Genomic DNA, 57,671 nt, shown 5'->3' on the forward strand with positions numbered 1-57,671 from the left:
CAAGGCTGAAGGCCGGGCCTACAAGGTCGGCAAATTCCCGTTCACTGCCAACAGCCGGGCGAAGATCAATCACGAGACCGAGGGCTTTGCCAAAGTCCTCGCCGACGCGCACACCGACGAAGTCCTCGGCGTGCACTTGGTCGGCCCGAGCGTCAGTGAAATGATCGGCGAGTATTGCGTGGCCATGGAATTCAGCGCGTCGGCCGAAGACATCGCCCTGACCTGTCACCCTCACCCGACCCGTTCCGAGGCGCTGCGTCAGGCAGCGATGAATGTCGAGGGCATGGCGACGCAGATGTAAGCACTGTGCGAATACTTCCCGCGCAATGCGGGAAGTATCAGGATGGCAGATGTCCCAGCGGCAACGCTCCCGGGGTCTTCACCGTGTGAATCGCGAAATTGCTGCGAATGTCGCTCCCCCCCGGCAGTTTCAGCAGACAACCGGTTAAAAAACGGTCGTAGGCGCGCAGATCCGGCACCACCACTTGCAGCAGAAAGTCCGATTCCCCGGACACAAGAAACGCTGAAATAACCTCCGGCAACGCCGTCACCGCTCGGTGAAACGCCTCGGCCTGTTCATCGTTGTGCCGTTCCACCTTGACCCCGACGAACACCGTCAGCCCCAGCCCCACCTCGTCACGGTCCAGGTTCGCCTGATAGCCGCGAATCACCCCCGCCTCCTCCAGCATCCGCACCCGACGCAGGCACGGCGACGCAGACAAACCGATTTCGTCCGCCAGTTGCACATTGCTCAGGCGCCCGTCCCGTTGCAGCGCGGCGAGAATCTTGCGATCGAAGGCGTCGAGTTTCATGGTTGGCAGATCCTGATGGTGTAAGCGCGAAAAGAAAGCAGGTTATGCCAATCCACGTGGTTATAGAAGCGAACTACGCAAGCACCTGCCCTGCCCCTCGGTCATAGACTGATTGCACCGAATCGACAACGAAAGGGTGCGACATGGCAAGTCTCTGGCTGTTTTTCCTGGCTTTGGCGGCGGTCTATCTGCTGCCCGGCCCGGACATGATCCTGCTGTTGCAGACCGGTGCCCGCCAGGGTCGCGGTGCAGCACTGGCCACGGCAGTGGGGTTGGCGGTTGCCCGAGGTTGTCATGTCGCGCTCGCAGCGTTGGGGCTGGCGGCGCTGTTCAAGGCTGCACCGTGGACGTTCGATGCGGTGCGGATGGCCGGGGCCGCGTACTTGCTGTGGATCGGCATTCAATGCCTGCGCACCACGCTGCTGCCGGATCTGAACGCTGGCACCGTATCGGACGGCCATGGGCAGTGGCGCGCAGCGATCCGTCGTGGCCTGCTGACCAATCTGCTCAACCCGAAAGCCTTGCTGTTCTGCTCGGTGCTGCTGCCGCAGTTCATCGTGGCAGATGGCGCACCGGTGCTGACACAGTTTGCGGCGCTCGGCGCGATGCTGGTGGCCGCAGGATTGCTGTTCGACAGCGCCTATGCCTTGCTCGGCACGGCGCTGGGCCGCTGGCTGAAACACAGCCCGACGGCCCAACGGGTGCAGCAGTGGTTATTCGGCAGCCTGTTGATCGGCTTTGCCGTGCGCCTGACCTTCGTGCAGCAGGCTTAGGTTTTACGGGCCTTGCGCTGACGGCGGGTAACCAGCAACAACACAGCGGCCGTGAACGCGACAATCGCACCGATCACCGGCCACTTGTAAGGACGCAGTGTCGAGCGCACCGAATCGGTCACCTGGGTGACATAGCGCTTGTCGGCGTTTTCGAAGTCCGGATACGGGCACTGATGACCGAAATCCACGGCCCATGGAACGTAAGGCCCTTCATCGACATAGCGCTTGTACAACGCACTTTGCTCTTCCAGGCTGCTGTTCCAGCCGGCGGCCGAACACAGCACGGCGGCGAATGCCTGGCTGGTGTGCGGCAGGTTGTCTGCCGCACGACTGGCCAGCGCCGTGGCAACGAACCGGTAGTGATAGCGCTCATCCGGCTGTGCTTCGCTGGCCTTCTGCCGTTGCACCTCGGCTTCGCTTACCAGCGGCCCGACCTTCAGCGCGGTGGTTTCCAGGCTGTAGTTGCCGCCGAAGGTCGCGTAATCCGGGGCCATTTCGTAGCCCAGGATATCCATGCCCCACTCGCGGGCCGTCCACGCGGCATTGAACAGCGCACTGGCACGCTTGGTCGGCCACCACGCTGAATCGGCTTTCATCCGTTGCTGGCCGTAGAGCCGGGCCTTGTGCTGCAGATCGGGATTGTCGAAATAGCCGACCGCCTCTTCGTAGTGACCCTCACGCAACAAGCGTCGCCCCAGCAGATTGCGCAGGCTGGCGGCCACCGGCAGCGGCACGTAATTGTCTCGATCCTGCTGGCTCAGCGCGGGCGGCGCCGGAACCTTGGCATCGACATACTGTTTGAGCTCATCAAGCGTCAGCACCCGCTCGGCCACGGTCGCAGCGTCGAACCAGTAAATGCTCTGGCTGCGATACAACTGATCGAACGCCTGCAGATACTCGCCACGTTGCAGCGCCAGAATCGCGCTTTCACCTTCGACCCGGCATTTAGGCTGAAGGGATTCCAGATTCCAGTCGGCGGTACGCCGTTCACCCCAGGACTCGTCCTGCGGGAAGGCTTGCGCGGCTTTGGCATAAGCCGCTGCAGCGGCGTTTTTATCACCGTCGCGCACCGCCAGTTTCGCCCGCAGCCACCACGCCAGGCCGCTGTCGCCGGCGTGTTCGAGGAACGCCTTGGCGCTGGCGTAATCGCCCTGTTGATAATTCATGGCCGCCAGGCGATCCGCGTTATCGAGGCTGCCACGGGTACTTTCCTGCAAGGCCTTGATCAGTTTTTTCTCGTTCGGCGGCTCATCGCCGAACGACCAGCCGATCCGGCTGATCAGCGAGGCGGTGACCAATTGCTGCACCGCTTTGCCACGCAGCAACTTTGCCAGCCGATCTTCCGGCTCTTCGGCCAGATCGTTCATCAACAGCTTCAACGAGGTGTAGCCGACGTTCGAACCGTGCAGGTTTTGCGTGGCGTAGAGCTCGATGGCTTTGTCCCAACTGCCCGCCATGCGCAGCGCTCGTGCTTCTTCGCCGAGGCTGGCCACGCCCAGCTCCAGCGGATCGCTGAAACCGTCGATGCTCAGTTGCCGCGTCTGGCGGAAGGCTTCGATGGCGTTTTCCAACGCCTCAAGCGCATCACCCGCTTCGCTGCTCATGGCGAAGAACGCCCGGCCCAGCGAGTAAGCGGCCCAGGTGCTGCGCAGCGCGCGTTGATCGGCCGGCAGCGCCAGCAACTGGCGGAAATACTCGACGGCCAGTTGATGATCGCCAGCGCCGAATGCCACGGCGCCCGCCACATACAGACGCAGTTCCGCCGGCAGGCTTGCACCCTGCACTTCGACCTGACGCGCATCGGTGAGGCTGCGCAGTTGTTTGACCAGCGCCTGCTGCTCCGCGCTCAGGCCCTGCTGCTCGGCCTTCTCGCGCAGTTCAGCGGGCTCATTCGGTTCGCCATAGGTGTCGTCCGGGTTGTAGGTGACCGCCGTGACGTTCTTCAGCCCGGGAATGGCTTTGCCGAGGCGACTGATCTCGAACCTGAAGTTGCCCTCCGGCAGTTCCGCCAGCGATTGCCCGCGATCGTCGAGCAGACGCATCGGGAAATCCGGGCCGCAGGCCAGCGCCGATCCCAGCGGCAGGCTGAGGCTCAGGCAAAGCAGATGGCGGGGCCAGTTACGGGTCAACATGCGAACCTCCTTGATCAATATTTGCGCAACGTGCCCAACCGATCGCACGCTGCCCGCCCGCCGGCAATCGGCCGTCGCGCAGGCGGGTGAAGGTAAGCAGATCCGCAGTCTGTTGCAATGCATAACCGGCGAGCGCGTCAGCGCCTTCGCAACCCCGGCCGTTGACGGTGATGCGGGCGGGCCAGGCGCTGTCGAGGTTACCGACGTTATGCAGGGCGATGTCTTGCAGGCCGTTGTGTTCGGTGAACGTCAGGCCGAGCCGGCTGCTCAACGCATCACCTCGGGCGACCGCCCGCAGCGTACTCAGACTCCAGGCCCTGCGGTCGTTGGCCAGCGGCAAGCGAAACCAGATCAGACCGGCCAGATGTGCCGGGCGATCCTCGCGTAATTCACTGGCCAGCCGGCTCAGTTGCTGTGGATCGGCGAGCAACTCGCGTCGCTCGCCGCTGCGTTCCAGCGTGACTTCACTCTCCACCACCGGGGCGCCACCGGCGTCCGGCAACAGCGCCACACCGTAGGCGGGCAGCGCCAGGTAGAACGGTCTGTCGGTCACCCTCCCCCAGGCGTTGGCCCAGCGCCGGGCCTGCTCGGGGTCGAACAGACCACGATGCGGATCGCTGACGGCGTGCACCTGCAACACACTGCTGTCGACGGTCGCCAGCAGCGTCGGTAATTGCGGGCTGTCGAGCCAGGCGGGCAACGCGGTGATGCTCAAGGGCAGGTTGGCCGGCAATGCGCCGCGCAAATGAACGAGGAACCTGGTGTAGTCCGGCAATCGGGCATTGCCGGCGTCATGGTCGATCTCGACGCCGCTCGGGGTCAGCCCCCGCCCTTGCCAGTCGGCGAGCACCTGAAGGATCTGCGCCGTGACGGCTTGCTGGTCGAGCGCCTTGAGCTGGCCGTCGAGGCGAATCACCGCAATCAGCGGTCGGGCATCCTGCTTCAGCAGCGCGAAATCGACTCGCGCCCGACTCCATCCGGCATTCGGGAAGGCTTGCAGCGCCAACACCCGAAGCGTCGAGAAGTCGCCATGACTGTCCTTCAGGGCAAGTTCATGGGCCGGCGTCCATTGCCGTTGCCAGACGTAGAGTTGCTGGTCGAGCGGCGCGGCGTCCTGGCGTTCACAGGCACTCAGCAGCAACATGGCCATCACGGCTGACCACCCGATAAAAAAGCGCATACCTTGCAGATCCCTGAAACATCAGGCTGCAAGGTTACACAAAAGCACTCAGGGCTTACGGGCGATGATCACCTGACTTTTCGCCACCACCGCATCCAGTGCCTGCTTGATCTGCGCGCCGCGCGGCGAGTCGAGCACCGCTTGCCAGGTCTCGGCCCAATGGTTGAGCAGCGGATGATCCGGGTTGCTGAATTCGACCTTGGCTTCCCAGAACAACATCATCCACATCGACCAGTAAAACCCGTACTGGCTGTGGCTGATGATCTCCAACCCTGCCTCGCTGACCATCGCCTTGAACTGCTCTTCACTGATGATGCGAATGTGGTTGGGCTTCTGGAAATACTCCGGTGCGGCGATGTCTTTCTGCAAATCTTCGGAACTGGGGTGCGGCACGCTCAGCAGGTACAGCGCACCCGACTGGCCGACACGTACCAGTTCGGCAAGGAACTGTGCCGGGTCATCGACGTGTTCGATGACTTCAGTGGACACCACGCGCGTGGCGGTGCCATCGGCGATCGGCAGCGGGTTGCAGTCGGTGACGTGGCACTCGACGCCGCGGGCCGGTGTATCGCTCAAGCGCTGGCGGGTGGCTTCGACCTTGGCGCCATCGATGTCGGCGATGATGATTTTCGCCCCGCGCATGCCACAGAAATGGACGTTGCCACCGTCGCCACAACCGACGTCGAGCAAGGTGTCATCGGCGGTCACCGGAAAGCCTTTGAACAGCTCGCCGGTCTCCTGGTTGAACCAGCCACTGAGCATTGCATCGTGCAAGCCGAGCATATACGGATCGACTTTGTCGGCAGCAGGCTGCGCGGCTACCGGGACGGACGTCGGCGCCGTGAGTTTCTTCAAAAGGCTCAGCATGAGGTGGCTCCAGAGGATGGGATGGCGTTGCGCGATGTACCGAGGCGGCGCACCAGGGCGGCGCCGCGATTGCGCATCGGCATTTCGATGAAACGATAATTCAGCTCGCTGAGCAGCACGATCAGGCTACCGGCAATCAGCAGCGTCACGACCGGATGCCCCGCCGGACTCGGCAGACCGGCACTCTGCAATCGGAAGATCAGTTCCCGCACCAGTTGATAGGCCGGGATGTGGATCAGATAGATGCCGTAGGAGCGGCTGCCGATCCATGCCATCAGCCGCTGCACTCTACCGGCCGGCAGCAGGTAATCGCGGTTGTACGAAGCGATCCATACGAGCAGTGCGCCAAGCACGGCAATCGAGCCGATCCGATAAGAGACGAAGGTGAAACGGTCGGTGGCCATGTAGCTCAACAGCAGCGCCAGCACGATCAGCACAGTCACACCGGCCCACGGACGACGCAGGAAGGTCGGCTCCCATCGCCGCCAGGACGGCTGCGCGCTCCACATTGCCAGCAACACGCCGAGGGCCAGCGCATCGGTACGGATCACCATCAGCAGCGGCGTGCGCAGGGTGAACAGTTGCACCGCGATCAGCGCCAGCAACGCCCAGACCAGATGCTTGCGGCATACCAGAATCAGCAGCGGGAACAGCAGATAGAACTGCTCTTCCAGCGACAGGCTCCAGTACACGAAACTGCTGCCGTACTCGTAATGAAAAAAGCTGTCGGCAAATCGGAAGTTGGCGTACTGCAGCACGCCCGCCAGCGTCGCCTGCAGGTTGGCGGACAGCGTGCCGAAAGCCCCGGAGCGATTGATAAACAGGCACGCAAGCAGCATCAGCGCCAGCCATGACCAGGCCGAAGGCAACAGACGGAAGGCCCGGCGCAGCCAGAAGTTGCGCGTCTGCTCCCAGTATTCCTGGCGGGTCGAACAACCTTGCAGCGCCGGGATCAGGTTGCGGGCGATGACAAACCCGGAAATGGCAAAAAACAGGTCAACGCCCCACCACGGCTGGGCCCAGGCGTGGATTTTTTCCAGCAATGGCACCGGATCGGTGAACAGGCTGCCCTGCATATGATGAATCAGCACACCCAGCACTGCGATCGCTCGCAGTACTTCGATGTCCAGGATTCGTTTGCCGCTCATGCCCGGGACACCGTTGTGTCTGCAGCGGCCCGGTGCTCGAACAACTTCGCGAGAAAGACCTGCAAACGCTGCTCGGCCACCGCCTGGCTGCAGAATGCCTGCAGGCTGCTGACCGCCCCGGCGGCCATTTGCGCATATCGCTGCGGATCGTGTTTCGCGACCTCATAGCTGTTGCGATAGGCGACGCAGACCGACGCCCAGTTGGTCATGTAGCGCAATGTGCGAAACGCCTTGCGCGGATCGTGAGGCCATGCGGTGAGTTCGTCCGTGGACTCGACCAGGAACGCATTGTCTTCGCTCAGGTAATCGATCATCGCCGTGGTGCGCGGCGCCACCGCCGGCTTGCCGCAGGACATGAATTCCATCAGCGGCAGGCACTGGCCTTCGCCGTAGGACGTGTTCACCACATAACGAGTGGCCTGCACCAGTCGCTCGTAGTCCGCGTCCGCGAGGTAGCCATAGATCAGCACGATGCGGCAGCGGTAGGACTGGTTCTTGTACAGGTGATGAAGGATATCGCTGAGGGCTTCTTCGGCATCGTGGTGAGTGAGTTTGAACACCAGCGTGGCGTCTTCGACCTCACGGAACGTCACGCAGAATGCACTGAGCATGTCTTCCCAGTTCTTGCGCCCGTCGCCAGGGTTGAACACCGAGGTGTACACCACGCCATCGAGCAACAACTCCTGCTCGCGGACCGGCGCCTCGAAGTCGATGCCTTTGCCACGGCGCAGATGCTTCGGGCCAAAAGCATCGAGATCGAGCTGGCGACTGTCGGCCACCAGCCCTTTGATCTTCAGGCGTACCGGCCCCGTCGAGGGATGATCTTGCAGCTGTGCGCCCCGGGCGGCAAAGCGGTCCCACACCGGCGCCGGCACCGCGACAATCGGGTAGTCGGCGCCCATGGCCTCGCGCACCGCGTTGACCGTGTAGCTGGAGTGAGTGATTGCCGCACCGCAGGCGCGCAGCACCGTGCGCCAGTCGTTGCGTGGCTCGCCGTCGAAAGGCTCGTTCGGGATGGTGCTGAACTCCCAGGCGAATACCGGCAATGTCGGGCAAGCCAGGTGGATCGGCGTGCGATGGGGCGGCGAGAACGACAGGAACACGCATGGCTCGCCACGTGTCAGGCATTCCAGATATAGCGCGTCGACTTCGCGGGCCGGGTCCGCTACTTCCACTACGCGTCCGAGGCGTTCGAGCACCGGCCGGTATTCCTTGAGCACGAAGTAATAGCTGTACTCGGAACGGCCAAGGTTTTGCACGATGGTGTGTTGGTTGGTTTCCGAATGAATGATGATCAGCATGAGGCGTTTTCCGTCACGGGCGCAGCATCGGCCGCGCTTGGCGCGAGGCCGAAAAAATCCGCCAGGCGCCGCTGCACTGGGGCGAACGAGCAGTAGTCGTGCATGCGTTCGACGGCGGCGACCGACATTCGGCGATAGTCCTGCGGCTGCGCTTTGGCCATCCGGTAACTGTTCTCGTAAGCACTCTTGAGCGAGCCCCAGTCCGGTCGGTGACGCAGGGTGCGATAGATGATGCGGGTGTCCTGGGGCCAGATCGTCAGCTCTTCGCTGGACCGGACGACGAAGGCCACCGCGTCGTCGATGTAGTCTTCCATCGCCGTGTGATCCGGAGCGATCACCGGTTTGCCGCTGGACATGAACTCCATCAGCGGCAGGCACAGGCCTTCGCAACGTGACGCGTTGACGTAAAAACTGGCGGCCTGGTAGAGCCGCGCGTATTGCGGATCATCCAGGTAGCCGTGCATCACCAGCACCCGACAGGCAAACGGTGTCAGTTGCGCCAGCAAGGTCATCAGTTCGCTGTAGTAGGACGCCAGATCGTTCTGGGTGATCTTCAACACCAGCGTCGCGTCAGGTGTTTCGCGAAAGGCCCAGCAGAACGCCGTGATCAGTTGATGCCAGTTCTTGCGGCCATCCCTGGGGTTGAACACGGTGACGTAGACCACGCCATCGACGGTGGTTTCCACCACTGCCGAAGTGTCCGGCAGGTTCAGCGGCGGTGGTTCGTCCACTGCCACTTCGTGGGGGCCGGCGATGCTCGGCAGGCGTCGTTCGAGCCAGGCATGGGCCTTGTCCGAAAACAGATCGCGAAAGCCTTCCCAGTAGCCGTGGTGCAGGTATTTCACGCGGGCCATGGGCTTGGGTTGATCGCTCGGGTTCAGCGCCCACAGACGCAGGTAATGGCGGGCAATGACCAGTCGACGCTTGAGTGTCAGGGGTGGCGGGCGCCGTGCCTCGATCTCGGCCAGTTGCTCGGCGGTCAGTGGTTTGGGCAGCAAGTCATCGGCACAGAGCCCCAGCGTACGGCTGTCGAAAATGCAGCCCTTGATCGCCAGGGTCGTTCCGGAGTTGATCGGCGCGCTGACCTGTTGCTCACGAATGGCCGCGAAGTTTTCCCACAGCGGCGTCGGCAATACCAGGACCGGAAAGTCTTCGCCCATGGCTCGGCGGATCGCCCTGGCGGTGTGGCTCGATAGCGTGATGACCCGACCTTGCCGCGCGAGCATCTGTGTCCAGTCCTGACGCTGATCACCGTCCCACGACTCATCGGGGATGGAGTCGAACTCCCAGGCAATCACGCAGATCGTCGGGCACTCCAGGTCGGTCGGGGTATTCTGCGGCGGGGTGAAGGACAGGAACAAACTGCTTTCGCCGGCAGCGAGCAGCTGTCGGTACAGTGGATCGACTTCGCTGCGGGTAGACACCACATGCACCCGGCCCAGGCTTTCGAGTACCGGGCGATAGGTCTTGAGCACGAAGTAGTAGCTGTATTCGGGACGCCCGAGACTCTGGCTGATGGAGCGGTCGTTGACGTCCGAGTAGAGAATGAAATTCATGGCATCCCACAGTGCGACCACCATTCCGGCAGCCTCACGCTATGACGGCCAGGCCTCGGATCGGGTCGGTATGGCCGACATTCATCCTGTGTCCCGAAGCACGTCGTCGTTCTTGTTTTAGTGGTCAGTTTCACCCTGATACGCAACCATTCTGGCAACGCTCGGGAAACCGCGACGAGGGGCATTCTAAACACATCCGTTCAGGGTTCGTGAACCGCCCGGCGAGAAAAAACCGGGCTACGCTGATGAGAACTGACCGGTCACGGTTTGGCCGGTTGAAATTGCTGCGCAATTGGCACAGATTGGTCACCAAACAAATACAACAACGACTTCACCCGTCTTGCACCCGGATTTACAAACGGTCTGACAGACATCCCTTCAAGCCTGTAGGGAAAGGTGAGAGTTAAAGACCAAGGGGTCGCTGTTTGAAAAGAAGTCTGTTCATCATGAGTTTCAGCGAACTTGTGGGACAACAAAACCAGCCGCGTTCAATGTTCGATGATTCGACAAAGAATGTGCTGCCTGCCGATTCGCCCTTCGACCTGACGAAACCGAAGCGTCTGGTGGAGCGCCGGCTGCAATTGTCTGACGCCTTGATGGAGCGTGCGCCATGACTCGGCTGCTCGTCGAATGCACTCACGTATTCAAGAACCCGAGCGTCAACTCAGGGATTCAGCGAGTGGTGCGCAATGTCATCAAACAACTGCCTTCGAGCGCTGAAGGTATCGAATGCATTCCGGTGGTCCTGCTCAAGGGCAAGCTGTACCGGGTGACCCGTCTGGCTCCGTTGGACTCGCCAGTGTCAAACGCCATCGTGACGTTTGGCGAACGCCTGGAACGACTGGCCCACCGCTTCGGGCAACTGTATCAACGTGTTGACCGGAGTTGCCGGACAAAACTGGCGCGCCGCGCGTTGTACGTCAGCTATCGACTGTCTGCGTTCGCCCTGTTCGGTATCCCACTGCGACTTGTCGAGAGAAACAACCGCTATCAATTGCCTCGACGTTGCGAGCCGTTGCAGCACCAGCCGGGCGATCAACTGGTGTTGCTGGATTCGTCCTGGCATTCGGATTTCTTCCAGCATGCCGAACGGCTCAAACGCGAAGGCGTGGGCATCGTTGCAGTGATCTACGATTTGATTCCCCTGACTCACCCTCATTTTTACGAAACGCGGCTGGTGCAGGTTTTCAGCAAGTGGTTCGACTGGATCACCCGTACCGCCGATGGCTATGTGGCGATATCGGCCACGGTACGCGATCAATTGCGCGAAGAAGTGAAGCGGCGCATTGGTTCGACACAGGCCGAAAAGCGCTGGTTCGACTATTTCCACCTGGGATCGGAACTGGATCTGCAGAGCCGCAATGCCGTTGTCGAACCGCGCCTGAAACGCGTGTTCACGACACATGAACCGGTGTTCCTGATGGTCAGTACCATCGAGCCGCGCAAGAACCACGAATATCTGCTGGATGCCTTCGATCAAGCCTGGGCTGCCGGTTCGAACGCACGACTGTGCATCGCCGGAAACATCGGCTGGAAATGCGACGCCCTGCTCAACAGGGTTCGCAACCATCCACAATTCAACCAGCGCTTGTTCATGTTCAATGACTTGAGCGACACCAGCCTTGAACATGCCTATGCCCACGCCAGTGCATTGGTGTTTCCTTCTTACGTCGAAGGCTTCGGCCTGCCTTTGGTCGAGGCCATGCAACGCGGGTTGCCTGCGATGGGCAGCGACATTGCGGTGTTCCGTGAGATCGGCGGGGAGTTCATGGCCTATTTCGATTTGCAGGCCCCCCAGCGCCTCGCCGATCTGGTGACAGCCTTCGAGCGCAGTGGTGAGTTCCCCGCCAACCGCGATGTGAACGACTGGCAATGGATTGGCTGGCGAGAAGCCAGTCTGCAACTGGTTGAGCGTACTGCACGCCATGTGCTGCAAGCGCCAGCGGGACTTGCGAAGTCACCGGCATTGCACCTGACGATAGAAGCCCACAGACCTGACGCTGTCGTACGCTTTGGCCGCTAAAGGTCCAGCACCAGCGGCTGGGCGCTTTGCGCCGGCACCGCACAGCAGATCAGCACTTGTCCTTCCTCCGGCACTTCGGCCGGGGGCTGTGGATAATTCACCGCGCCGCTGATCAACCGCGTCTTGCAGGTGCCGCATGATCCTCCGCGACAGCTGAACTCGGGACGCAATCCACGGCTCTCGGCCAGTTCCAGCAGACTGCCGCCCTCGGGCTGCCACCGCGCTTCCTTGGCCGAACGCTCGAAGACCACCGGCACCGAGGTGGTGGCGGCCGGCAATTGTTCGATCACGATGGCGTCCGCATCGGCCTGGCGCTTGAGGGTCGAAGGGCCGAAGGTTTCGGCGTGGATCTGGTCGTCGCGCACGTCCAGTTCGCGCAGGCTGTCGTAAAGACCCTGGGTAAAAGCGCCGGGGCCGCAGAGCACAAAATCGATCTGATCAAATTCATCGATAAGGTTCCTCAACAAGGCACCGTCAATGCGCCCGTGCAGGTCGTAATCCTCGCCTTCCACCAGATCAGGCTCCGGTTGACTGAGCAGGCGCAACACCCGCACCGCATCGCCAGCGTCCTCCAGCAAGCGGTCCAGCTCAGCGCGAAACGGCTGGTCGGCAAGGCTGCGGGAACTCTGGATCAGCCAGGTCGGACGAATCCGTCGGGTGCGCAGGCCCTGATACACCACCTCGCGCAGCATCGACAGCAACGGCGTGATGCCGACCCCGGCCGCCAGCAGAACCAATGGACGACGCTCCAGCGGCGCCACGGTGAAATGCCCTTGAGGCGAGCGCGCCTCCAGCACGTCGCCGACGCGCACCTGATCGTGCAGATGCGTCGATATCCGCCCTTCACGCTTCACGCTGATCCGGAAGAAGTCATCCGACGGTGCGCCCGAAAGACTGTAAGTGCGAATGAACACTTCACCGTCGAGAGTGAAACGCAGTGGCAGATGCTGCCCGGCCTGAAACACCGGCAGGCCGGCGCCGTCCACGGGTTCGAGGTAGAACGAACGGATGTGCCGGCTCTGCGCTTCAATCCGCGCCACCCGCAGCGGCCGCCAGCTGTCACCCAGAGCCTGGGCCTGCAAACGTGCATCGGCCTGAGCCCAGGTGCCGGTCAGCAGGCTGGTCGGCGACATGCCGTCGAAACGCCAGCGCAGGGCCAACGCGCCCGGACGCCGCACCGCTTTTTCCACCTCGAACGTCCACAACCGTTCGGCACCCTGGAAGGCTGCGATCTGCGGTCCGTCGAGAATGACTTCCGTGCGGCCGCTGAGCTGCAGCATATCGCCTGTGGAAAAGTCGATGAACAACAAGCCGGCCCGGGGATTGAGCAACAGGTTGCCGAGGGTGTTGAAGTGCAGGTTGCCGGCAAAGTCCGGGATGGTCAGGCGATTGCCCTCCACCCGCACGAAACCGGCCTGGCCGCCCCGGTGGGAAACATCCACCGAACGCTCGCCGTCAACATCGACATAACTGGCGACGAAGAAGGTGTCGGCCGTTTCGATCAGCGCAACCGCCGCGTCATCAAGCCCGTCGAAGTGCTCGGCGCGCCGGGTTTGCGGATCCGTCAGCGGCACTCGCTGGAACTGGCGCAACTGAATGTACTGCGGGCAGTTGCCGAAGGACTGATCGACCGTCAAGTCGAAGCCGCTCGTACCCAGGTTGCCAATGTGGCCGTTGAGGCGATTGCGCCGACGGGTGTGCAACTCGATGCCGAGCAGGCCGATGGCCGCACCGGCCTGTAACTGCGCCGGGTCATCAACGGCGGGCAGGCTGTCGAAGTGCAACTGCGTCGGCTCGGGAGAGTGAGCGAAACCCGGCTCGCCCTCCAGCACGCTGGCCCACGGGCGCCCATCGGCATCCACCGCGCCGAACAGCATGAAGGGCAATTGCTGATAGAACTGACGGTGCTGATCCGGCATCCAGGTGCGAATCACCTTGCGACCGAATTCCTCCATGCGCTCGGCAACGCCGACCTGCACTTGCAGTTGTCGCTCGCCGGCGTGCCAGGGTGAACGTTCCATGACGACCTCTCCCCCACGCCAGCGGCGCAGTCTGGATGGTGAACCTCAGGCGCTGGTTTGCAGACCGGCGACAGTGCGTGGCATGCCGATGAAACCGGGCAATGCTTCAACCCGCGCCAGCCAGGCGCGCACGTTGCCGTAGTCGTCCAGCGACACATTGCCTTCCGGCGCATGGGCGATGTAGCTGTAGGCCGAAACGTCGGCGATGGTCGGCTCGCTGCCGACCAGGAACGGAGTCTTGCCCAGTTCCAGATCCATCACCTTCAGCAGGTTGTGCGCACGGGTGATCGCTTCATCTGCATTCAGCTTCGCCCCGAACACCGTAACCAAGCGGGCCGCTGCCGGACCAAAGGCAATCGGCCCCGCCGCTGCCGACAGCCAGCGCTGGACGCGCGCCGCGCCGACCGGGTCGCTCGGCAGCCAACGACCGTTACCGTACTTCTGCGCCAGATACACCAGAATCGCATTGGAATCGGCCAGCACCACACCATTGTCATCAATGGCCGGCACTTGCCCGAAGCTGTTGATCGCCAGGTAATCAGGTTGTTTGTGCTCGCCTTTGGCCAGATCAACGAAGATCAATTCGGTCGGCAATTGCAGCAGGGACAGCATCAGCTCGACGCGGTGGGCGTGGCCGGAACGCGGGAAGTTGTAGAGTTTGATCGCTTGCATGGTCGACTCCGCTGGACGTTTGCGTCGCCCGAAATGGGCGACAACCATGGCAGCCATCTTCCACCTAGCGTAAAAACAACAGAATCACCAGAAAACGCAATCCATTATTTCTCTGGGTGAAATAACGCCGCGTTTTTCAGAGCCGGATGTTCGCGCAAGGCGTTTACGGCGTAGTCGACAAAACTGCGCACTCGAGTCGGTGCCTTGCGCCCACCCTGATACACCACATGGATTGGCAACGGCGGCAATTCGTACTCGGCGAGGACGATTTCCAGCTCACCGGAGGCGATCTTGCTCGCGACTTGATAAGACAGCACCCGAGTCAGCCCAAGCCCCAGGCAAGCGGCAGCAATCGCAGCCTGATTGGCGGTGACCACCAGCCGAGGCTCGGGCCTGACGCTCAAGGGTTCGCCATCTTCCAGGAACGGCCAACTGCGTATCTGGCCGATGGCCGAGGTCGCCACCACCGGCGCACCCGCCAACGCCTGTGGATGAGTTGGCCGACCGTGAACGGCAAAATACCCAGGCGAGCCGCAAATCACCCGCCGCACCTCACCAACCCGAATCGCATGCTGATTGCTGTCCGGCAACTCACCGATGCGGATCGCCACATCGACGCCCTCCTCGACCATGCTCACCACGCGATCCAGCAGCAAGGCGTTGATGGAAACGTCCGGGTATTGCGTCAGATAACCCGCCATCACCGGTGTGACAAACAGCTCGCCGAACAACACCGGCGCCGTCACCGTCAATTGCCCACGGGGCTGGGTGTGGCTGCCGGCAGCAGAGTCTTCCGCTTCCTGCACCTCGGCAAGAATCCTCCGACAGTCTTCCAGGTAGCGCTGACCTGCCTCGCTCAGATGAACGCTGCGAGTGGTGCGAATCAGCAACTGCGTACCGATTCGTTGCTCCAGCGCCGCCACCGCCCGGGTGACGCTGGCCGCTGACAGACCCAAGCGTCGCGCGGCAGCGGAAAAGCCCTGTTCCTGAGCAACGGTCGCGAAGATGTGCATTTCCTGGAAGCGATCCATGGTGTCCTCGGAGTGGATAAAAAAATCGCAGCGACTGCTGCGATTCATCTGTGATTCGATTCCGGGTGCCTGCATCCCGACAACGCGATGCAGGCGCGGAATGTTTCCCGATCAGGTCAGGACTGAGAAACCGGCTGATCGCCGGCCACCCGTGCAGCCTGTCCGGCTGCCGGTTTGACCCACGTCAGGTAGGCCAGCACCAGCAATCCGATCCAGACCACGCCGACAATCAACGCTGCCTGAGTATCCGGAAAGTAACCCAGCACGCCGAACACGAACAGCATGAAGGCAATCGCCGCCATCGGTGCGTACGGCCAGAATGGTACCGGGAATTTCAGTTGCGCCACTTGCTCGGCCGTCATGGAACGACGCATGGCCACCTGGGTGAACAGAATCATCAGCCACACCCACACCGTGGCGAAGGTCGCGATGGAAGCGATCAGCAGGAACACGTTTTCCGGGATCAGGTAGTTCAGCAACACGCCCAGCAACAGCGCGCAGCTCATCACGATTACCGTCAGCCACGGCACGCCATTGCGTGACAGGCGAGCGAAGCCTTTCGGCGCATGCCCTTGCTGGGCGAGGCCGTACATCATCCGGCCTGCGCCAAAGATGTCGCTGTTGATGGCCGATACCGCCGCCGAGATCACCACAATGTTCAGAATCGTGGCCGCCGAGCTGATGCCCAGATGGTCGAAGATCTGCACGAACGGACTGCCTTGGCTGCCGATTTGCTGCCACGGGAAGATCGACATCAGCACCAGCATCGTCAGCACATAGAACAGCAGGATGCGCATCGGTACGGCGTTGATCGCCTTGGGCAGCACACGATGTGGGTCCTTGGCTTCACCGGCGGTCACACCGATGATTTCGATGCCGCCGAAGGCAAACATCACCACCGCAAACGAGGCGATCAGGCCGCCCACGCCGTTGGGCATGAAGCCGCCCTGAGTCCACAGGTTGCTGATATCGGTGGCTTGACCGGGGGCGGTACTGATGCCGAATAGCATGATGCCGAAGCCGCCGAGGATCATCGCGACGATGGCCGCCACCTTGAGCAACGACAGCCAGAACTCCATTTCACCGAAGACCTTGACGTTGCACAGGTTCAGCCCGCCGACCACCGAAACGATACCCAGCACCCAGATCCAGCGCGAGACTTCCGGAAACCAGAAGCCCATGTAGATGCCGAACGCCGTCACATCGGCCATGCCGACGATGACCATTTCGAACGCGTAGGTCCAACCGAGAATGAAGCCCGCCATGGGGCCAAGGTAGGTGCTCGCGTACTGCCCGAACGAGCCGGCGACCGGGTTGTGCACCGCCATCTCGCCCAGGGCTCGCATGACCATGAACACCGCCGCGCCACCGATCAGGTAAGCGAGCAGGACCGCTGGGCCGGCCATCTGGATGGCCGAGGCAGAACCGTAGAACAGCCCGGTTCCGATCGCCGATCCCAGGGCCATGAAGCGAATGTGTCGGGCCGAGAGCCCGCGTTTCAAACCTTTTGCTGACTGCTGCATTTTTCGTCCTTATTTATTTTTATTCGACGCAAAAATCGAAACGCCAACAGGCCGGCCTCCACGCAGAGTGGAAGACAGCCTGTTGGCGATGAGGCACTTACAGACTCGGTAGCAGGTTCGCCGGCACCAGATCATTCAGCGTGCGCGACGCCAGCAGTTCAGTCGCCGCATTGATGTCCGGCGCGAAGAAGCGGTCCTTCTCGTAGAACGGCACTTCGCGACGCAAAATGCCCCGGGCCTTTTCCAGTTTGGTCGAGGTCTTCAGGCCGTTGCGCAGGTCCAGCCCCTGCACCGCCGCCAGCCATTCCACCGCAAGAATGCCGCGAGTGTTCTCGGCCATTTCCCACAGACGCTTGCCGGCAGCCGGGGCCATCGACACGTGGTCTTCCTGGTTGGCGGAAGTCGGCAGGCTGTCCACCGAGTGCGGATGAGCCAGTGCCTTGTTCTCGCTGGCGAGGGCCGCTGCCGTCACCTGAGCGATCATGAAACCGGAGTTCACCCCGCCATTGGCCACCAGGAACGGCGGCAGTTGCGACATGTGCTTGTCCATCATCAGCGAGATGCGACGCTCGCTCAGGGAGCCGATTTCGGCGATGGCCAGGGCCATGTTGTCAGCGGCCATGGCGACTGGTTCGGCGTGGAAGTTGCCGCCGGAAATCACGTCGCCTTCGGCGGCGAATACCAATGGGTTGTCGGAGACGGCGTTGGCTTCGATGACCAGCACCTCAGCGGCCTGACGGAACTGGGTCAGGCACGCGCCCATGACTTGCGGCTGGCAACGCAGCGAGTACGGGTCCTGAACCTTTTCGCAGTTCTGGTGCGAGTCGGAGACTTCGCTGCGCTCGCCGAGCAGATCGCGGTAGGCAGCGGCGGTGTCGATCTGGCCCTTCTGGCCACGGGCGGCGTGGATGCGCGCATCGAATGGCGAGCGCGAACCCAATACTGCTTCAACTGTAAGACCACCCAGCGCCAGTGCACCGGCAAACAGGTCTTCGCCTTCGAACAGACCGCGCAGGGCGAATGCGGTGGAAACCTGAGTACCGTTGAGCAGCGCCAGCCCTTCTTTCGCAGCCAAAGTCAGCGGCGTCAGACCGGCGACCTTCAGCGCCTCGGTCGCTTCCATCCACTCGCCCTTGTAGCGCGCCTTGCCCTCGCCCAGCAGCACCAACGACATGTGCGCCAGCGGTGCCAGGTCGCCGGATGCACCGACCGAACCTTTCAACGGAATGTGTGGGTAAACCTCGGCGTTGATCAGGGCGATCAGCGCATCGATCACCACGCGACGGATGCCGGAGAATCCACGGCTCAGGCTGTTGACCTTGAGCACCATGATCAGGCGCACCAACTCATCGCTGATCGGCTGGCCGACTCCGGCGGCGTGGGACAGCACCAGCGAACGCTGGAGGTTTTCCAGGTCTTCGCTGGCGATGCGGGTCGAGGCCAGCAGGCCGAAACCGGTGTTGATGCCGTAGGCGGTGCGGTTCTCGGCGAGGATCTGCTCGACGCAGGCGACGCTGGCTTCGATCTGTGCAGCAGCGCTGTAATCGAGGGTCAGCTTGACCGGATGCTGATAGACGTCACGCAGTTGGGACAGGCTCAGTTGGCCAGGGATCAGGTTCAGTGCAGTCATGTTCAGGCTCCTTTAACCGAAGTAATCATCGGCAGGTTCAGCCCTTGCTCCTTGGCACAGTCGATGGCGATCTGGTAACCGGCATCGGCGTGGCGCATCACGCCAGTGCCCGGGTCGTTGTGCAGCACGCGAGCGATACGCTCGGCCGCCTCATCAGTACCGTCGCAGACGATCACCATGCCCGAGTGTTGCGAGAAGCCCATGCCGACGCCGCCGCCGTGGTGCAGCGACACCCAGGTCGCGCCGCTCGCGGTGTTGAGCAAAGCGTTGAGCAGTGGCCAGTCGGACACGGCATCCGAGCCGTCCTGCATCGATTCGGTTTCGCGGTTCGGGCTGGAGACCGAGCCGGAGTCGAGGTGGTCGCGACCGATCACGATCGGCGCCGACAGTTCGCCGCGACGGACCATTTCGTTGAACGCCAGACCGAGCTTGGCGCGCTGGCCCAGGCCGACCCAGCAGATCCGCGCCGGCAGACCCTGGAAGCTGATGCGCTCGCGGGCCATGTCCAGCCAGTTGTGCAGGTGGGCGTCGTCCGGGATCAGTTCCTTGACCTTGGCGTCGGTCTTGTAGATGTCCTGTGGATCACCCGACAGCGCCGCCCAACGGAACGGGCCGATGCCACGGCAGAACAGCGGACGGATGTAGGCCGGCACGAAACCCGGGAAGTCGAAGGCGTTTTCCACCCCCTCTTCCTGCGCCATCTGGCGGATGTTGTTGCCGTAGTCGAAGGTCGGGATGCCTTGTTTCTGGAAGTCCAGCATGGCTTTGACGTGAACAGCCATCGATTGCTTGGCGGCCTTGATCACAGCGGCCGGTTCGGTCTTGGCGCGGGCGCGGTATTGCTCCCAGGTCCAGCCGGCCGGCAGGTAACCGTTGAGCGGGTCGTGGGCGCTGGTCTGGTCGGTGACCATGTCCGGGCGCACGCCGCGACGGACCAGTTCCGGAAGGATTTCGGCGGCGTTACCCAGCAGCGCGATGGAGATCGCCTTGCCTTCCTTGGTGTACTTCTCAATGCGGGCCAGGGCGTCGTCGAGGTCTTTGGCCTGCTCGTCGACGTAACGGCTTTTCAGGCGGAAATCGATGCTCACCTGCTGGCATTCGATGTTCAGCGAGCACGCACCGGCCAATGTGGCAGCCAGAGGCTGGGCGCCGCCCATGCCGCCGAGGCCGGCGGTCAGGACCCAGCGGCCCTTGAGGTTGGAATCGTAATGCTGGCGACCGGCTTCAACGAAGGTTTCGTAGGTGCCCTGCACGATGCCCTGGCTGCCGATGTAGATCCAGCTGCCAGCGGTCATCTGGCCGTACATCGCCAGACCTTTCGCGTCGAGTTCGTTGAAGTGTTCCCAGGTCGCCCAGTGCGGCACCAGGTTGGAGTTGGCGATCAGCACACGCGGGGCGTTGCTGTGGGTCTTGAACACGCCGACCGGCTTGCCGGATTGCACCAGCAGGGTCTCGTCATCATTCAGATTGGTCAGGCTTTCGACGATCTTGTCGTAGCACTCCCAGTTACGCGCGGCGCGACCGATGCCACCGTAGACAACCAGTTCTTTCGGGTTCTCGGCCACTTCCGGGTCGAGGTTGTTCATCAGCATGCGCAACGGCGCTTCGGTCAGCCAGCTCTTGGCGGTCAGCTTGTTGCCGCGTGCGGCGCGGATTTCGACGTCACGGAATTTAGTAGTTTTTGCGTCAGTCACGAAAAAGACTCCTCAGCGATCAATTCAAACCAACCCTGGCGATGGGCAAGCGGCTTGTGCGCTTCAATGCGCGACAAGCGAATCAGGGGACGTGATGCGGAGTTTCGTTCGACTCGCATGCATACGTCTTTACTTGTACATACAGGCATATGCAATTGAACGGCCAACTGATGGAGAAGCTTTCTGACAAAACCAGCGGACATCGCTAAGAACACCGAAATCACGGGGCATCGATTGATTGAATATTTTTCGAAGGGGCGTTTTTTGAAAGGAGAGTGGCTGTTACAGGAGCGTGGCATTGCACCGCGCTGGGGTGTTCGGTAACAAAAAGTAGGAAACATCCCACAGCCTGGAGGCCTCAATGAGTCTCCAGGTTGTGGTCGTCTATTACGGCGTGTGGATAACTTATTCCACCGTCACCGACTTCGCCAGGTTACGCGGCTGATCCACGTCAGTGCCCTTGAGCACTGCGACGTAGTACGACAGCAGTTGCAGCGGGATGGTGTAGAGGATCGGCGACAGGATGTCGTGGATGTGTGGCATCTGCACCACGTGGGTGCCTTCGCCGTTGGTCATCCCGGCCTTCTCGTCAGCGAACACGATCAGTTCGCCGCCACGGGCACGGACTTCCTGCAGGTTGGACTTGAGCTTCTCGAGCAGTTCGTTGTTCGGCGCCACGGTCACCACCGGCATGTCGTTATCCACAAGCGCCAGCGGGCCATGCTTCAGTTCACCGGCAGGATAGGCTTCCGCGTGGATGTACGAGATTTCCTTGAGTTTCAAGGCCCCTTCCATCGCTACCGGATACTGCGCGCCACGTCCGAGAAACAGGGTGTGATTCTTGTCGGCGAACAGTTCGGCGATTTTTTCCACGGTGCTGTCCATGGCCAGCGCTTCGCCCAGACGGGTCGGCAGGCGACGCAATTCTTCGACCAGTCGGGCTTCGACACCTTTTTCCAGAGTGCCGCGCACCTGGCCCAGGGACAGGGTAAGCAGCAGTAGACCGACCAGTTGCGTGGTGAACGCCTTGGTCGAGGCCACGCCGATTTCACGACCGGCCTGAGTCAGCAGGGTCAGGTCGGATTCGCGCACCAGCGAACTGATTCCGACGTTGCAGATCGCCAGGCTGCCGAGGAAACCCAGCTCCTTGGCGTTGCGCAGGGCAGCTAGGGTGTCGGCGGTTTCGCCGGACTGGGAGATGGTGACGAACAGTGTGTCCGGCTGCACCACCACCTTGCGGTAGCGGAACTCACTGGCGACTTCGACCTGACAAGGAATCCCCGCCAGCTCTTCGAGCCAGTAACGGGCAACCATGCCGGCGTGGTAACTGGTGCCGCACGCGACGATCTGCACGTTGCGCACCTTGGCGAACAGTTCGGCGGCTTGCGGGCCGAACGCCTGCACCAGCACCTGATCCGAGCTCAATCGACCTTCCAGAGTGCGTTGCACCACGGATGGCTGCTCATGGATTTCCTTGAGCATGTAGTGGCGGAATTCGCCTTTGTCAGCGGCTTCGGCACCGTCGGTGTACTGCACGGTCTGGCGCTCGACGGCTTTGCCGGTCACGTCCCAGATCTGCACCTTGTCACGCTGGATTTCGGCGATATCGCCCTCTTCCAGGTACATGAAACGGTCAGTGACCTGACGCAGGGCCAGTTGGTCGGAAGCGAGGAAGTTCTCGCCCAGACCCAGGCCGATCACCAGCGGGCTGCCGCTGCGAGCCGCGACCAGACGATCCGGTTGCAGCGCGTGGATGACCGCCAGACCGTAGGCGCCATGCAGTTCCTTGACCGCAGCCTTCAAGGCGTCGGTCAGGTCCGGCAGCGCCTTGAGTTTTTCGGTCAGCAGGTGGGCGATGACTTCGGTGTCGGTGTCGGAGGAGAACACGTAACCCTGCGCCTTCAGTTGCTCGCGCAGCGCCTCATGGTTTTCGATGATGCCGTTGTGCACCACCGCGACGTTGCCCGAGAAATGCGGGTGGGCATTGCGTTCGCTCGGCGCACCGTGGGTTGCCCAACGCGTGTGGGCAATGCCGAGACGGCCTACCAGCGGGTGTTCCGCCAGGGCCGCATCCAGTTCGCTGACCTTGCCCACACGACGGGTGCGTTCCAGCGTACCTTCATTGGTGTACACCGCCACACCGGCACTGTCATAACCCCGGTATTCGAGGCGCTTGAGGCCTTCGACCAGGATGGCGGTGATATTACGTTCAGCTACCGCGCCGACAATTCCACACATGCTTATTTCTCCTGACTGACCGTCGCGCAAATCAAATTGATACCGCGAGCCTGAATCTGATCCCGTGCCTCCTGCGGCAGGCGATCATCGGTGATTAGGGTATGGACGCTGCTCCATGGCAGCTCCAGGTTCGGAATCTTGCGGCCGATCTTGTCGGCCTCGACCATCACGATCACTTCCCGCGCCACCTCCGCCATCACCCGGCTCAGGCCGAGCAGCTCATTGAAGGTGGTGGTGCCACGCACCAGATCGATGCCGTCGGCACCGATGAACAATTGATCGAAGTCGTAGGAGCGTAGTACCTGCTCGGCGACCTGGCCCTGAAAGGATTCCGAATGGGGATCCCAGGTGCCGCCGGTCATCAGCAGGACCGGTTCATGTTCGAGTTCGCTCAGGGCATTGGCGACATGCAGGGAATTGGTCATCACCACCAGCCCCGGTTGCTGGCCGAGCTCGGGAATCATCGCGGCTGTGGTGCTGCCGCTGTCGATGATGATGCGGGCGTGTTCGCGAATGCGTGTAACCGCAGCGCGGGCAATCGCCTGCTTGTATTTGGAAACATTCTGGCTGACATCGGCCACCAGTTCTTGGGGCATGGTGATCGCTCCGCCATAACGGCGCAGCAGCAGACCATGGCTTTCCAGCGCGGCCAGATCCTTGCGAATCGTAACTTCCGACGTTTCGAAACGCTTGGCGAGTTCATCGACACTGACTTCGCCCTGCTCATTGAGCAAGGCCAGAATGTTGTGGCGACGTTGGGGTGTGTTGCGTTTCGACATGGTGCGATAAGTTTCGATTCGAAAGATAATGAAAGTAATCAAAACCTATCGAAGCAAAACCGTCAAGCCGACGATGAAAAAAAATCGCTGCCCGAGGGCAGCGATCTTTCAGATTGAAGCGCTGTGGATAAATCAGCTCTTCTTGATCTTCTCCGGTCGCTTCCAGCCATCGATGTTCTTCTGCCGCGCTCGACCGACGGCCAATTGGGCGTTATCCACATTCTGAGTGATGGTCGAACCGGCCGCCGTGGTGGCACCGGCAGAGATATCCACAGGTGCCACCAACGAATTGTTGGAGCCGATGAACACATCTTCGCCCAACACGGTTTTCCACTTGTTGGCGCCATCGTAATTGCAGGTGATGGTGCCGGCGCCGATGTTGGTGCGGGCACCAATCTCGGCATCCCCCAGATAAGTCAGGTGTCCGGCCTTGGCGCCCTCACCCATACGGGCGTTCTTCAGTTCGACGAAGTTACCCACATGGGCACGGGCTTCGAGCACAGTGCCTGGACGCAGTCGGGCAAACGGGCCGGCGTCGCTGTTTTCACCCAGCACCGCGCCTTCGATATGAGAGTTGGCCTTGATCACCACACCCTTGCGCAGGGTGCTGTCCTTGATCACGCAGTTCGGGCCGATCACCACGTCGTCTTCGATGACGACTTTGCCTTCGAGAATCACGTTGATGTCGATCAGCACATCGCGCCCGATGGTCACTTCACCACGCACGTCAAAGCGGGCCGGGTCGCGCAGAGTCACGCCCTGCGCCATCAGGCGACGACCGGCACGCAACTGATAATGACGCTCCAGTTCGGACAGTTGCTTGCGATCGTTGGCGCCCTGCACTTCCATCGGATCGTGGGGCTGCTCGGTCGCGACCACCAGGCCGTCACCGACCGCCATTTCAATCACGTCGGTCAGGTAATACTCACCCTGGGCGTTGTTGTTCGACAGGCGCCCCATCCAGTCAGCCAGATGGCTGGCAGGTACCGCGAGAATCCCGGTATTGCCTTCGGTGATCGCGCGTTGAGCTTCAGTGGCGTCCTTGTGCTCGACAATGGCCGCGACCTTGCCGCTGGCATCACGCACGATGCGACCATAACCGGTCGGATCGTCCAGTTCGACGGTCAGCAACCCCATCTGGCCGGGAACGACGTGCTTGAGCAGACGCTGCAGGGTTTCGACTTCGATCAGCGGCACGTCACCGTAGAGGATCAGAACGGTATCGGACGTGATGAACGGTACGGCCTGGGCAGTCGCATGGCCGGTACCCAATTGCTTGTCCTGCAGGACGAAATTGAGGTCATCGGCAGCCAGACGTTCGCGTACCACATCAGCGCCGTGGCCGATGACAACGTGGATGCGCTGCGGATCGAGCTGACGAGCGCTGTGGATAACATGACCGAGCATGGAATCGCCGGCAATCGGGTGCAGCACTTTCGGCAGTGCCGAACGCATGCGTGTGCCTTGACCGGCCGCGAGGATTACGATTTCAAGAGACATGACTGGCTACCAATCCTGGGTGGTCAGCAACTGCGACCGGGTTTGTAGAATTCTGAAAAGAAAAAAGGGTAGCCGAGGCTACCCTTTTTTATCAATCGCACAACAAGTGGCTGGCGGATTAACCGCCAAACTTCTTGCGGATCTGCTGGACGGTGCGCAGCTGAGCTGCAGCCTCGGCCAGACGTGCGGACGCAGCTCCGTAGTCGAAATCTGCGCTCTTCTCATGCAGAGCAGCTTCGGCAGCCTTGAGAGCTGCCTGAGCCTGAGCTTCATCCAGGTCGGCGGCACGTTGCACGGTATCGGCAAGCACCTTGACCATGTTCGGCTGAACCTCGAGGAAACCACCGGAGATGTAGAACACCTCGGCTTCCCCGCCTTGCTTGATCAGGCGGATCGGACCCGGCTTGAGATTCGTGATCAGCGGCGCGTGACCCAGAGCGATACCAAGATCACCCAGAGCACCGTGCGCAATCACCATCTCGACCAGGCCGGAAAAGATTTCTCCTTCCGCGCTGACGATATCGCAATGGACTGTCATAGCCATCTGATTGCCTCAACCTAAATGAGCGCCCGTTGCCGGGCGCCGGGATTACAGTTTCTTGGCTTTCTCGATCGCTTCTTCGATGCCACCGACCATGTAGAACGCTTGTTCTGGCAGGTGGTCGTAGTCACCGTTGAGGATGCCTTTGAAGCCAGCAATGGTGTCTTTCAGGGAAACGTATTTACCCGAAGCACCGGTGAAGACTTCAGCCACGAAGAACGGCTGCGACAAGAAGCGCTGGATCTTACGAGCACGGTTTACCAACTGCTTGTCGGCTTCCGACAGCTCGTCCATACCCAGGATCGCGATGATGTCCTTCAGCTCTTTGTAACGCTGCAGCACATACTGAACACCACGAGCGGTCTCGTAGTGATCGTTGCCGATCACGTTCGGGTCCAGCTGACGCGAAGTCGAGTCCAGTGGGTCTACCGCCGGGTAGATACCCAGGGAAGCGATGTCACGGGACAGAACGACGGTGGCGTCCAGGTGAGCAAACGTGGTCGCTGGCGACGGGTCAGTCAAGTCGTCCGCTGGTACGTATACGGCCTGGATCGAAGTAATCGAACCTTGCTTGGTCGAAGTGATGCGCTCTTGCAGCACGCCCATCTCTTCAGCCAGTGTCGGCTGGTAACCTACTGCCGAAGGCATACGGCCCAGCAGTGCGGATACTTCGGTACCGGCCAGGGTGTAACGATAGATGTTGTCGACGAACAGCAGAACGTCGTTACCTTCGTCACGGAACTTCTCGGCCATGGTCAGGCCGGTCAGCGCTACGCGCAGACGGTTTCCTGGTGGCTCGTTCATCTGACCGTAGACCAAGGCTACTTTGTCGAGAACGTTGGAGTCCTTCATCTCGTGGTAGAAGTCGTTACCCTCACGAGTACGCTCACCCACACCGGCGAACACGGAATAACCGCTGTGCTCGATGGCGATGTTACGGATCAGTTCCATCATGTTTACGGTTTTGCCTACACCGGCACCACCGAACAGACCAACTTTACCGCCCTTGGCGAACGGGCAAACCAGGTCGATAACCTTGATGCCGGTTTCCAGCAGCTCATTGCCGCCAGCTTGTTCTGCGAAGGAAGGAGCGGCGCGGTGGATCCCCCAGCGCTCTTCTTCGCCGATCGGGCCAGCTTCGTCGATCGGGTTGCCCAGTACGTCCATGATCCGGCCCAGAGTCGCTTTACCGACCGGTACGGAAATGGCTGCGCCAGTGTTGTTGACGTCCAGACCGCGCTTCAAGCCTTCGGTGGAGCCCATCGCAATGGTACGAACCACGCCGTCGCCCAGCTGCTGCTGAACTTCCAGAGTGGTTTCGGCGCCTTGAACCTTCAAGGCGTCGTAGATGCTCGGTACGCTGTCGCGTGGAAATTCCACGTCGATAACGGCGCCGATGATTTGAACGATACGTCCGCTACTCATAGCTGGATCCTCTGAATATTTGAACCGTTAAACCGCGGCAGCGCCGCCGACGATTTCCGAGATCTCTTGGGTGATCGCAGCCTGACGCGCCTTGTTGTAGATCAGCTGCAAATCGCTGATCAAATCACCGGCGTTGTCGGTAGCGTTCTTCATCGCGATCATCCGCGCAGCTTGTTCGGCCGCGTTGTTCTCGACCACCGCCTGGTACACCTGCGACTCCACGTAACGCACCATCAAGCCGTCAAGCAGCTCTTTGGCGTCTGGTTCGTAGAGGTAGTCCCAGTGGTGCTTGAGATCCTGATCCGGGGTCGCTACCAGTGGAATCAACTGCTCCACGGTAGGCTGTTGCGTCATGGTGTTGATGAACTTGTTGGATACCACGGACAGGCGGTCAATACGGCCGTCCAGATAGGCATCCAGCATCACCTTGACGCTGCCGATCAGATCATTGATCGACGGCTCTTCACCCAGGTGGCTGATAGCTGCAACGACGTTACCGCCGAAGTTGCGGAAAAAGGCCGCACCCTTGCTACCAACGACACACAGATCAATCTCGACGCCGTTTTCGCGGTTTACCGCCATGTCCTTGACCAGGGCCTTGAACAGGTTGGTGTTCAAGCCGCCGCACAGACCACGGTCACTGCTCACCACGACATAGCCGACGCGCTTGATGGCGCGGTCGATCATGAACGGATGGCGGTATTCCGGGTTGGCGTTGGCCAGATGCCCAATTACCTGGCGGATACGCTCCGCATAAGGACGGCTAGCAGCCATGCGCATTTGTGCCTTGCGCATTTTGCTGACCGCCACTTTTTCCATGGCGCTGGTAATTTTTTGCGTGCTTTTGATGCTCGCAATCTTACTGCGAATCTCTTTTGCGCCTGCCATGTAACACCTATCAGGTTAGCAAGCGGGAGCCTTGCGGCTCCCGCTGCGGCTTACCAGGTTTGGGTGGCCTTGAACTTCTCGATACCGGCTTTCAGGCCAGCGTCGATTTCGTCATTGAAGTCACCTTTAACGTTGATCTTCGCCATCAAGTCGGCGTGATCGCGGTTGAAGAAAGCAATCAGCGCTTGTTCGAAGCTGCCGATCTTGGCGATTTCAATGTCAGTCAGGAACCCACGCTCAGCGGCATACAGCGACAGCGCCATGTCAGCGATCGACATAGGTGCGTATTGCTTCTGCTTCATCAGCTCGGTAACACGCTGACCATGCTCAAGTTGCTTGCGGGTCGCTTCGTCCAGGTCAGAAGCGAACTGGGCGAATGCTGCCAGTTCACGGTACTGAGCCAGAGCGGTACGGATACCACCGGACAGCTTCTTGATGATCTTGGTCTGAGCGGCACCACCCACACGGGATACCGAAACACCGGCGTTCACTGCAGGACGGATGCCCGAGTTGAACATGGCCGATTCCAGGAAGATCTGACCGTCGGTGATGGAAATCACGTTGGTCGGAACGAACGCGGAAACGTCGCCAGCCTGGGTTTCGATGATCGGCAGTGCGGTCAGGGAACCGGTTTTGCCGGTCACTGCGCCGTTGGTGAACTTCTCTACGTACTCTTCCGAAACGCGGGATGCGCGCTCCAGCAGACGGGAGTGGAGATAGAACACGTCGCCTGGGTAAGCTTCACGTCCTGGTGGACGGCGCAGCAGCAGGGAAATCTGGCGGTAAGCCACTGCTTGCTTGGACAGATCGTCATAAACGATCAGCGCGTCTTCACCGCGGTCGCGGAAGAATTCACCCATGGTGCAACCGGAGTACGGAGCCAGGAATTGCAGTGCTGCAGATTCCGAAGCGCTCGCTGCAACGATGATGGTGTTAGCCAGTGCACCGTTTTCTTCCAGCTTGCGAACCACGTTGGCGATGGTCGATTGCTTCTGACCGATTGCCACGTAGACGCAGAAAATGCCGCTGTCTTTCTGATTGATGATCGCGTCGATCGCCAGAGCGGTCTTACCGATCTGACGGTCACCGATGATCAGCTCACGCTGGCCACGGCCGACAGGGATCATGGCATCGACAGCCTTGTAGCCAGTCTGTACAGGCTGGTCTACCGACTTACGCCAGATCACGCCCGGAGCAACTTTCTCGACCGCGTCGGTCTCGGTGTTGCCCAGTGGACCTTTGCCGTCAACAGGGTTACCCAGTGCATCGACAACGCGGCCCAGCAGTTCCTTACCAACCGGAACTTCGAGGATGCGGCCGGTGCACTTGGCGCTCATGCCTTCAGCCAGAGTCGTGTATGCGCCCAGTACAACGGCACCTACGGAGTCTTGCTCCAGGTTGAGGGCCATACCGTAGACGCCGCCCGGAAACTCGATCATCTCGCCGTACATGACGTCGGCCAGACCGTGAATCCGCACGATACCGTCAGATACGCTGACGACAGTGCCTTCGTTACGGGCTTGGGAGGTCACATCGAGTTTTTCGATGCGGCCCTTGATAATTTCACTTATTTCGGAAGGATTGAGTTGCTGCATTGCTCTGCTGCCCCTTCAAACTCAAGATTTCAATGCTTCGGCAAGTTTCGCGATTTTGCCGCGAATCGAGCCATCGATAACCAGGTCGCCGGCGCGGATAACGACACCACCTATGAGGGCAGCGTCCTCCGCAACTTGCAGGCGCACTTCCCGGTTGAGTCGTGCACTGAGAACCTTGGCGAGTTTGTCTTGCTGTTCTTGGTTCAATGCAAAAGCACTGGTCACTTCAACGTCTACCGATTTCTCTTGTTCGGCCTTGTACAGGTCGAAAAGAGCAGCGATCTCCGGCAGAAGCGGGAGACGGTCGTTTTCGGCAACGACATTGATGAAGTTCTGTGCCTTGGCATCAAACTTGTCGCCGCACACGTCAATGAACGTGGCGGCCTTTTCTGCGCTCGTCAGTCGCGGGGCCTTGAGCACGCGCTGCATGGTGTCGTCTTGCGACACCGCTGCAGCCAGGCCGAGCATGGCTGACCAATTGGCCAGTTGCTGGTGGGCCTGAGCGTGCTCGAAGGCCGCCTTAGCGTAAGGTCGGGCCAACGTGGTCAGTTCTGCCATGATCGCCCTCGCTTAGATTTCAGCAGCCAGTTGGTTAACCAGCTCTGCGTGCGCGTTTTGATCGATTGTGGCACCCAGGATCTTCTCGGCGCCGCCGACAGCCAGCAAGCCCACTTGGGCGCGCAGCTTGTCTTTGACACTGTTCAGTTCCTGTTCGATCTCGGCTTGAGCCTGAACCTTCACACGGTCAGCGTCGACACGGGCCTTTTCAACGGCCTCTTCGACAATCTGGTTACCGCGTTTCTTGGCTTGCTCGATGATTTCAGCTGCCTGAGCTTTCGCTTCGCGCAGTTGCTGACCCGCTTTCTCTTGGGCCAACTCCAGGTCGCGAGCTGCACGGCTGGCAGCGTCCAGACCATCAGCGATCTTCTTTTGACGTTCGTGCAGAGCTGCGATGACCGGAGGCCATACGAACTTCATGCAGAACAGTACAAAAATCAGGAACGCAACGGACTGGCCAATCAGGGTCGCATTAATGTTCACGCCAACACCTCGCAGTTACGTTGTCCATCACACCAAATCACTCGGAAAATCCGAATGATTAGCCAGCGATTTGACCAACGAACGGGTTCGCAAAGGTGAAGAACAGAGCGATACCAACACCGATCATGGTTACGGCGTCGAGCAGACCGGCAACGATGAACATTTTAACTTGCAGCATTGGAACCATTTCTGGCTGACGCGCTGCGCCTTCCAGGAACTTGCCGCCCAGCAGGCCGAAACCAATTGCGGTACCCAGTGCGCCCAGGCCGATCAACAGTGCAACAGCGATAGCGGTTAGACCAACTACAGTTTCCATCTTTCCTCCCGACTTTTACGTCGTATGGTTTAGGTTTTTTAGATTAAAGCGGTAAAACAAATCGTTTCATGGTGCCCCGTGAGGAGCCCCTCCCCGTTTTACCGGGAAGGACATCAGACTAGTCGAGACTGGTCTTAATGGTTTTCTTCGTGCGCCATCGACAGGTAGACGATGGTCAGCATCATGAAGATGAACGCCTGCAGGGTGATGATCAGGATGTGGAACACAGCCCACGCCCACTGCAGGACAACGCCCAGGCCGCTGAGCCAGAGCAGGCCGCTGCCGAACATCACAGCGATCAGGATGAACACCAGCTCGCCGGCATACATGTTGCCGAACAGACGCAGAGCCAGAGAGATCGGTTTGGCGATCAGGGTCACGAATTCCAGCAGGAAGTTCACCGGGATCAGCAGCGCCTGAACGAAGATGTTCTTGCTGCCGAACGGGTGCAGGGTCAGCTCGCCGATGAAGCCGCCGAGGCCCTTGACCTTGATGCTATAGAAAATGATCAGTGCGAAAACCGAGAACGCCATGCCCAGGGTCGCGTTCGGGTCGGTAGTCGACACGGCACGGAACGGGATGTGGTGGTCGCCGGAGATCAGGATGGCCAACTGAGGAATCCAGTCGACCGGTACCAGGTCGACGGCGTTCATCAGGAACACCCATACGAAGATGGTCAGTGCCAGCGGTGCGATCACCGGGCTACGGCCATGGAAGCTGTCTTTCACGCTGCCATCGACGAATTCGACCAGGACTTCAACGAAGTTCTGCAGTGCGCCTGGCTGACCGGAAGTCGCCTTCTTGGCCGCCATGCGGAAAAGAATGACGAAGATCAGGCCCAATGCGACCGACCAGCCGAGGGTATCGACGTGGAAAGCCCAGAAGCCCATTTCCTTGGCTTCTGCTGCGGAGTGGGCAAAGCCCCAGCCGCCGTTGGGTAGCTGACCGAAGGTCAGGTTCTGCAAGTGGTGCTGGATATAGCCCGAAGCGGTTGTTTCTGCCATGGTTGCCTCAAACGCCCTAAGGTCTCGAAAGTCTTGTTCTCATCAGCAGGGGAGCGAACCAGCTGACCGACTGAGTCAGCACGAAGGCGCCGAATACAGCGATCGGCGCCAGTGGCTTCACACCTGCAAACACCAGTGCAAACAGCACTGCCGTCAAAATCAGTTTGCCTGCCTCGCCGGCATAGAAAGACCGGACGATGGACTGGGCTGCTCGGGCGCCGGAAAACCGAAATGCCTTGTGAGCGAAATAAACATTGGGCAGCAAGGCTATCAGGCCTCCGCAAAGTCCCGAGTATCCGGCAACGACTCCGTGCCATTGCCAGAGCGCCAAAGCGGCAATGAGCAAAATGACAAATTGAGCCATTAACACCGGAAAAACCGCCAGGCGATGGAACGGCAGGCGGTTTGGCTTGCGGGTTTCCATCACTATTGCTCTCCAATGGTCGGCTGCCGAAATTCAATAACTTGGCATAATTTGTGCCGACAAAATGCGCGCAGAGTATAGGGGCGGTTCTGCCCCTATTCAACTGTCAGGTAGTGATTTCCGACTGCGCGCTACAAGAGGAATTGTTTCAGCGGATGTGTGCGAGCACACCTTGAAGCTCATCGAGGGAGTTGTAACCAATCACCAACTGACCCTTTCCCTTCTTCCCGTGGCGGATCTGCACCGCAGAGCCTAGGCGCTCGGCCAGACGCTGCTCGAGGCGGGCAATATCCGGGTCCGGTTTTGCAGGTTCCACAGGCTCGGGTTTGCCGCTCAGCCACTGACGAACCAGTGCCTCAGTCTGGCGCACGGTAAGACCGCGTGCGACAACATGTCGCGCCCCTTCCACCTGCTGATTGTCCGGCAGACCGAGCAACGCACGGGCATGACCCATTTCCAGGTCGCCATGGGACAGCATGGTCTTGATGACTTCTGGCAGCGCAATCAGGCGCAACAGGTTGGCCACGGTGACGCGGGACTTACCCACAGCCTCGGCGACCTGTTGCTGGGTGAGCTGGAATTCCTGCTGCAAGCGCTGCAGGGCTACCGCTTCTTCGATCGGATTGAGGTCTTCGCGCTGGATGTTCTCGATCAGCGCAATGGCGATCGCGGTTTCATCCGGCACGTCGCGAACCATCGCAGGAATGGTTTCCTGCCCGGCCTGCTGACTTGCGCGCCAGCGACGTTCACCGGCGATGATCTCGAAACGACCACCGCCAATCGGGCGAACCACGATCGGCTGCATCACGCCCTGGGCCTTGATCGACTGCGCCAGCTCTTCCAGCGCCTGCGGATCCATGTCCCGGCGTGGCTGATACTTGCCGCGTTGCAGCAGGTCCAACGGCAGGTGCTGCAACTCACGGCTGTCAGCCTGCGCCGCCTGTTCTTCCAGCGAGCTGACAGTCGGACCGCTCAGCAGTGCATCCAGTCCTCGTCCGAGACCTCGTTTCTTGACGGCCATGGGGATTCCTTAAGTTGGCTGAGCAGCGGCGATGCGTGAATTTTTGCGCTGACGGCGAACCATCTCGCCCGCCAGGGCCAGATAGGCCAGCGCGCCACGCGATTGCTTGTCGTAGGCCAGCGCCGGCATGCCGTAGCTAGGGGCTTCGGCCAGGCGGATGTTGCGCGGGATCACCGTGTCGTACAACTGATCGCCGAAGTGTTCCTTGAGCTGGGCCGATACATCGTTCATCAGGCTCAGGCGCGGGTCATACATGGTCCGCAGCAGGCCTTCGACTTTCAGGTTCGGGTTCAGCAATTCGGCGATGCGCTTGATGTTATCCACAAGGTCGCTCAAACCTTCGAGCGCAAAATACTCGCACTGCATGGGGATAATGACCCCGTCAGCGGCAACCAGCGCATTCAGCGTGAGCATCGACAGCGACGGCGGGCAGTCGATCAGAATGTAATCGTAGTTTTCACGGATCGGCGCCAGCGCGCTGCGCAGACGGCTTTCCTTCATCTGCATTTCCAGCAGAACCACTTCGGCCGCTGTCAGGTCGCGGTTGGCCGGCAGCAGTTGATAACCGCCGTGTTCGGAGTAGTGCATGGCCTGGGCCAGATCGCATTCGCCGATCAGCAGGTCGTAGACCGAGTTTTCCAGGCCATGTTTATCCACACCGCTACCCATGGTGGCGTTGCCCTGTGGATCGAGATCGATCAACAGCACCCGGCGCTTGGTCGCGACCAGGGATGCTGCGAGGTTGATGCAGGTGGTGGTCTTGCCCACACCACCCTTCTGGTTCGCTATCGCGAATACCTTAGCCATTCTTGCTTGTGTTCCCAATCATGCCGTGCGGCGCAGTATCAGCAGATGGCGTTGGCCTTGGCAACCGGGTACGGCCAGGGCGTGTTCGCTATCGAGTTTGAAGTCTGCCGGCAATGCTACCAGCTCATCGGCCGGATGAACGCCCTTCATTGCCAGCCAGCGCGTATCGGCATCGCCGAGGTGGCGAGTCCAGTTGGTGAAGTTCTCCATGCTGCTGAATGCCCGGGAAATGATCCCGTTGAATGGCTGTGCAGGCTGGAACGCTTCGACGCGACTGTGGATAACTTGCAGGTTGTCCAGTTTGAGTTCGAGTTTGACCTGAGTCAGGAAGCGGGTTTTCTTGCCGTTGCTGTCCAGGCAGGTCACTTGCGAGTCCGGATACAGGATCGCCAAAGGGATCCCCGGCATGCCGCCGCCGCTGCCGACGTCCAGCCAGCGACCGTTTTCGATGAACGACATCACACTGAGGCTATCGAGCAAGTGACGGGACACCATTTCGTCCGGATCGCGAACGGCGGTCAGGTTGTAGGCCTGGTTCCATTTGATCAACAGGGCGAGATAGCCCAGCAGCAATTCGTGCTGGGTTTCAGTGAGATTGACACCGAGCTCGCGGGCTCCTGTGGATAACTCTTCGGCGTGTTGCGAAGTGACCTTAGAACTCAAGCGCTTTGCTCCAACTGACGGCCCGCGCCGCGTTTCTTCAAATGAATCATCAACAGCGAAATCGCTGCCGGGGTCACACCCGGGATCCGCGAAGCCTGGCCCAGCGTCTCGGGACGTGTGGTACCCAGCTTGCTCTGGATCTCCTTGGAGAGACCGGAAATGTTGGTGTAATCGATATCCACAGGCAGTTTCGTGTCTTCGCTTGCACGCAGACGGGCGATTTCGTCCTGTTGACGGTCGATGTAACCGGCGTATTTGGTCTTGATCTCGACCTGTTCGGCGACCTGTGGATCTTCGGCGCCCTGCCCGGTTACTTCGACCAGACCAGCGTAGTCGATTTCCGGACGGCTCAAGAGATTGAGCAAGTTGTATTCGTGAGTCAGCGGAGTGCCGAATTTTTCTGCAATTGCATCGCCCTGCTGGGTGCCCGGGCGAACCCAGGTGCTTTTCAGACGCTGCTCTTCCAGCTCGATGTTTTCGCGCTTCTTGCAGAACGCCGCCCAACGCGCGTCATCGACCAGACCCAGTTCGCGACCTTTTTCGGTCAGACGCAGGTCGGCGTTGTCCTCACGCAGGATCAGGCGGTACTCGGCACGGGAAGTGAACATGCGGTACGGCTCTTGAGTACCGAGGGTAATCAGGTCGTCGACCAATACCCCGATGTACGCTTCATCGCGACGCGGGCACCAGGCTTCTTTGCCCTTCGCACGAAGTGCAGCGTTCGCACCAGCCAGCAAACCCTGGGCGCCGGCTTCTTCGTAACCGGTGGTGCCGTTGATCTGGCCAGCGAAAAACAGACCGCCGATTACTTTGGTTTCCAGGCTGTACTTCAGGTCGCGAGGATCGAAGTAGTCGTATTCGATCGCATAACCCGGACGCACGATGTGCGCGTTTTCCATGCCGCGAATCGATTGCACGATCTGCAATTGCACGTCGAACGGCAGGCTTGTGGATATCCCGTTCGGATACAGCTCATGGGTGGTCAGGCCTTCCGGCTCGATGAACACCTGATGGCTTTCCTTGTCGGCAAAGCGGTGGATCTTGTCTTCGATGGACGGGCAGTAACGCGGGCCGATGCCTTCGATTTCGCCTGCAGCGGAATACATCGGCGAACGGTCGAGGTTTGCCGCGATGATTTCGTGGGTACGGGCGTTGGTGTGGGTAATCCAGCAACTGACTTGCCGTGGATGTTGTTCCTTGTTGCCCATGAACGACATCACCGGGATCGGCGTATCACCTGGTTGCTCGGTCATCACCGAGAAATCCACAGACTTGCCGTCGATACGCGGAGGCGTACCGGTTTTCAGGCGACCGACACGCAGCGGCAGTTCACGCAAACGATGCGCCAGGGCGATCGATGGCGGGTCACCGGCGCGACCGCCGGAAAAATTCTGCAAACCGATGTGGATAAGTCCGCCCAGGAAAGTACCGGTGGTCAACACAACGGAATCGGCGAAGAAACGCAGACCCATTTGCGTAACGACACCGCGTACTTGTTCCTGCTCGACAATCAGATCGTCGGCGGCTTGTTGAAATATCCACAGGTTCGGTTGGTTTTCCAGGATTTCGCGGACAGCTGCCTTGTAAAGAATCCGGTCGGCCTGTGCACGGGTTGCACGTACGGCAGGGCCTTTACGGCTGTTCAACACGCGAAACTGGATGCCACCCAGATCGGTAGCGATGGCCATCGCGCCGCCGAGGGCATCGATTTCCTTGACCAGATGGCTTTTGCCAATGCCGCCGATGGCCGGGTTGCAACTCATGGCACCGAGGGTTTCCACGTTATGCGTCAGCAGAAGGGTTTTTGCACCCATGCGTGCTGAGGCCAGTGCTGCCTCGGTACCGGCATGACCGCCGCCGATGACGATCACTTCAAAACGGGAAGGGAAATCCACCACGCACCTCGTGCCTGCTTAAGTAGGTAATTCAGGAATAGTTTGAGATCAGGTTTCTGGACCTGGTCGACAAGTATAGGGACTTCGCCCTTCCTAAAGAACCCTTTGCACAAAATTTAACCAGCTGTGGAGAACTCGCGGTTAAAAGAATAAAAAAGAGAGAAATTTATAAAACCTTTGTTTTAAAGCTTATTCTTACTGCCCATGCTTTCTGTGGATAGATTGCTACAGACCTTTATTTTCAATATGTACAGAGATTTAAAACCCTGTGTCCATGTAGCCATGAGGCCCTTGGATAACCGGTGTAAGCCTGTGGATGAATGGTGCGGTTATCCACAGATGCAGTTATGTTCAGTTTCCAGGCCCTGTTATCAACTGCCCTCAGCGGCAGTTATTCACAGGGCTTAATCCACAGAAATCGGATGAATGAGCATGCTGCGGACAGGGGAAATCCGCTCAGGGAGAAGGAATTTGCCCGGCACTGGAAGGGAAGGAATGCGAAAAGGAGAAACAGACAGGTCGCGAATGGACCTGCCTGTGGACGACGGAAGGGTTATTTACCGATGCAGAAGCTGGAAAAGATCCGCCCGAGCAGATCATCGGAGCTGAACGCCCCGGTAATTTCCCCGAGGAACTGCTGAGCCTGACGTAGATCTTCTGCCAACAGTTCGCCAGCCCCTGCCAGAGTCAGCTGTGCACGACCGTGCTCCAGGGCCGCGCTGGCATGACGCAGTGCTTCCAGGTGACGACGGCGTGCGCTGAAGCTGCTCTCTGAGGTCTGTTCGTAGCCCATGCAGGCCTTGAGGTGATCACGCAGCAGATCCAGGCCTTCGCCGGCAGCCTTGGCGCTCAGACTGATAGTTACGTGCCCATCGTCGCTGACTTCCAGGGCTATCGCTTCACCGGTGAGATCCGCTTTATTGCGAATCAGGGTGACCTTTGCCGGATCTGGTCGGGTTTCGAGGAATTCAGGCCACAACGCGAACGGGTCGGCCGCCTCCGGGGCCGTGGCATCGACCACCAACAGCACCCGATCGGCTTCGCCAATGGCTTTCAACGCACGTTCGACGCCGATTTTTTCCACATGGTCGTCGGTATCGCGCAATCCGGCGGTGTCTACGACATGCAGCGGCATGCCATCGATGTGGATATGTTCGCGCAGGATATCCCGGGTCGTGCCGGCGATTTCCGTCACGATGGCGGCTTCTCGCCCGGCCAGTGCGTTCAGCAAGCTGGATTTGCCGGCATTCGGACGACCGGCAATCACCACCGTCATGCCATCACGCAGCAGCGCACCCTGCCCGGCTTCACGTAGTACGGTGGATAACTCGCCGCGTACCTTGTCGAGCATGCTCAATACATGGCCATCGGCAAGGAAGTCGATCTCTTCTTCCGGGAAATCGATGGCTGCCTCGACGTAAATCCTCAGACCGATCAGTTGTTCGGTGAGGTTATGCACACGCTGGGAAAACGCGCCCTGCAAGGAACGCAAAGCATTGCGTGCAGCCTGTGCAGAACTGGCTTCGATCAGATCGGCAATGGCCTCGGCCTGAGCCAGGTCGAGTTTGTCATTGAGGAAGGCGCGTTCGCTGAACTCACCCGGCCGCGCCAGTCGGCAACCCAGTTCCAGGCAACGCTTGAGCAGCATGTCGAGGACGATCGGACCGCCGTGGCCCTGCAGTTCCAGCACATCTTCACCGGTGAAAGAGTTCGGCCCGGGGAAATACAGCGCCAGACCTTCATCCAGCACCTGTTGATCGTCACTGAAGAAGGGGCCGTAGTGGGCAAATCGGGGCTTCAGCTCGCGGCCGCTGATGGCTTTGGCCGCAACGCTGGCCAGCGGCCCGGAAATTCGAACGATGCCCACGCCGCCACGGCCCTGGGCGGTAGCGACGGCTGCGATGGTTTCACGAGGTGCGCTCATAAACCGGTATCCAGACAAAAATGGCAGATAGCAAAACGCCCCACTAGGGGGCGTTTTGAGTGGTGTTATCCACAGAGTAAGTTACGCCTCGGCTTTTTTCGTCGCCGCTTCGATCTTACGCGTGATGTACCACTGTTGAGCAATCGACAGGCAGTTGTTCACAACCCAGTACAGCACCAGACCCGCCGGGAACCACAGGAAGAAGAAGGTGAAGATGATAGGCATCATTTTCATCACCTTGGCCTGCATCGGATCCGGAGGAGTCGGGTTCAGACGCTGCTGGATGAACATGGTCGCGCCCATGATGATCGGCAGGATGAAGAACGGATCCTTGATCGACAGGTCGGTAATCCACAGCATGAACGGCGCCTGGCGCATTTCCACGCTTTCCAGCAGAACCCAGTACAGCGAAAGGAAAACCGGCATCTGAACCAGGATCGGCAAGCAGCCACCCAGTGGATTGATCTTCTCTTTCTTGTACAGCTCCATCATGGCTTGCGACATTTTCTGCCGGTCATCGCCATGTTGCTCTTTCAGTGCAGCCAGTTTCGGCGCCACGGCACGCATGCGGGCCATCGACTTGTAGCTGGCAGCCGACAGAGGGAAGAAAATCCCCTTGATCAGCATGGTCAGGAAGATGATCGACCAGCCCCAGTTGCCGACGATGGCGTGGATATGTTGCAGCAGCCAGAAGATTGGCTGGGCAATGAACCACAGAATGCCGTAGTCAACGGTCAGTTCCAGACCTGGGGACAACTCTTTCAGCACTGCCTGGCTTTTCGGACCGGCGTACAGAACAGCGCTGGTCTCGACCTTTGCACCCGGTGCAGCGGTCAACGAAGGACCGGTGTAACCGATGATGTAGTTGCCTTTGCTGTCCTTACGGGTCTGGACGATGTTGTTTTCGCCCTTCGGAGCAACCCATGCAGTTACGAAGTAGTGTTGCAGCCAGGCTACCCAGCCACCGGTGACGGTTTCCTTGAGCTGACCTTTGTCCATGTCTTTCATGGACACTTTCTTGTACGGCTCGGAACTTGTCCACAGGGCGGCGCCAAGGTAAGTCGCAGTGCCAGTAGCAGTGGTCGACGAAGGATCGGCACTTGCATCGCGTTTCAGCTGGGCAAACATCGAACCGGACCAAGGCTGAGCGCTCTGGTTGTCGATCAGATAAGTCACGGTCACGTCATACAGGCCACGTTTCAGGGTGAAACGCTTGATGTAGTTGACGCCGTCCTTGCTGAACTTCAGGTCGACGACCAATTGGTCCTGACCGTCAGCCAGTTGATAACTTTTCTTCTCCGACGCGTAAACCGGACGACCGGCCGGGCTTGCGTCCGGACCGTTGGCGCCGATCAGACCGCTTTGTGCCAGGTAAGTACGCTCGCCGCCGTTGTCGAACAGCTGGAACGGAACATCCGGACGATCCTGACGACGCGGATACAGTGGCAAGGTCAGTTGCGCAACGTCACCGCCCTGTGGATCGATCGCCAGATCGAGCACGTCGGTTTTGATCTGGATCAGATCCTTGCTGGCGGCGACCGGTGTTTCGGCAGGTGCGCTAGTATCGCTTGCGGCGCGCGGAATATCGTCACTGGCTGCAGCGCTATTGCCAGTGGCTGTGTCCGGCAAACCGGATGTAGTCGTACTGGAAGCAACATTCTGAGTCGGCAGGGCAGCCTGGCCGTAGTCCTGGTTCCATTTAAGAACCATGACGTAGGACACGATTGCCAGGGCGACGATCAGGATCGTGCGTTTGATATCCATGATTACTCGGCCATCGAAGAAGAACGGGAGGTAGGGATAGGTGGAACCGGGTCATAACCACCGGGATTCCACGGATGACAGCGACCTAAACGACGAAAGGTCAGCCAGCCACCGCGCAGAAGGCCATGATTTTCGATGGCTTCCAACGCGTAGCAGGAACAACTGGGGTAGAAACGACAGTGATCAGCCATCAGGGGACTAATGGCGTAGCGATAAAACTGGATCGGAACGAGTGCCAGTTTACGCATCAGGACTGTCTACCCCTACAGTTTCGGTTTTGACTGCTGGTACCGGCTTGTTACGTGCCAGACGCTTCCAGAGTTTGCCGAAATGCTGAATCAATTCGGGGTTTTCTACGTCACCCAAACCTTTGCGCGCGACGATCACAATGTCCCAGCCGACCAGTGAATCCTGGTGCAGGCGAAACGATTCGCGCATCAGACGTTTGAGGCGATTGCGCTCGACGGAGAGCTTTACGCTCTTTTTCCCGATGACCAGCCCGAGACGGGGGTGATCGAGATCGTTGTTGCGCGCAAGGAGCAGGAGATTTTTCCCCGGAACCTTGCCGGTAGGGGAGTCAAAGACTGCCTTGAAATGCCGGGGAGTAAGCAGACGCTTTTCCCGACTGAAGTCCTGACTCACCTCCAGTGCCGGATTATCAAACTGCCAGACGTGCGCGGCCTTTGGCGCGACGACGCGACAGTACGGCACGACCGTTCTTGGTAGCCATGCGAGCACGGAAACCGTGGGTACGAGCGCGTTTGATAGTGCTTGGTTGGAAAGTACGTTTCATGTCGTGTTACCTGGTTCGTCCACAACGGGCCGGAATGGCCCCCGTTTTAAGAGACCGGGGATTCTAGAGAAAGCAAGGCAATAGGTCAATTTCCAACCAACGTTTCCTTATAAATAGATCTCCGATGCCTCCAGGCTCGAAACCTTGTACGCCAGACATAAAAATAAAGAAGGGAATTATCTAAAGCTTTTCTGTAAAGCTTGTAAAAGCTGGGACGGCCCTCTTCTGTGGATAACTGCTCTGAGACCTTGTTCCGCGTGATGTACAGAGAATGACAACTACGGTGGAAAACCGTGTTCAGCCTGTGCTGCGCTGTCGGATAACCTGTGTGTGGAAAGTGCTGTTATCCACAGGCGCGTTATCCACCGAGTTTCGCCCCCACTTGTCCAGTGCCCTCAGTTACGGTTATCCACAGAGCTTATTCACACACCGTCGGTCGCTTTTTCACCGGTTAATGCATTGATAAATCATGTCCACCGGGCAACCTGCATGTGGATAAGTGAACGTCCCGCCGCTACAATGGCCGCTTGTTTTTGCCTCACCGGCTTTCAACTTAGGGGATTTCCGTGTCAGTGGAACTTTGGCAGCAGTGCGTGGAGCTTTTGCGCGAAGAGCTGCCAGCCCAACAATTCAACACCTGGATCCGTCCATTACAGGTCGAAGCCGAAGGCGACGAGTTGCGTGTCTACGCACCGAACCGTTTTGTTCTGGACTGGGTCAACGAAAAGTACCTGGGACGCGTCCTCGAACTGCTGGATGAGCATGGCAACGGCTTGGCGCCGTCGCTCTCCTTATTAATAGGCAGCAAGCGCAGTTCTGCACCGCGTGCCGCGCCGAATGCACCGTTGGCCGCCGCTGCTGCATCCCTGGCTCAGGCCAATGCCGCACCCGTCAGCGCTCCGGCACCAGCATCGGCTCCAACCCCGGCTAAGCGTGCGACGCAAAAAACCGAGGAAGTCAGCGAAGAGCCGTCCCGCGACAGCTTCGACCCGATGGCCGGCGCGGCTTCTCAGCAAGCGCCAGTGCGTGCCGAACAGCGTACCGTCCAGGTCGAAGGCGCGCTCAAGCACACCAGCTACCTGAACCGCACCTTTACCTTCGAGAACTTCGTCGAAGGTAAATCCAACCAGCTCGCCCGTGCGGCGGCCTGGCAAGTGGCAGACAACCCCAAGCACGGCTACAACCCGCTCTTCCTTTATGGCGGCGTCGGTCTGGGTAAAACCCACTTGATGCACGCGGTGGGTAACCATCTATTAAAGAAGAATCCGAATGCCAAGGTCGTGTACCTGCATTCCGAGCGTTTCGTGGCCGACATGGTCAAGGCGCTGCAACTGAACGCGATCAACGAGTTCAAGCGCTTCTACCGTTCGGTTGACGCCTTGCTGATCGACGACATTCAGTTCTTCGCCCGTAAGGAACGTTCCCAGGAAGAGTTTTTCCACACCTTCAATGCCCTGCTTGAAGGTGGCCAGCAGGTCATTCTCACCAGTGATCGCTACCCGAAAGAAATCGAAGGCCTTGAAGAGCGCCTCAAATCCCGCTTCGGCTGGGGCCTGACGGTCGCCGTCGAGCCGCCGGAGCTGGAAACCCGTGTAGCCATCTTGATGAAGAAGGCTGACCAGGCCAAAGTCGAGTTGCCACACGATGCGGCGTTCTTCATTGCCCAGCGTATTCGCTCCAACGTCCGTGAGCTGGAAGGCGCGCTGAAGCGCGTGATCGCCCACTCGCACTTCATGGGCCGCGACATCACCATCGAGTTGATTCGCGAATCCCTGAAAGATCTGTTGGCATTGCAGGACAAACTGGTCTCTGTGGATAACATTCAGCGCACCGTCGCCGAGTACTACAAGATCAAGATCTCCGACTTGCTGTCCAAGCGCCGTTCGCGCTCGGTCGCTCGTCCGCGTCAGGTCGCCATGGCACTGTCCAAGGAACTGACCAACCACAGCCTGCCGGAAATCGGCGATGTGTTTGGCGGTCGTGACCACACGACGGTGTTGCACGCCTGCCGCAAGATCAACGAGCTTAAGGAATCCGACGCGGACATCCGCGAGGACTACAAGAACCTGCTGCGTACTCTGACCACTTGATGAACACCAGCGCAGCTTATTAAGGCAAGGGACTAGACCATGCATTTCACCATTCAACGCGAAGCCCTGTTGAAACCCCTGCAACTGGTCGCAGGCGTCGTCGAGCGCCGACAGACCTTGCCGGTACTGTCCAACGTGCTGCTGGTTGTCGATGGCCAGCAACTGTCGCTGACCGGTACCGACCTGGAAGTCGAACTGGTCGGTCGCGTGCAACTCGAGGAGCCGGCTGAAACGGGCTCCATCACTGTGCCTGCGCGCAAGCTGATGGATATCTGCAAAAGCCTGCCAAACGATGCGCTGATCGACATCAAGGTTGACGAGCAGAAGCTGGTGGTGAAAGCCGGCCGTAGCCGTTTCACCCTGTCGACCCTGCCGGCCAATGACTTCCCGACTGTGGAAGAAGGCCCGGGCTCGCTGACCACCAGCCTGGATCAAAGCAAGCTTCGTCGCCTGATCGAACGCACCAGTTTCGCCATGGCCCAACAGGACGTGCGTTACTACCTCAACGGCATGCTGCTGGAAGTCTCGACCGGTGTAATCCGTGCCGTGGCCACCGATGGTCACCGTCTGGCGATGTGCTCGATGCAGGCCGACATCGGTCAGCAGGATCGTCATCAGGTGATCGTGCCGCGTAAAGGTATTCTCGAACTGGCACGTCTGCTCACCGAGCCGGACGGCAACGTCAGCATCGTCCTGGGTCAGCACCACATCCGTGCGACCACTGGCGAATTCACGTTCACCTCGAAACTGGTGGACGGCAAGTTCCCGGATTACGAGCGCGTTCTGCCGAAGGGCGGCGACAAGTTGGTACTGGGTGATCGTCAGGCGCTGCGCGAAGCGTTCAGCCGTACCGCGATTCTGTCCAACGAGAAGTACCGTGGCATCCGTCTGCAACTGGCCAGCGGTCAGCTGAAGATCCAGGCGAACAACCCGGAACAGGAAGAAGCGGAAGAAGAAGTGGGCGTGGAATACAACGGCGGCTCCCTGGAAATCGGCTTCAACGTCAGCTATCTGCTCGATGTGCTGGGCGTGATGACCACCGAGCAGGTTCGCCTGATTCTGTCCGACTCCAACAGCAGTGCGCTGGTGCAAGAGTCCGACAATGACGATTCGGCTTACGTTGTCATGCCGATGCGTCTGTAATCAGCTGACTCTGGATGTCGCTAAGTCGCGTCTCGGTCACCGCGGTGCGCAATCTGCACCCGGTGACCTTCTCCCCCTCCCCCCGAATCAATATTCTTTACGGCGCCAACGGCAGCGGCAAAACCAGTGTTCTGGAAGCCATTCATCTGCTGGGGCTTGCCCGTTCGTTTCGTAGCACCCGGCTATTACCGGTCATCCAGTATGAACAGCTTGCCTGTACCGTATTCGGTCAGGTCGAGCTTGCCGAAGGTGGCCACAGTGCATTGGGGATCTCTCGCGATCGTCAGGGCGAATTCCAGATCCGCATCGACGGTCAGAATGCCCGCAGTGCCGCGCAACTGGCGGAGATCCTGCCGCTGCAGTTGATCAACCCCGACAGCTTCCGTCTGCTGGAAGGTGCGCCAAAGATTCGCCGGCAGTTTCTCGACTGGGGCGTATTCCACGTCGAGCCGCGGTTCATGGCCACATGGCAGCGTTTGCAGAAGGCCTTGCGCCAGAGAAACTCCTGGCTGCGGCATGGTACACTTGACGCCGTTTCGCAAGCGGTTTGGGACAGGGAACTGTGCCAGGCCAGCGCTGAAATCGATGAATACCGCCGCGCTTACATCAAAGCCTTGAAACCAGTCTTTGAACAAACCTTGAGCGAACTGGTTGAGCTCGAAGGTTTGACGCTCAGCTATTACCGAGGCTGGGACAAGGACCGGGAATTGAGCGCCGTACTTGCCGGATCCGTGCAACGGGACCAGCAAATGGGTCATACCCAGGCCGGGCCACAACGGGCTGACTTGCGTCTTAGATTGGGCGCACACAACGCCGCGGACATCTTGTCCCGGGGGCAGCAGAAGTTGGTGGTCTGTGCGTTGCGGATTGCCCAAGGGCATCTGGTGAGTCAGGCCCGACGCGGCCAGTGTATTTATCTGGTGGATGACTTGCCGTCCGAGCTGGACGAGAGCCACCGTCGCGCGCTGTGCCGCTTGCTGGAAGACTTACGCTGCCAGGTCTTTATCACCTGTGTAGATCACGAATTATTGAGGGAAGGCTGGCAGACGGAAACGCCAGTCGCTCTGTTCCACGTGGAACAGGGCCGTATCACCCAGACCCACGACCATCGGGAGTGAAGGCATTGAGCGAAGAAAATACGTACGACTCATCGAGCATTAAAGTGCTGAAAGGCCTGGATGCCGTGCGCAAACGTCCCGGTATGTACATTGGTGACACCGACGATGGCAGCGGTCTGCACCACATGGTGTTCGAGGTGGTCGACAACTCGATCGACGAAGCCCTCGCCGGCCATTGCGACGACATCAGCATCATCATCCACCCGGATGAGTCCATTACCGTCAAAGATAACGGTCGTGGCATCCCGGTAGACGTGCACAAAGAGGAAGGCGTTTCCGCCGCCGAGGTCATCATGACCGTCCTCCACGCCGGCGGTAAGTTCGACGACAACTCCTACAAGGTGTCCGGCGGTCTGCACGGTGTAGGTGTTTCGGTAGTAAACGCGCTGTCCGAAGAGCTGGTCCTGACCGTTCGCCGCAGCGGCAAAATCTGGGAGCAGACCTACGTCCACGGCGTACCTCAAGCGCCGATGGCGATCGTTGGCGACAGCGAAACCACCGGTACCCAGATTCACTTCAAGGCTTCCAAGGAAACCTTCAAGAACATTCACTTCAGCTGGGACATCCTGGCCAAGCGTATTCGTGAACTGTCCTTCCTCAACTCCGGTGTCGGTATCGTCCTCAAGGACGAGCGCAGCGGCAAGGAAGAGCTGTTCAAGTACGAAGGCGGCCTGCGTGCGTTCGTTGAATACCTGAACACCAACAAGACTGCGGTCAACCAGGTGTTCCACTTCAATATCCAGCGTGAAGACGGCATCGGCGTGGAAATCGCCCTGCAGTGGAACGACAGCTTCAACGAGAACCTGTTGTGCTTCACCAACAACATTCCACAGCGCGACGGCGGCACCCACCTGGTGGGCTTCCGATCTGCACTGACGCGTAACCTGAACAACTACATCGAGCAGGAAGGTCTGGCGAAGAAGCACAAAGTCGCCACCACCGGTGACGATGCCCGTGAAGGCCTGACCGCGATCATCTCGGTGAAGGTGCCGGATCCGAAGTTCAGCTCCCAGACCAAAGACAAGCTGGTGTCTTCCGAAGTGAAGACCGCGGTCGAACAGGAAATGGGTAAGTACTTCTCGGACTTCCTGCTGGAAAACCCCAACGAGGCCAAGCTGGTCGTCGGCAAGATGATCGACGCCGCCCGTGCCCGTGAAGCGGCGCGCAAGGCCCGTGAGATGACCCGCCGCAAAGGCGCGCTGGACATCGCCGGCCTGCCGGGCAAGCTCGCTGACTGCCAGGAAAAAGATCCGGCGCTGTCCGAACTGTACCTCGTGGAAGGTGACTCCGCGGGCGGCTCTGCCAAGCAGGGACGTAACCGCAAGACCCAGGCCATCCTGCCGCTGAAGGGCAAGATCCTCAACGTCGAGAAAGCCCGTTTCGACAAGATGATCTCGTCCCAGGAAGTGGGCACGCTGATCACCGCGCTGGGCTGCGGTATTGGTCGCGAAGAGTACAACATCGACAAGCTGCGCTATCACAACATCATCATCATGACCGATGCTGACGTCGACGGTTCGCACATCCGTACCCTGCTGCTGACCTTCTTCTTCCGTCAGTTGCCTGAGCTGATCGAGCGCGGCTACATCTACATCGCCCAGCCGCCGCTGTACAAGGTCAAGAAAGGCAAGCAAGAGCAATACATCAAAGACGACGACGCCATGGAAGAGTACATGACGCAGTCGGCCCTGGAAGATGCGAGCCTGCACCTGAACGAAGACGCCCCGGGCATTTCCGGCGAAGCGCTGGAACGTCTGGTGAACGACTTCCGCATGGTGATGAAGACCCTCAAGCGTCTGTCGCGCCTGTACCCGCAGGAGCTGACCGAGCACTTCATTTACCTGCCGGCCGTCAGCCTGGAAATGCTCGGCGACCACGCCAAGATGCAAGATTGGCTGGCCCAGTACGAAGTCCGTCTGCGCACCGTCGAGAAGTCGGGCCTGGTCTACAAGGCCAGCCTGCGTGAAGACCGCGAACGTGGCGTGTGGCTGCCAGAGGTCGAACTGATCTCCCACGGCTTGTCGAACTACGTCACCTTCAACCGCGACTTCTTCGGCAGCAACGACTACAAGACCGTCGTCACCCTCGGCGCTCAACTGAGCACCCTGCTCGACGAAGGCGCGTACATCCAGCGTGGCGAGCGCAAGAAAGCGGTCACCGAGTTCAAGGAAGCCCTGGACTGGCTGATGGCCGAAAGCACCAAGCGCCACACCATCCAGCGATACAAAGGTCTGGGCGAGATGAACCCGGATCAGCTGTGGGAAACCACCATGGACCCAAGCGTGCGCCGCATGCTGAAAGTCACCATCGAAGACGCCATCGGCGCAGACCAGATCTTCAACACCCTGATGGGTGATGCGGTCGAACCTCGCCGTGACTTCATCGAAAGCAATGCTCTGGCGGTGTCCAACCTGGATTTCTGATCCCGGTCGGCACCAACGAAAAGGCCAACGCATATGCGTTGGCCTTTTTTATTGCCTGCGGTTCACTCGCCTGCAGACACCACACTCTCCAACCGATACCCATACCCATAAATCGTCAGCAACTGCCAACCCCGATCCGCTGTCAGCCCGAGCTTGTTGCGCAGGCGATAGATGTGGGTATCCAGTGGCCGTGACGAGGCCATCTCTTCATGGGGCCAGAACCGTTCATATAGATAGTCCCGCGACAACGGCCGGCCCAGGTTGCTGAACAGGCAGTGGGCGAGGCGGTACTCGCGCTCGGTCATCATGATCGGCTTTCCCTCACGGGTAACAGTCAACTCGGCGTCATCAAATACCAGATCATTGAAACGCAGGACATTGGCCACGGTCGGGCGCTGATGGCTGTGTCGACGCAGCACGGCGGTGACACGGGCCTTCAACTCGTTAGGACGAAAGGGCTTGCTGACGTAATCGTCGGCGCCGGCATTCAGGGCCTGGACGATATCGCTTTCGCCGTCGCGGCTGGTCAGCATGATGGCGGCCGGCGGGGCTTCCATGTGCTCGCGGGTCCAGCGCAGCAGCGACAGGCCGGTGAGGTCGGGAAGTTGCCAGTCGAGGATCAGCAGGTCGAAGGTTTCCCGACGCAATTGTCGCAGCAGGTCTTCTCCGCGTTCGAAACTGTGCAGCGACCAGGGCTGTTCGCCGGCCTCGGCCATTTGTTGCAGGGTCTGCTCGACCCGGCGCAGTTCGGCGGGTTCATCGTCCAGTATCGCAACGCGCATACGCGGGATTCCTTGTCGCTTGGGTAATGGGGGGTCGACACCGGCGGTTCGACCAAAGCAGTGAAAGTAAGCGGCACGCCGTGGGGTGAGCCGCTATGATTCTTCGGGTCCACGTCCTCAGACCTGTCGCCTATGAAACCATTCAACCCGCCCTGCCCTGTTTTCCATGATTAACCGACGCCGCCACGAAAGCCGTGTGCAAAGTCAGGTTCAACGCCTGTTTCGGCAACTGGTGCGCGAGTGGGTGTGGATAAGTCTAGTGCTGTTGCCGCTGACTGCATTGTTGTCCTGGCGTGCGCAGATCAATCTGCATGATCCGGCGCCAGTCAGTGGCGCACTGCTCTCTACCGCGCTGGTGGCCATCGTGCTGGGGTTATTGCTGTGGCGACCGCGTCTGGCGCTCTGGCTCACGCTGATCGGCATGGTTGGCGTGCTGCTGACCAGTGCCGGCCTGGCAGAAGTTCAGCGTTGGTGGTCGCCCACGCCGGCCGTGCTGGGAATGCTGTTCGGTTATCTGATCTGGAACTGGCGACGTCTGAGTGTCGTGCTGACCTACTTCGGCTGGGAGTTGTCCCGGCTGGACGATGAACCGAAGGTGTTCCCCGAACGTCGCCGTACCCAATTTGCCAGTGGCGACCGACTGCAAGGCCAGATCATGGCCCTTGAACAGGCCATGAGCCGCACGCGTGACACCCGTCGCTTCATCGCCGATGGCCTGGAGTATCTGCCGGTCGCGACCCTGATCAGTGATCCCAAAGGTCAGATCCTGTTGGGCAACCGCAAGGCGCGTGACTTGTTCGGCAGTGATCTGGTCGGTGATGAAGTCCTCGATCGATTGGCGCGTCTTGGCTATCCGGATTTATCCACAGCGTCGCACCCACTGTTGTCTGACCTGCCCCTAGTGGAGTTTCGTGATCACAAGGAGCGCAGTTTGCGGCTGGAACGCGCAGCATTGTTACCGGTGGACGGCGACACACCGATTGGCTGGCTGCTAAGCCTTACCGATCTGAGCGCCGAGCGTGCCGCCGAAGAACAGCGCGGCGTGCTGCTGCGTTTTCTGTCCCATGACCTGCGTGCGCCACATTCGGCGATCCTCGCTCTGCTTGATGTCCATCGACATCAGGCCGGGACCGATTCGCCGTTGTTCGAGCAGATTGAACGCCAGGTACGTCGGGCGCTGGAGCTGACCGATGGTTTCGTGCTGCTGGCGCGGGCCGAATCCAAGGCCTATCAGTTCCAGCCGAGTCTGTTTGCGATGTTGGTGATGGACGTGTTGGATCAGGCTCTGCCCATTGCCCAGCAAAAGTGTATCGAGCTGCTGAACGATATGGATGAACAATCCCAGGAACGTCTGGTGCTGGCGGACCAGGGCTTGCTGACCCGTGCGCTGTTCAATCTGTTGGAAAACGCGATCAAGTACAGCCCGAACGGGTCAACGGTTCGGTTGCGCGTTCGTTGCCACGATGACTGGCTGCACTGCGAACTGACCGATCAGGGCAAAGGCATTGCGGCTGAAGAACTACCTGATCTGTTCAGCCAATATAGGCGCTTTTCTTCCGCCAAGGGCATCGATGGCGTGGGGCTGGGGTTATCGATGGTCAAGGCCGTGGTGGATCACCATGGTGGGCGGATCGAATGCATCAGCGTCATCGATCAGGGCACCACATTCCGTCTTGAACTGCCGCTGATCGCCGAGGAGCAGGCATAAAAAAACCGGCTATATCAGCCGGCTTTCTTACTTCCGAAAAAAACTTATGCACCTTTTACGGTTTTTTGTCAGCTTCTGAAATATATATAAAAATCAGTCACTTAATTGATTTTTTCGAAATATTGCCAACAAACCGTGCACAGGTTATCCACAAAATTCAGACAGTCACCTGATCGTTGGCTGCCGGGGCTTGTGGTGCCGGTGGCAACGAACCCATTTCCCGTTGAGCCTGCTCGTTCCAGGCCTGCACCCGGTCGTTCAGATCGGCGATGGCGCGGGGGCCGGACCCTTCGGCATACATCGGTTCACCGATGACTACGGTAATCACGCCCTGCTTTTTACCCCAGCCGATTTTCGGCCAGAACTTGCCGGCATTGTGCGCAATCGGCAGCACCGGAAGCGCCGCATTCACCGCCAATGCGCTGCCACTGCGGGAAAACTTGCCGATGGTGCCGTGGGGAACGCGAGTGCCTTCGGGGAAGATCAGCACCCAGACATTGTCCTTGAGCAGCTCATCACCCTTTGCCGCAACTTGCTTGAGCGCAGCTTTCGGGTTGTCGCGATCAATGGCGATCGGCCGCAGCATGGCCATCGCCCAGCCGAAGAACGGCACGTACAGCAATTCGCGCTTGAGCACCTGGCTCAAGGGCGAGAAATAAGCGGAGAGAAAGAACGTCTCCCAGGTGCTCTGGTGGTTCGATTGAATCACGCAGGGACGGTCAGGCACGTTTTCTGCGCCTTTGACTTCGTAACGGATGTCGAGGAACACCTTGGTCAACCACAAGGCGCAACGGCACCAGTACACGTTGATGAAACGATAGCGCGCCTTGAACGGCAGAAAGGGCGCGATAAAAAAGCTCAGGCTGCACCACAGCAGAGCGGTGGTGCCCAGCAGCAGGTAAAAGAGGAAGATTCTGATGGCCTGCAGTATCGACATGGCGACGTTTACCGTTACGGGCGATGCCCGACTGTTCAAGCGCACTCCCGATCAATCCCTGGTCAGGAACTTCAGAAGTACTCTAGTTGTGGATAAGTTCTGCGGCAATCGCCGCGAGATCGTCAAAAATCAGGGTGCCCACCGGCAAGGTCTTGGCCTGAGTCTTTTCGCCTTTCCCGGTCTTTACCAAAACGGGCTGTGAATCGACGGCTTTGGCGGCCTCCAGGTCACCAAGGCTGTCGCCGACAAACCAGACATTTGTCAGCGCGACGTTGTAATGCTGCGCGATGGTTTTCAACATCCCCGGTTTCGGCTTGCGGCAGTCGCAACCCTCATCCGGCCCATGCGGGCAATACACGATCAGCCCGACTTCACCGCCCTGCTCCGCCACCAGCGTGCGCAGGCGCGCGTGCATGGCGTCGAGGGTGGCGAGGTCATAGTAGCCGCGAGCAATGCCTGACTGGTTGGTGGCGACCGCCACCGTCCAGCCGGCTTTGCTCAACTGCGCAATCGCTTCGATCGAGCCGGGTAACGGAATCCACTCCTCCACCGACTTGATGTAAGCGTCGGAGTCGTAATTGATCACTCCGTCCCGATCGAGAATCAGCAGTTTCAACAGCAATCCCTCAACCCAGCAGCGAAATGTCGGCAACGCCCAGGAACAGGCCACGCAGACGCGCCAGCAGCGCGTAACGGTTGGCCCGCACATTGGCGTCTTCGGCATTGACCATCACCGCGTCGAAGAACGCGTCCACCGGCTCGCGCAGGGCGGCCAGACGTGCCAGCGATTCGTTGTACTGACGCGCCGCTGCCATTGGCTGTACAGCCTGGTCCGCTTGCTGGATCGCCGAGTACAGCGAGAACTCGTTGGCGTTGTCGAAGTACTTGGCCTGAACGTCGGTCGGCACGGAGCCTTCGACTTTGCTCAGCAGGTTCGACACACGCTTGTTCACCGCCGCCAGCGCTGCCGCTTCCGGCAGTTTGCGGAAGGCCTGAACCGCTTGCACACGTTGGTCGAAGTCCAGCGCCGAACCCGGCTTCAGGGCACGAACCGACAGGTAGGTGGCCACATCCACGCCTTCGTCTTCGTAACGCGCACGCAGACGGTCGAAGATGAATTCCAGCACCGCGTCGTTCAGGCCGGCAGCCTTGACCTTCGCACCGAAGGAGTTCACGGCGAAAGCCACGGCGTCGTTCAGGTCCAGATCCAGTTGTTTCTCGATCAGGATCCGCAGCACGCCCAGTGCCGCACGGCGCAGGGCATACGGGTCCTTGCTGCCGGTCGGCAGCATGCCGATACCGAAGATGCCGACCAGGGTGTCGAGCTTGTCAGCGATGGCCACGGCTGCACCGGTCAGGGTGGCTGGCAGTTCAGCGCCGGCACCGCGCGGCATGTACTGCTCGTTCAGCGCCAGCGCGACGTCTTCCGGCTCGCCGTCATTGAGGGCGTAGTAGTAGCCGGCGACACCTTGCATCTCCGGGAACTCGCCAACCATTTCGGTGGCCAGGTCGCACTTGGACAGCAGGCCTGCGCGGGCAGCCCACGAAGCGTTGCCGCCGATACGTGCGGCGATGTAGGCCGCCAGTTTCGACACGCGCTCGGCCTTGTCGTAGACACTGCCGAGTTTTTCCTGGAACACCACGTTCTGCAGGCGATCGTTGAACGCTTCGAGCTTCTGCTTCTTGTCCTGCTTGAAGAAGAACTCGGCGTCGGTGAGGCGTGGGCGAACCACCTTCTCGTTACCGGCAATGATCTGCTGCGGGTCTTTTGATTCGATGTTGGTCACGGTGATGAAGCGTGGCAGCAACTTGCCGTCGGCATCCAGCAGGCAGAAGTACTTCTGGTTGTCCTGCATGGTGGTGATCAGCGCTTCCTGCGGCACGTCGAGGAAACGTTCCTCGAACGAGCACACCAGCGGCACTGGCCACTCGACCAGCGCAGTCACTTCGTCGAGCAGCGCCGGTGGCACGATGGCAGTGCCTTCCTGACGGGTCGCCAGCTCTTCGGTGCGCTTGCTGATGATCTCGCGACGCTCGTTGGCGTCGGCCAGCACGTAAGCGGCACGCAGGTCGGCCAGGTAGCTCGACGGCGAACCGATGCGCACGCTTTGCGGGTGGTGGAAACGATGGCCACGGGACTCACGGCCAGCCTTCTGAGCGAGGATCGTGCAGTCGATGACCTGGTCGCCGAGCAGCATCACCAGCCACTGGGTCGGACGTACGAACTCTTCCTTGCGCGCACCCCAACGCATGCGTTTCGGGATCGGCAGGTCGTTCAGCGAGTCTTCGACGATGGTCGGCAGCAGACTTGCAGTCGGCTTGCCCGCAATGTTCTGGCTGTAGCGCAGTTTCGGACCGCTCTGGTCGATTTCGCTCAGCTCGACGCCGCACTTCTTGGCAAAGCCCAGTGCCGCTTGAGTCGGGTTGCCTTCGGCATCGAACGCGGCCTGACGTGGCGGGCCGTCGAGGTTGATGCTGCGATCCGGCTGCTGGGTCGCCAGCGCAGTGATCAGCACGGCCAGACGACGCGGCGCGGCGTAGACGGTTTTGGTCTCGTAGTTCAGGCCGGTAGCCTGCAGGCCCTTGTCGATACCGGCGAGGAACGCTTCGGCCAGGGTGTTCAGGGCTTTGGGTGGCAGTTCTTCGGTGCCCAGTTCAACCAGAAAATCTTGAGCACTCATTGTGCAGCCTCCAGCTTGGCCAGTACTTCGTCACGCAGGTCCGGGGTTGCCATCGGGAAGCCCAGCTTGGCGCGGGCCAGCAGGTAGGCTTGGGCGACGGAACGCGCCAGGGTGCGAACGCGCAGAATGTATTGCTGACGCGCAGTCACCGAGATCGCCCGGCGTGCGTCCAGCAGGTTGAAGGTGTGCGAGGCCTTCAGGACCATTTCGTAGCTTGGCAACGGCAGCGGCTGGTCGAGCTCGATCAGGCGCTTGGCTTCGCTTTCGTAGAAATCGAACAGTTCGAACAGCTTGTCGACGTTGGCGTGTTCGAAGTTGTAGGTGGACTGCTCCACTTCGTTCTGGTGGAACACGTCGCCGTAGGTCACTCTGCCGAACGGACCGTCAGCCCAGACCAGGTCGTAGACCGAATCCACGCCCTGCAGGTACATGGCCAGACGCTCCAGACCATAGGTGATCTCGCCGGTCACCGGGTAGCACTCGATGCCGCCCGCCTGCTGGAAGTAAGTGAACTGAGTCACTTCCATGCCGTTCAGCCAGACTTCCCAGCCCAGACCCCAGGCGCCGAGGGTCGGCGATTCCCAGTTGTCTTCGACGAAGCGGATGTCGTGGACCAGCGGGTCCAGGCCGACATGCTTGAGGGAGCCCAGGTACAGTTCCTGGAAGTTGTCCGGGTTCGGCTTCAGGACTACCTGGAACTGGTAGTAGTGCTGCAGACGGTTCGGGTTTTCGCCGTAACGGCCGTCAGTCGGACGGCGGCTTGGCTGTACATAAGCGGCGTTCCAGGTTTCCGGGCCGATGGCACGCAGGAATGTCGCGGTGTGGAAAGTGCCGGCGCCTACTTCCATATCGTAGGGCTGAAGTACCACACAACCTTGCTCGGCCCAGTATTGCTGGAGCGCGAGGATCAAGTCTTGGAAGGTACGCACGGCTGGCGTAGGCTGGCTCACGAAATTCACCTGTTTCTTGGGCTGCGATTTAAAGAGCGGGAGTATACCCGATTCAGTCGCACCTCCACCCCCTGGAGCCTTATGCCACGCTGCTTTTGGTGCAACGAAGATCCGCTGTACATGGCTTACCACGATCAGGAGTGGGGTACGCCGCTACGCGATGCGCAGGGATTGTTCGAGTTGCTTTTGCTCGAAGGGTTCCAGGCCGGGCTTTCGTGGATCACCGTGCTGCGCAAGCGCGAGCGATATCGCGAGGTGTTGTACGGTTTCGACGTACAACGAGTGGCGCAGATGAGCGACGCGGAAATCGATGACTTGATGCTCGATCCGGGGATCATCCGCAACCGTCTCAAGCTCAATGCCGCCCGGCGCAACGCCCAGGCCTGGCTGGCGCTGGAAGATCCGGTGGCCTTCCTCTGGTCGTTTGTGGATAACCGACCGGTGATCAATCATTTCAAGGATCGCAGCGAAGTCCCGGCCATCACCCCGCAAGCCGTGGCCATGAGCAAAGGCCTGAAAAAGGCCGGTTTCACCTTCGTCGGCCCGACCATTTGCTACGCGCTGATGCAGGCTTCTGGCATGGTCATGGATCACACTCAGGACTGCGACCGCTACGCGCAGCTCGTCAACGCCGGTTAGAATGGCCGCCTCGCGCACAGCACAAGATCAGGAGTGACCTGTGGAAAAGTTTAAAGGCGCCATGCTGGTTGGCGCTCTGCGGCTGTTTGCCCTGCTTCCGTGGCGGGCCGTGCAGGCCGTGGGTTCGGCGATCGGCTGGATCATGTGGAAAACCCCCAACCGTTCCCGCGACGTGGTGCGGATCAACCTCGCCAAATGTTTTCCACAGATGGATCCGGCCGAACGTGAGCGTCTGGTCGGTCAGAGCCTGAAAGACATCGGCAAGTCCCTGACCGAAAGCGCCTGCGCCTGGATCTGGCCGGCCCAGCGTTCCATCGACCTGGTGCGCGAAGTCGAAGGCCTCGACATCCTCAAGGATGCGCTGGCGTCGGGCAAAGGCGTGGTCGGCATCACCAGCCACCTGGGCAACTGGGAAGTGCTCAACCACTTCTATTGCAGCCAGTGCAAACCGATCATTTTCTATCGCCCGCCGAAGCTCAAGGCTGTGGATGAATTGCTGCGCAAGCAGCGGGTGCAACTGGGCAACCGCGTGGCGGCGTCGACCAAGGAAGGCATCCTCAGTGTCATCAAGGAAGTGCGCAAGGGGGGGCAGGTGGGGATTCCCGCAGACCCGGAGCCGGCCGAATCCGCCGGGATCTTCGTGCCGTTCTTCGCGACCCAGGCCCTGACCAGCAAGTTCGTGCCGAACATGCTCGCTGGCGGCAAGGCCGTCGGGGTATTCCTGCATGCCCTGCGTCTGCCGGACGGTTCTGGCTACAAGGTGATTCTGGAAGCGGCGCCGGAAGCCATGTACAGCACCGACACCGAAACCTCCTGCGCAGCGATGAGTCAGGTGGTCGAGCGTTATGTGGCGGCGTATCCGAGCCAGTACATGTGGAGCATGAAACGCTTCAAGAAGCGTCCGCCGGGTGAGGCGCGCTGGTACTGATCGGCGATGGGCAATTGCGGATAACCTGACAAAACGGGTTATCCACAGCCGTCACGGCTTCTGCCGTTCGAGCTTCTTCAGAAACACCGTCATTTCCTTCTCCGCCTGCTTGTCGCCATGGGCCCGGGCCGCTTCCAGACCTTGCTCCCATGCCTGCCGCGCAGACGCCAGATCCCCCAGCGCCAAGTGTGCCTTACCCAACAGTTTCCACGCTGCCGAGTACTTCGGATCGAAGCCGACGCAACGCTGAAAATGCTCGGCCGCCTTCGCGTTCTCTCCCAGATCCAGATAACCCTTGCCCAGACCGAAGCGCAGCAGCGAGTTATCCACACCCTTGGCGAGCATTTTTTCCAGGGATTCGATCATCGCTCTCGCCTCTTGGTCGGTCAGAAGAAACTCAGGCCCACGTGGAACAGCTTCTCCACATCGCGAATATGCTTTTTATCCACAAGGAACAGGATCACATGGTCGCCGGCAGCGATCACCGTGTCGTCGTGGGCGATGATCACTTCTTCATCACGGATGATTGCGCCGATGGTGGTTCCGGGAGGCAGGGCGATGTTCTCGATGGCCTTGCCGATAACCTTGCTGGACTTCGAATCACCATGGGCCACCGCTTCGATCGCTTCCGCCGCGCCACGGCGCAACGAGTGCACGCTGACGATGTCGCCCCGACGCACGTGGGCCAGCAAGGTACCGATGGTCGCCAGTTGCGGGCTGATGGCGATGTCGATGTCGCCACCCTGGATCAGGTCGACGTAGGCCGGGTTGTTGATGATCGTCATCACCTTCTTCGCACCCAGACGCTTGGCCAGCAGCGACGACATGATGTTGGCTTCGTCGTCGTTGGTCAGCGCGAGGAAAATGTCCGCGTCAGCGATGTTCTCCTCCAGCAGCAGGTCGCGATCTGAAGCGCTGCCCTGCAACACCACGGTGCTGTCGAGGGTATCGGAGAGATAACGGCAGCGTGCCGGGTTCATCTCGATGATCTTCACCTGATAGCGGCTTTCGATGGCCTCGGCCAGGCGCTCACCGATCTGGCCGCCGCCGGCGATAACGATGCGCTTGTAGGTTTCGTCGAGACGGCGCATTTCGCTCATTACCGCGCGAATGTTCTCACGGGCGGCGATGAAGAAGACTTCGTCGTCGGCCTCGATCACCGTGTCACCCTGAGGAAGAATCGGACGGTCACGACGGAAAATCGCCGCCACCCGGGTTTCCACATTCGGCATGTGTTCACGCAACTGACGCAATTGCTGCCCCACCAGCGGCCCACCGTAATAGGCGCGCA

The 57,671-nt window shown here is 59.7% G+C and carries 52 protein-coding genes (2 of these 52 cut by a window edge); 11 read left to right on the plus strand and 41 right to left on the minus strand.

Features of this window, described 5'->3' with window-relative positions; all coding sequences use genetic code 11:
* A protein-coding gene (gene lpdA, locus NH234_RS00780; RefSeq protein ID WP_367255357.1) for a dihydrolipoyl dehydrogenase crosses the window boundary here: on the plus strand, positions 1 to 301 show its 3' portion. The gene continues 1,100 nt to the left of window position 1, outside the view; 301 of the gene's 1,401 nt are visible here — the last part of the coding sequence; the start codon falls outside the window, past its left edge; the stop codon is at positions 299 to 301.
* A gap of 37 nt (positions 302 to 338) precedes the next feature.
* Here lpdA and NH234_RS00785 read toward each other — a convergent pair whose 3' ends face one another.
* The gene (locus NH234_RS00785; protein ID WP_367255359.1) at positions 339 to 812 is read right to left on the minus strand and encodes an Lrp/AsnC family transcriptional regulator; all 474 of its coding nucleotides are present in this window, start codon (positions 810 to 812) and stop codon (positions 339 to 341) included.
* 143 nt (positions 813 to 955) lie between these two features.
* Between NH234_RS00785 and NH234_RS00790 the strand changes: the two genes are divergently transcribed.
* Positions 956 to 1,585, plus strand: a complete 630-nt coding sequence (locus tag NH234_RS00790; protein WP_367255361.1) for a LysE family translocator — start codon at positions 956 to 958, stop codon at positions 1,583 to 1,585.
* Here the strand turns inward: NH234_RS00790 and NH234_RS00795 are convergent.
* Genes NH234_RS00795 through NH234_RS00820 form a run of 6 tightly spaced genes read right to left on the minus strand, consistent with a single transcriptional unit; the run spans position 1,582 to position 9,769 of the window.
* On the minus strand, positions 1,582 to 3,717 hold the full coding sequence (locus tag NH234_RS00795; RefSeq protein ID WP_367255363.1) for a hypothetical protein: 2,136 nt from the start codon (positions 3,715 to 3,717) through the stop codon (positions 1,582 to 1,584). The two genes, NH234_RS00790 and NH234_RS00795, sit on opposite strands and share 4 nt — an antisense overlap.
* Positions 3,704 to 4,897, minus strand: a complete 1,194-nt coding sequence (locus NH234_RS00800) for a DUF3142 domain-containing protein (protein ID WP_367255366.1) — start codon at positions 4,895 to 4,897, stop codon at positions 3,704 to 3,706. The genes NH234_RS00795 and NH234_RS00800 overlap by 14 nt, the downstream gene beginning before the upstream one ends.
* Positions 4,898 to 4,945: 48 nt before the next feature.
* Positions 4,946 to 5,764, minus strand: coding sequence for a class I SAM-dependent methyltransferase (locus NH234_RS00805; RefSeq protein WP_367255368.1), 819 nt, complete (start codon positions 5,762 to 5,764; stop codon positions 4,946 to 4,948).
* The gene (locus NH234_RS00810) at positions 5,758 to 6,912 is read right to left on the minus strand and encodes an acyltransferase family protein (RefSeq protein WP_367255371.1); all 1,155 of its coding nucleotides are present in this window, start codon (positions 6,910 to 6,912) and stop codon (positions 5,758 to 5,760) included. Before NH234_RS00810 ends, NH234_RS00805 begins: the two co-directional genes overlap by 7 nt.
* The gene (locus NH234_RS00815) at positions 6,909 to 8,213 is read right to left on the minus strand and encodes a glycosyltransferase (RefSeq protein WP_367255372.1); all 1,305 of its coding nucleotides are present in this window, start codon (positions 8,211 to 8,213) and stop codon (positions 6,909 to 6,911) included. Before NH234_RS00815 ends, NH234_RS00810 begins: the two co-directional genes overlap by 4 nt.
* Positions 8,207 to 9,769: a glycosyltransferase gene (locus tag NH234_RS00820; RefSeq protein WP_367255373.1), complete on the minus strand. Its 1,563-nt coding sequence runs from the start codon at positions 9,767 to 9,769 to the stop codon at positions 8,207 to 8,209. Before NH234_RS00820 ends, NH234_RS00815 begins: the two co-directional genes overlap by 7 nt.
* Before the next feature lie 446 nt (positions 9,770 to 10,215).
* Between NH234_RS00820 and NH234_RS00825 the strand changes: the two genes are divergently transcribed.
* Together NH234_RS00825 and NH234_RS00830 are read left to right on the plus strand one after the other, a co-directional pair.
* On the plus strand, positions 10,216 to 10,383 hold the full coding sequence (locus NH234_RS00825; protein ID WP_170929583.1) for a hypothetical protein: 168 nt from the start codon (positions 10,216 to 10,218) through the stop codon (positions 10,381 to 10,383).
* Positions 10,380 to 11,792, plus strand: a complete 1,413-nt coding sequence (locus tag NH234_RS00830) for a glycosyltransferase family 1 protein (RefSeq protein WP_085731282.1) — start codon at positions 10,380 to 10,382, stop codon at positions 11,790 to 11,792. Before NH234_RS00825 ends, NH234_RS00830 begins: the two co-directional genes overlap by 4 nt.
* Here the strand turns inward: NH234_RS00830 and NH234_RS00835 are convergent.
* The 27 genes from NH234_RS00835 to rpmH form a co-directional block, all read right to left on the minus strand.
* Positions 11,789 to 13,813: a pyridoxamine 5'-phosphate oxidase family protein gene (locus tag NH234_RS00835; protein WP_367255376.1), complete on the minus strand. Its 2,025-nt coding sequence runs from the start codon at positions 13,811 to 13,813 to the stop codon at positions 11,789 to 11,791. The two genes, NH234_RS00830 and NH234_RS00835, sit on opposite strands and share 4 nt — an antisense overlap.
* 45 nt (positions 13,814 to 13,858) lie before the next feature.
* A complete protein-coding gene (locus NH234_RS00840) occupies positions 13,859 to 14,485 on the minus strand; it encodes a glutathione S-transferase family protein (protein WP_085731280.1) in 627 nt (208 codons plus the stop codon).
* A gap of 104 nt (positions 14,486 to 14,589) precedes the next feature.
* Positions 14,590 to 15,516, minus strand: a complete 927-nt coding sequence (locus NH234_RS00845) for a LysR family transcriptional regulator (RefSeq protein WP_367257271.1) — start codon at positions 15,514 to 15,516, stop codon at positions 14,590 to 14,592.
* A 116-nt stretch (positions 15,517 to 15,632) separates the two neighbouring features.
* Complete coding sequence (locus NH234_RS00850) at positions 15,633 to 17,039, minus strand: amino acid permease (protein ID WP_367255378.1); 1,407 nt, start codon at positions 17,037 to 17,039, stop codon at positions 15,633 to 15,635.
* A gap of 97 nt (positions 17,040 to 17,136) precedes the next feature.
* A complete protein-coding gene (gene hutH / locus NH234_RS00855) occupies positions 17,137 to 18,669 on the minus strand; it encodes a histidine ammonia-lyase (RefSeq protein WP_367255380.1) in 1,533 nt (510 codons plus the stop codon).
* A 2-nt stretch (positions 18,670 to 18,671) separates the two neighbouring features.
* On the minus strand, positions 18,672 to 20,363 hold the full coding sequence (gene hutU, locus NH234_RS00860) for a urocanate hydratase (protein ID WP_367255382.1): 1,692 nt from the start codon (positions 20,361 to 20,363) through the stop codon (positions 18,672 to 18,674).
* A 405-nt stretch (positions 20,364 to 20,768) separates the two neighbouring features.
* A complete protein-coding gene (gene glmS / locus NH234_RS00865; RefSeq protein ID WP_085733906.1) occupies positions 20,769 to 22,601 on the minus strand; it encodes a glutamine--fructose-6-phosphate transaminase (isomerizing) in 1,833 nt (610 codons plus the stop codon).
* A gap of 2 nt (positions 22,602 to 22,603) precedes the next feature.
* Entirely contained in the window at positions 22,604 to 23,380 is a 777-nt protein-coding gene (locus tag NH234_RS00870) for a DeoR/GlpR family DNA-binding transcription regulator (RefSeq protein ID WP_085713102.1), read from the minus strand.
* A gap of 132 nt (positions 23,381 to 23,512) precedes the next feature.
* Positions 23,513 to 24,880 (minus strand): bifunctional UDP-N-acetylglucosamine diphosphorylase/glucosamine-1-phosphate N-acetyltransferase GlmU, encoded by a 1,368-nt coding sequence (gene glmU / locus NH234_RS00875; RefSeq protein ID WP_085733905.1) that lies wholly within the window; start codon positions 24,878 to 24,880, stop codon positions 23,513 to 23,515.
* Positions 24,881 to 24,998: 118 nt separating this feature from the next.
* The gene (locus tag NH234_RS00880) at positions 24,999 to 25,424 is read right to left on the minus strand and encodes a F0F1 ATP synthase subunit epsilon (RefSeq protein ID WP_007954164.1); all 426 of its coding nucleotides are present in this window, start codon (positions 25,422 to 25,424) and stop codon (positions 24,999 to 25,001) included.
* Positions 25,425 to 25,469: 45 nt separating this feature from the next.
* Positions 25,470 to 26,846 (minus strand): F0F1 ATP synthase subunit beta, encoded by a 1,377-nt coding sequence (gene atpD / locus NH234_RS00885; protein WP_007954162.1) that lies wholly within the window; start codon positions 26,844 to 26,846, stop codon positions 25,470 to 25,472.
* Between the two features lie 27 nt (positions 26,847 to 26,873).
* Positions 26,874 to 27,734 carry a F0F1 ATP synthase subunit gamma gene (gene atpG, locus NH234_RS00890; protein WP_008084419.1) on the minus strand — a complete coding sequence of 287 codons (861 nt, stop codon included), beginning with the start codon at positions 27,732 to 27,734 and terminating at the stop codon, positions 26,874 to 26,876.
* Between the two features lie 50 nt (positions 27,735 to 27,784).
* Positions 27,785 to 29,329, minus strand: coding sequence for a F0F1 ATP synthase subunit alpha (gene atpA, locus NH234_RS00895; protein WP_085606310.1), 1,545 nt, complete (start codon positions 29,327 to 29,329; stop codon positions 27,785 to 27,787).
* A gap of 21 nt (positions 29,330 to 29,350) precedes the next feature.
* The gene (locus tag NH234_RS00900) at positions 29,351 to 29,887 is read right to left on the minus strand and encodes a F0F1 ATP synthase subunit delta (protein ID WP_007911956.1); all 537 of its coding nucleotides are present in this window, start codon (positions 29,885 to 29,887) and stop codon (positions 29,351 to 29,353) included.
* A 12-nt stretch (positions 29,888 to 29,899) separates the two neighbouring features.
* Positions 29,900 to 30,370, minus strand: a complete 471-nt coding sequence (locus NH234_RS00905) for a F0F1 ATP synthase subunit B (RefSeq protein ID WP_007954149.1) — start codon at positions 30,368 to 30,370, stop codon at positions 29,900 to 29,902.
* Between the two features lie 58 nt (positions 30,371 to 30,428).
* Positions 30,429 to 30,686 carry a F0F1 ATP synthase subunit C gene (gene atpE, locus NH234_RS00910; protein ID WP_003097235.1) on the minus strand — a complete coding sequence of 86 codons (258 nt, stop codon included), beginning with the start codon at positions 30,684 to 30,686 and terminating at the stop codon, positions 30,429 to 30,431.
* 134 nt (positions 30,687 to 30,820) lie between these two features.
* Positions 30,821 to 31,690 (minus strand): F0F1 ATP synthase subunit A, encoded by an 870-nt coding sequence (atpB, locus tag NH234_RS00915; protein ID WP_085733904.1) that lies wholly within the window; start codon positions 31,688 to 31,690, stop codon positions 30,821 to 30,823.
* 16 nt (positions 31,691 to 31,706) lie between these two features.
* Entirely contained in the window at positions 31,707 to 32,114 is a 408-nt protein-coding gene (locus NH234_RS00920) for a F0F1 ATP synthase subunit I (protein ID WP_003229783.1), read from the minus strand.
* A gap of 148 nt (positions 32,115 to 32,262) precedes the next feature.
* On the minus strand, positions 32,263 to 33,135 hold the full coding sequence (locus NH234_RS00925; RefSeq protein ID WP_011336720.1) for a ParB/RepB/Spo0J family partition protein: 873 nt from the start codon (positions 33,133 to 33,135) through the stop codon (positions 32,263 to 32,265).
* A 9-nt stretch (positions 33,136 to 33,144) separates the two neighbouring features.
* Positions 33,145 to 33,942: a ParA family protein gene (locus NH234_RS00930; RefSeq protein WP_007954142.1), complete on the minus strand. Its 798-nt coding sequence runs from the start codon at positions 33,940 to 33,942 to the stop codon at positions 33,145 to 33,147.
* 18 nt (positions 33,943 to 33,960) lie between these two features.
* Positions 33,961 to 34,605: a 16S rRNA (guanine(527)-N(7))-methyltransferase RsmG gene (rsmG, locus tag NH234_RS00935; protein WP_007911906.1), complete on the minus strand. Its 645-nt coding sequence runs from the start codon at positions 34,603 to 34,605 to the stop codon at positions 33,961 to 33,963.
* Entirely contained in the window at positions 34,602 to 36,500 is a 1,899-nt protein-coding gene (gene mnmG / locus NH234_RS00940) for a tRNA uridine-5-carboxymethylaminomethyl(34) synthesis enzyme MnmG (RefSeq protein WP_085733902.1), read from the minus strand. Before mnmG ends, rsmG begins: the two co-directional genes overlap by 4 nt.
* Before the next feature lie 553 nt (positions 36,501 to 37,053).
* Positions 37,054 to 38,424, minus strand: coding sequence for a tRNA uridine-5-carboxymethylaminomethyl(34) synthesis GTPase MnmE (gene mnmE / locus NH234_RS00945; protein ID WP_085733900.1), 1,371 nt, complete (start codon positions 38,422 to 38,424; stop codon positions 37,054 to 37,056).
* A gap of 81 nt (positions 38,425 to 38,505) precedes the next feature.
* Positions 38,506 to 40,188 carry a membrane protein insertase YidC gene (yidC, locus tag NH234_RS00950; protein ID WP_085733899.1) on the minus strand — a complete coding sequence of 561 codons (1,683 nt, stop codon included), beginning with the start codon at positions 40,186 to 40,188 and terminating at the stop codon, positions 38,506 to 38,508.
* A 2-nt stretch (positions 40,189 to 40,190) separates the two neighbouring features.
* Positions 40,191 to 40,436: a membrane protein insertion efficiency factor YidD gene (gene yidD / locus NH234_RS00955; protein WP_010565858.1), complete on the minus strand. Its 246-nt coding sequence runs from the start codon at positions 40,434 to 40,436 to the stop codon at positions 40,191 to 40,193.
* A complete protein-coding gene (rnpA, locus tag NH234_RS00960) occupies positions 40,429 to 40,830 on the minus strand; it encodes a ribonuclease P protein component (RefSeq protein ID WP_011336726.1) in 402 nt (133 codons plus the stop codon). Before rnpA ends, yidD begins: the two co-directional genes overlap by 8 nt.
* A 16-nt stretch (positions 40,831 to 40,846) precedes the next feature.
* Positions 40,847 to 40,981 (minus strand): 50S ribosomal protein L34, encoded by a 135-nt coding sequence (rpmH, locus tag NH234_RS00965; RefSeq protein WP_003213577.1) that lies wholly within the window; start codon positions 40,979 to 40,981, stop codon positions 40,847 to 40,849.
* Positions 40,982 to 41,547: 566 nt separating this feature from the next.
* On the opposite strand from rpmH, the gene dnaA reads away from it, so the two are divergent.
* The 4 genes from dnaA to gyrB are packed head-to-tail and all read left to right on the plus strand — an operon-like array spanning position 41,548 to position 47,755.
* Positions 41,548 to 43,071 (plus strand): chromosomal replication initiator protein DnaA, encoded by a 1,524-nt coding sequence (gene dnaA, locus NH234_RS00970; protein ID WP_085733898.1) that lies wholly within the window; start codon positions 41,548 to 41,550, stop codon positions 43,069 to 43,071.
* 39 nt (positions 43,072 to 43,110) lie between these two features.
* On the plus strand, positions 43,111 to 44,214 hold the full coding sequence (gene dnaN / locus NH234_RS00975) for a DNA polymerase III subunit beta (protein WP_085733897.1): 1,104 nt from the start codon (positions 43,111 to 43,113) through the stop codon (positions 44,212 to 44,214).
* A 14-nt stretch (positions 44,215 to 44,228) separates the two neighbouring features.
* Positions 44,229 to 45,332 carry a DNA replication/repair protein RecF gene (recF, locus tag NH234_RS00980; protein ID WP_003220208.1) on the plus strand — a complete coding sequence of 368 codons (1,104 nt, stop codon included), beginning with the start codon at positions 44,229 to 44,231 and terminating at the stop codon, positions 45,330 to 45,332.
* 5 nt (positions 45,333 to 45,337) lie between these two features.
* Positions 45,338 to 47,755, plus strand: coding sequence for a DNA topoisomerase (ATP-hydrolyzing) subunit B (gene gyrB / locus NH234_RS00985; protein WP_085686140.1), 2,418 nt, complete (start codon positions 45,338 to 45,340; stop codon positions 47,753 to 47,755).
* Between the two features lie 62 nt (positions 47,756 to 47,817).
* Here gyrB and NH234_RS00990 read toward each other — a convergent pair whose 3' ends face one another.
* Positions 47,818 to 48,537: a response regulator transcription factor gene (locus tag NH234_RS00990; RefSeq protein ID WP_367255391.1), complete on the minus strand. Its 720-nt coding sequence runs from the start codon at positions 48,535 to 48,537 to the stop codon at positions 47,818 to 47,820.
* 166 nt (positions 48,538 to 48,703) lie between these two features.
* Between NH234_RS00990 and NH234_RS00995 the strand changes: the two genes are divergently transcribed.
* Positions 48,704 to 50,245 carry an ATP-binding protein gene (locus NH234_RS00995; RefSeq protein ID WP_367255393.1) on the plus strand — a complete coding sequence of 514 codons (1,542 nt, stop codon included), beginning with the start codon at positions 48,704 to 48,706 and terminating at the stop codon, positions 50,243 to 50,245.
* 157 nt (positions 50,246 to 50,402) lie between these two features.
* On the opposite strand, the gene NH234_RS01000 is transcribed toward NH234_RS00995, so the two are convergent.
* From NH234_RS01000 to glyQ, 4 genes are all read right to left on the minus strand, one after another.
* Positions 50,403 to 51,182, minus strand: a complete 780-nt coding sequence (locus tag NH234_RS01000) for a lysophospholipid acyltransferase family protein (RefSeq protein ID WP_367255395.1) — start codon at positions 51,180 to 51,182, stop codon at positions 50,403 to 50,405.
* Between the two features lie 82 nt (positions 51,183 to 51,264).
* Positions 51,265 to 51,804, minus strand: a complete 540-nt coding sequence (gmhB, locus tag NH234_RS01005) for a D-glycero-beta-D-manno-heptose 1,7-bisphosphate 7-phosphatase (RefSeq protein ID WP_166742338.1) — start codon at positions 51,802 to 51,804, stop codon at positions 51,265 to 51,267.
* Positions 51,805 to 51,808: 4 nt separating this feature from the next.
* Positions 51,809 to 53,863, minus strand: a complete 2,055-nt coding sequence (gene glyS, locus NH234_RS01010) for a glycine--tRNA ligase subunit beta (protein ID WP_367255397.1) — start codon at positions 53,861 to 53,863, stop codon at positions 51,809 to 51,811.
* Entirely contained in the window at positions 53,860 to 54,813 is a 954-nt protein-coding gene (glyQ, locus tag NH234_RS01015; protein WP_085696941.1) for a glycine--tRNA ligase subunit alpha, read from the minus strand. The genes glyS and glyQ overlap by 4 nt, the downstream gene beginning before the upstream one ends.
* A gap of 81 nt (positions 54,814 to 54,894) precedes the next feature.
* Between glyQ and tag the strand changes: the two genes are divergently transcribed.
* Positions 54,895 to 55,452, plus strand: a complete 558-nt coding sequence (tag, locus tag NH234_RS01020; RefSeq protein WP_085713089.1) for a DNA-3-methyladenine glycosylase I — start codon at positions 54,895 to 54,897, stop codon at positions 55,450 to 55,452.
* A 40-nt stretch (positions 55,453 to 55,492) separates the two neighbouring features.
* Positions 55,493 to 56,380 (plus strand): lysophospholipid acyltransferase, encoded by an 888-nt coding sequence (locus tag NH234_RS01025; protein ID WP_085713088.1) that lies wholly within the window; start codon positions 55,493 to 55,495, stop codon positions 56,378 to 56,380.
* A gap of 51 nt (positions 56,381 to 56,431) precedes the next feature.
* On the opposite strand, the gene NH234_RS01030 is transcribed toward NH234_RS01025, so the two are convergent.
* Both NH234_RS01030 and trkA read right to left on the minus strand, forming a co-directional pair.
* Entirely contained in the window at positions 56,432 to 56,746 is a 315-nt protein-coding gene (locus tag NH234_RS01030) for a tetratricopeptide repeat protein (RefSeq protein ID WP_085733892.1), read from the minus strand.
* A gap of 20 nt (positions 56,747 to 56,766) precedes the next feature.
* Positions 56,767 to 57,671: the 3' portion of a Trk system potassium transporter TrkA gene (gene trkA, locus NH234_RS01035; RefSeq protein ID WP_085733891.1), read on the minus strand. 472 nt of this gene lie beyond the right edge of the window; the window shows 905 of its 1,377 coding nt (coding positions 473–1,377); its start codon lies beyond the right edge, outside the window — the gene reads right to left on this strand; the stop codon is at positions 56,767 to 56,769.

Source organism: Pseudomonas sp. stari2 (assembly GCF_040760005.1).
Classification (GTDB): Bacteria; Pseudomonadota; Gammaproteobacteria; order Pseudomonadales; family Pseudomonadaceae; genus Aquipseudomonas.

Excerpts from the sequence above, each read along its gene's own strand:
- NH234_RS00840 (WP_085731280.1), bottom strand. The coding sequence starts at position 14,485 with ATGCAAGCGATCAAACTCTACAACTTCCCGCGTTCCGGCCACGCCCAC.
- atpD (WP_007954162.1), bottom strand. The coding sequence starts at position 26,846 with ATGAGTAGCGGACGTATCGTTCAAATCATCGGCGCCGTTATCGACGTG.
- NH234_RS00805 (WP_367255368.1), bottom strand. The coding sequence starts at position 5,764 with ATGCTGAGCCTTTTGAAGAAACTCACGGCGCCGACGTCCGTCCCGGTA.
- NH234_RS00820 (WP_367255373.1), bottom strand. The coding sequence starts at position 9,769 with ATGAATTTCATTCTCTACTCGGACGTCAACGACCGCTCCATCAGCCAG.
- rpmH (WP_003213577.1), bottom strand. The coding sequence starts at position 40,981 with ATGAAACGTACTTTCCAACCAAGCACTATCAAACGCGCTCGTACCCAC.
- NH234_RS01000 (WP_367255395.1), bottom strand. The coding sequence starts at position 51,182 with ATGTCGATACTGCAGGCCATCAGAATCTTCCTCTTTTACCTGCTGCTG.
- glmS (WP_085733906.1), bottom strand. The coding sequence starts at position 22,601 with ATGTGTGGAATTGTCGGCGCGGTAGCTGAACGTAATATCACCGCCATC.
- atpA (WP_085606310.1), bottom strand. The coding sequence starts at position 29,329 with ATGCAGCAACTCAATCCTTCCGAAATAAGTGAAATTATCAAGGGCCGC.
- NH234_RS00785 (WP_367255359.1), bottom strand. The coding sequence starts at position 812 with ATGAAACTCGACGCCTTCGATCGCAAGATTCTCGCCGCGCTGCAACGG.
- NH234_RS00990 (WP_367255391.1), bottom strand. The coding sequence starts at position 48,537 with ATGCGCGTTGCGATACTGGACGATGAACCCGCCGAACTGCGCCGGGTC.
- recF (WP_003220208.1), top strand. The coding sequence starts at position 44,229 with ATGTCGCTAAGTCGCGTCTCGGTCACCGCGGTGCGCAATCTGCACCCG.
- dnaN (WP_085733897.1), top strand. The coding sequence starts at position 43,111 with ATGCATTTCACCATTCAACGCGAAGCCCTGTTGAAACCCCTGCAACTG.
- atpG (WP_008084419.1), bottom strand. The coding sequence starts at position 27,734 with ATGGCAGGCGCAAAAGAGATTCGCAGTAAGATTGCGAGCATCAAAAGC.
- NH234_RS00920 (WP_003229783.1), bottom strand. The coding sequence starts at position 32,114 with ATGGAAACCCGCAAGCCAAACCGCCTGCCGTTCCATCGCCTGGCGGTT.
- NH234_RS00810 (WP_367255371.1), bottom strand. The coding sequence starts at position 6,912 with ATGAGCGGCAAACGAATCCTGGACATCGAAGTACTGCGAGCGATCGCA.
- yidC (WP_085733899.1), bottom strand. The coding sequence starts at position 40,188 with ATGGATATCAAACGCACGATCCTGATCGTCGCCCTGGCAATCGTGTCC.
- NH234_RS00930 (WP_007954142.1), bottom strand. The coding sequence starts at position 33,942 with ATGGCTAAGGTATTCGCGATAGCGAACCAGAAGGGTGGTGTGGGCAAG.
- NH234_RS00880 (WP_007954164.1), bottom strand. The coding sequence starts at position 25,424 with ATGGCTATGACAGTCCATTGCGATATCGTCAGCGCGGAAGGAGAAATC.
- NH234_RS00815 (WP_367255372.1), bottom strand. The coding sequence starts at position 8,213 with ATGCTGATCATCATTCATTCGGAAACCAACCAACACACCATCGTGCAA.
- NH234_RS00925 (WP_011336720.1), bottom strand. The coding sequence starts at position 33,135 with ATGGCCGTCAAGAAACGAGGTCTCGGACGAGGACTGGATGCACTGCTG.
- NH234_RS00830 (WP_085731282.1), top strand. The coding sequence starts at position 10,380 with ATGACTCGGCTGCTCGTCGAATGCACTCACGTATTCAAGAACCCGAGC.
- NH234_RS00825 (WP_170929583.1), top strand. The coding sequence starts at position 10,216 with ATGAGTTTCAGCGAACTTGTGGGACAACAAAACCAGCCGCGTTCAATG.
- NH234_RS01030 (WP_085733892.1), bottom strand. The coding sequence starts at position 56,746 with ATGATCGAATCCCTGGAAAAAATGCTCGCCAAGGGTGTGGATAACTCG.
- mnmE (WP_085733900.1), bottom strand. The coding sequence starts at position 38,424 with ATGAGCGCACCTCGTGAAACCATCGCAGCCGTCGCTACCGCCCAGGGC.
- NH234_RS00900 (WP_007911956.1), bottom strand. The coding sequence starts at position 29,887 with ATGGCAGAACTGACCACGTTGGCCCGACCTTACGCTAAGGCGGCCTTC.
- hutH (WP_367255380.1), bottom strand. The coding sequence starts at position 18,669 with ATGACTGCACTGAACCTGATCCCTGGCCAACTGAGCCTGTCCCAACTG.
- NH234_RS00795 (WP_367255363.1), bottom strand. The coding sequence starts at position 3,717 with ATGTTGACCCGTAACTGGCCCCGCCATCTGCTTTGCCTGAGCCTCAGC.
- NH234_RS00800 (WP_367255366.1), bottom strand. The coding sequence starts at position 4,897 with ATGCGCTTTTTTATCGGGTGGTCAGCCGTGATGGCCATGTTGCTGCTG.
- NH234_RS00850 (WP_367255378.1), bottom strand. The coding sequence starts at position 17,039 with ATGCAGCAGTCAGCAAAAGGTTTGAAACGCGGGCTCTCGGCCCGACAC.
- atpB (WP_085733904.1), bottom strand. The coding sequence starts at position 31,690 with ATGGCAGAAACAACCGCTTCGGGCTATATCCAGCACCACTTGCAGAAC.
- NH234_RS00870 (WP_085713102.1), bottom strand. The coding sequence starts at position 23,380 with ATGTCGAAACGCAACACACCCCAACGTCGCCACAACATTCTGGCCTTG.
- yidD (WP_010565858.1), bottom strand. The coding sequence starts at position 40,436 with ATGCGTAAACTGGCACTCGTTCCGATCCAGTTTTATCGCTACGCCATT.
- glmU (WP_085733905.1), bottom strand. The coding sequence starts at position 24,880 with ATGTCTCTTGAAATCGTAATCCTCGCGGCCGGTCAAGGCACACGCATG.
- tag (WP_085713089.1), top strand. The coding sequence starts at position 54,895 with ATGCCACGCTGCTTTTGGTGCAACGAAGATCCGCTGTACATGGCTTAC.
- NH234_RS00995 (WP_367255393.1), top strand. The coding sequence starts at position 48,704 with ATGATTAACCGACGCCGCCACGAAAGCCGTGTGCAAAGTCAGGTTCAA.
- atpE (WP_003097235.1), bottom strand. The coding sequence starts at position 30,686 with ATGGAAACTGTAGTTGGTCTAACCGCTATCGCTGTTGCACTGTTGATC.
- glyS (WP_367255397.1), bottom strand. The coding sequence starts at position 53,863 with ATGAGTGCTCAAGATTTTCTGGTTGAACTGGGCACCGAAGAACTGCCA.
- NH234_RS00845 (WP_367257271.1), bottom strand. The coding sequence starts at position 15,516 with ATGGATCGCTTCCAGGAAATGCACATCTTCGCGACCGTTGCTCAGGAA.
- NH234_RS00835 (WP_367255376.1), bottom strand. The coding sequence starts at position 13,813 with ATGGAACGTTCACCCTGGCACGCCGGCGAGCGACAACTGCAAGTGCAG.
- NH234_RS00790 (WP_367255361.1), top strand. The coding sequence starts at position 956 with ATGGCAAGTCTCTGGCTGTTTTTCCTGGCTTTGGCGGCGGTCTATCTG.